The sequence below is a fragment of the Actinophytocola sp. genome (assembly GCF_036555685.1).
In the GTDB taxonomy this organism is placed as follows: domain Bacteria; phylum Actinomycetota; class Actinomycetes; order Mycobacteriales; family Pseudonocardiaceae; genus Actinophytocola.
On the sequence record NZ_DATBKY010000115.1, the window covers coordinates 1 to 51,360 of the forward strand.

A 51,360-nucleotide genomic window follows, 5' to 3' on the forward strand; every position below is an offset into this window, starting at 1 on the left:
GTGCCCGGGTACTTCGCCCCGAAGCTGACCGTCCACGTGATTTCCGTGCCCGCGTCCTTCGGTACCAGGTCGACCACGCCGCGGTAGTCGCGCACGGGCAGGCCGTCCAGGTGGTTGTACCTGAACTGCCGATCCTGCGCGAAGCCCGTGATCTCGTCCCGCCCGCGGATGGGGCCGTTGACGAACACGCGCACCGCGCCGACGCCCTCCGGTTCGCCGTCGCCTTCGCGCTCCAGCTCGAAGCCCTTGATCGACGACCACTCCGGCCACGTGGCACCGTCTCGCAGCAGGCGATACACCTCGCCCGGGTCCGCGGAGCTCCGTGCGGTCTTCTCGATCACGTAGCGGCGCACGGCCGTGATACTAAGCCATTTCCGGCCTCGCGCGACCCGAACGTCACAGCATGCGGAACACACCGCACGCTTCGCGGTGTGTTCCGGCCGGCGCACACGCCGAGCGTAGATCGTTACGGAACCCCGTCTCGCGGAGGTTGGCCACTCACCGAGCCGGGACGGGCCGGCGCGACGCCAAGGAGCAGCCCGCACCGGGAAGCTGCTGAGAGACTGACACACGTGGAACCTCAGGTCATTGTGAGCCTCGCGTCCACGGGTGTCGCGGCGTTGGCGGTCTTGGCGAGCCTCTTTACGACTCTGCTTTCCCTGCGTTCGCAGCGTGAGACCACGCGCGCCACGCTCGAGGCGCAGGAGCGGCTGGTCACCACCCAGGAACGCGCGCTCCGCGAGCGATCGCACGAGCAAGACGTCCGCGACAAACGCGCCGAGCCGTACCTCGCCCTGATCACATGGGCGCAGCGACTACTCGAAGCGCTCGATGACGTGGACGAAGTCGGCAAGCCGTACCTCTCGGTTGAGGAATGGAACATCGCCGCGGACATCGACAACCTTCTCGACCTCTACGCTTCCGACCGCATCCACGTCAGGTACGCGGCCCTGCGCGGCAAGCTCATCGGGCTCGTGGCGACCGACGGTCCGCGGCAGCCGAAAGTCGTGAGCTGGACGGAATCGAACGGTGAGATCGACAACGTCAAAATCGAAACCGGCCCGGCATGGAGCACCTGGTCCGCACGGGCAGAAGCCCGCGCCGAGCTGATCGACGACGCCATCGATCTCATCGCCGAGATCCGCGCCGAACTCCAGGGCGAAAGGAGCCGCGGATACTTCATCATCTGGCGCTTGTCCTGACAGGCCACGGGAACCGACTGCGCCGCGTGCGGCCGAACAGCAGGCTCAGGCCCACACCAGTCGCCAGGTGAGCTGCCGAGCGATCGGCGTGCCGGCGTCACTCGATCAGACCGTGGTCACGCCGAACATCGGTGCATTTGAATCACGTTCGACGTATCTGTCGCGGCGGAGCGGGAATGAGGACAAGCCAAGCATTTCCACCCTGGGCTGGAGCCAGGCACAGCGACCTCACGGCGAGCCCGCCGCAACGCAGAACTCGTTGCCCTCCGGGTCGGCCATCACGATGTGATGGCCGACGAACTCCTCCTGGATGGTCCCGCCCGCCCTCACCAACCGCTCGGATTCCGTTCGAATCCGGGCCCACCGTTCATCGGGTGTGCCCTCTCCCGGCACCCGGATGTCGATATGAAGCCGATTCTTCGCCGTCTTGGGCTCCGGAACCGTCAAGATCGAGAGCCGAGGTCCGCGACCCTCGGGATCGCAAAGCCATGCAGCGTCATCGCCCGAATCATCCTCCGGGAGGTCGAACTGCGCGAGCCACTCCTCTCGAGTCTTGAACGGAGCGGGAGGTGGTTCGTCCACATACCCCAGCGCTGTTTTCCAGAACTCAGCGAGAAGCGTCGCGTCCGCGCAATCAAGGGTCAGATCAATTCTGGCGGCCATGGCGAGACCGTAGCGCCCACCTCCGACAGTTCCGTCCTATGCGAGAGGACTGCCCTGGCGAGTCGCCGGTCCGGCGCCCGAGCGACGTCGATGCCGTCGCCAGGCGCAGCAGCTCAAACGGTTGCTGTTACGCCCGGGGCCTGACAATTCAGGAAAAGCGCCGCGCTGCCTGGGCAAGCGCGGTCTTGGCGTCCGCGGCGAGCGTCGCCACCAACTCGGCGGCGGGAATCTCGCGAGCGAACTCGTGTGCCTGCCCGGCCCACAGCGACATCGCCTCCGGGTCCCCCGCACGCCGCAGGTTCGACGTCATGTGGTGCACGTGTGGATATGCCGCCGGCGCCTCCCCGGAGTGCTCGTTCATGAACCGGTTCACGATGCCGCGAGCGGGCCGTCCGGTGAACGCCCGGGTCACCGCCGTGCGCCCCTCCCGGATGAGAGCCTCGCGGTGCAGCGCGTTCGTCCCGGCCTCCGGACACAGCAGGAACATGGTGCCCAGCTGTGCCGCGGCCGCGCCGGCCACGATCACCGCAGCCACGTCGGCGCCGGAGGACAGCCCGCCCGTCGCGATCAGCGGAATGTCGACGGCCGCGGACACCTTGCGCAGCAACGGAAGCAAGGCGGTGTCGTCGGTCGGGCCGCCGTTGCGGAACGAGCCGCGGTGCGCGCCCGCCTCCATGCCCTGCACGCACAGCGCATCCGCGCCGGCGGCTGCTGCCTTGCTCGCCTCGGTCGCGGACGTCACCGTGACCACGACCGTGCAACCTGCCTCCTGCAACTCGGCGATCACGAACGAGTCCGGGCAGCCGAACGTGAAGCTGACGACCGGCACCTGCTCCTCGCGCACGACGGCTAGCTTGCCGATCCACCCGTCGTCCTCGTCGACCGCGTCGCCGAGCTCGACGCCGTACCGCGTCGCCTCGGTGACGAGCCGGTCGCGGTACCGCGCCAGCGCCGGCCCATCCACAGTGGACGTGTCGGGGACGAAGATGTTGACGCCGAACGGTTTGCTGGTGAGCTTCCGGGTGGCGCGGATCCGCGTGCGGACGTCACGCGGGATGAGATAGCCCGCGGCCAGGAATCCGAGCCCGCCCGCCCCGGACACCGCGGCGACCAGCTGGGGCGTCGAGGCCCCGCCGGCCATGGGCGCCTGCACGATCGGGTGGCGCAGCTCGTCGAGGATCATCGCGGGAACTCCTGGTCCAGCAGCCGAAGCAGCGGAGTCGCCTTGACCGCGGTCTCCGCGAGCTCGGCGTCTGGTTGGGACAGTGCGATGATCGCACCGCCGACACCGTATGACACTCCGTCCGGCTGTACCACCAGGGTACGGATCACGATGCTGAGATCGGCGGCGCCCGTGAGTGAGAAGTAACCGAGCGCACCCGAGTACACGCCGCGCGGCCCGCCCTCCAGGCGGTCGATGATCGACATCGTGCGGATCTTCGGTGCGCCGGTCATCGAACCGCCGGGGAACGCGGCGCGTACGCAGTCGACCGCGGTCGCGTCCGGCCGCAGCCGCGCGCGGACCGTGGACACCATCTGGTGCACGGTCGCGAACGTCTCCACTGCGAAGAGCCCCTCGACGGTCACCGAGCCCAGCTCGGCGACCGTCCCGAGGTCGTTGCGCACGAGGTCGACGATCATGAGGTTCTCGGCGCGGTCCTTGACGCTCGTGGCGAGCTCGGCGCGCAGGGCCGCGTCCTCGGCCGGGGTGGTGCCTCGCGGTCGGGTGCCCTTGACGGGGCGTGACTCGGCGACCCCGTCGGCGGACACCCGCAGGAACCGTTCGGGTGACGCGGAGAGCACGCTCAGCTCACCGAGCCGCAGCAGCGCCGAGTACGGCTCGGGATTGTCGCGGCGCAGCTCGCGGTAGGCCGGCCACGGGTCGAGCTTGCCGTGGGTGGCGAGCCGGTTCGTCAGGCACACCTCGTACGTCTCGCCGGCGGTGACCTCCCGCTGGCACTCGGCGATCAGCGTGCGGTACGTCGCCGGATCGTGACGCGAGGTCAGCGGGCCGAGCTCGATCCGCGCCGGCTCGGGCGGCGGCGTCCGGACCGCGCGCAGGCGGCCGGCGGTCTCGTCGAGCCAGGTGACGTTGTCCGGGTGGTCCAGCGCCAGCAGGTGCAGCTCGCGCTTGCCGTGGTCGACCGCGACCGCCCGGTCCGCGAAGATCATCGCGGCGTCCGGCAGGGCGGAGCGGTGGGCGTTCGAGCCGCCGCACTCGGCTTTCAGCTCGTAGCCGAGGTAGCCGACCCAGCCGAGCGCGAAGCCGAACGGCAGGTCGCCGGCACGCACCCGGTTCGCGGCCACGTCCCGCGCCAGCCAGTCCAAAAAGGAGCCCTCGACGACCCGGTCGCCGGCGGCCGAGCGGACGGTCACCGTCCGCGCGGTGACGTCGGCGGTCGCGACCCGGGCGAGCGGGCCGGCGGCGTCGCCGAGGAACGAGAAGCTGCCGGCCGACCCGTCCGCGCTGTCGAGCCAGAAGGCCTGGTCGGAGTCGCGGTAGAGGGCGTCGAACACGGCCTCGGCCGACACGTCGACGGGGATCCGCCGGTGCAGCAGCCGCGGACCGGTCGACGTCCGCACGTCGACGGCCGGGCGCTGGTGGCGGCGTTGCCCGAGGAAGTTGGCCAGGAGCCGGTCGCCGTGCTCGGTGCGGATCGACTCGGGGTGGAACTGGACGCCCCACTGCGGGCGGGTGCGGTGGCGGACGGCCATGAGAACGCCGTCCGCCGTGGTCGCGATCGACTCGAGGTCGCCCGGCAGCCGGGTGACGGTGAGCGAGTGGTACCGGACGGCGTCGAACGGCGTGGGCAGCCCGGCGAAGAGGCCGGTCCCGTCGTGGTGGATCGGCGAGACCCGGCCGTGCCGGATCTCGGACGCCTGGCCGACCTCGCCGCCGTGCACGTGGCAGATGCCCTGGTGGCCGAGGCAGACGCCGAGCAGCGGGACGGTGGCCGCCCGGATCACGTCCGCGCAGATGCCGAAGTCGGCTGCGCGCTCGGGCCGGCCGGGCCCTGGCGAGATGATGACGTTGTCGTACGGCTCCAGGTCGGCCGCGGTCCAACCCGGCTCGTCGTTGCGCACGACCGTCGGCGCCACGCCGGTGACCGCACCGACGTGGTGGAACAGGTTGTACGTGAACGAGTCGTAGTTGTCGATGATCAGCGTGTGCATCAACCACCTCGCGAAGCGACCGACCGCAGCCTGACCGATGGGCTCTCACCGGCGCAAGGAGGGATCTGTCACGAGCTTGGTGATGCTGGCCGGCAGCGCGGCCAATGCTCCCGCTGCCGGCCAGGGTCTGGGGGTCCCGCCCTCGTGCATTCCATGCTGGGAGACGCGTTTGCGCTGGTCAACACTGCTCGACCACCGCTCGACGCGGGCACTGGGCAGCGGCTAGTCACATCGGACGGCGCCCCGGTCCGGCCACGGCGAGCCGTTTCCCGTCGCGGGGCCGCAAGCCGTTCCACACGCTCGCGGCCCGGCGATATACGGGCATGAAAAGACCTCGCTACACATTGATTTCCGGTGACTTCTACGTCCGCTATCCGGACCTACCGCGCAACGGCCCCGAGCCCGACGGTGACACGGTCAGCTTCCTGCCGGACAACGACCAGATCGTGCGGAGCCTGCCGCGCTTCAACGACGTCGCACCCGATCGCAAGCACCTGGGCACGTACGCGATTCGGTTCGAAGGAATCGACGCGCTGGAAACACATTTCGAAAACCAGCACCAGAATCTGGAATTCGCCCGTGCGGCGCGGGACCGGATGCTCGCATTCCTGGGATTCACCGACATCGACTTCTGGCCGGACCGTCCCAACAAGGTCAAGAAGGCGGAACCACACCCGACCCGCGGGCACGTGCTGGCGAACGGCATCGAGTCCAACGGCCGGGTCCTGTCGCTCGTGTTCCCGGGCACGTCGACCCTGGACGCGGGCGACGGCGACCCGGTGTTCGCGACGCCGGAGCTGCTGGAGAAGAGCGCGAACGCGACGCTGCTGCGCGAGGGCCTGGCGTACGCGGAGCTGTACTCGACGATGCCGCTGGACCTGATCGCGCGGATGCGTGAGCTGATCGGACGCGCGCGCAAGGACGCGCAGGGCTTCTGGCCTCGCGAAAGCCTCACGACGGCCGCCGCGGTCCGGCCGGCGAACCTGGCCGACCTGACCACGCTGATCATGTTCCCGAAGCTGTACCGCCGCCTGGTGGCGTACTTCAAAGCGGGCAACACGGACCTGGCGGGCTTCGACAGCTGGATCCGGGTCGACCCGCGCCGGGACGACCAGGCGCTGCTGCCCACGGGCGAGATGGGCAACCTCCATGACCTCTACCGCCTCACGGCGGACGGCCTGAGCCTGAACTTCAACCCGGAGGAACTGATGTTCCACTAGCGCTGAGAGAACGCGGAGCTGAGGGTGGAGCTGAGGGGAATCGAACCCCTGACCCCCTCGATGCGAACGAGGTGCGCTACCAACTGCGCTACAGCCCCTGGTGGTGCTGCGTGAGCATAACAGCTATTCGCCGACCGCCCGGCGGTAGGGCAGCGAGCCCGGTTCGTCCAGTTCCTCGAACGCCGGGTCCTCGTCGTCGACGTCGACGAGGACCGCGCCGGCGCGGATCACCGGCGGCGTGAACGGGCCCTCGGAGACCCGCTCGCGGGGGCCGGCGGCGTCCTCGGGCTCGTACTCGTCCTCGAGAGCCTCCGGCTCCTCGTAGACCTCGGGCTCGTCGTAGATCGGCTCCTGGCGGGTGGGCTCCTGGTGCGCCGGCTCCTGGTACGCCGGCTCCACCGGACGGCGGCGTGCGGCCGCCATCGCGCGGGCCTGGCGAACGCGGTTCATCCGCGCGAGGCGCCGCTCGCGGATCTCGTTCTCGATGCGGACCTGGCGCCGCAGGTACACGAGGTAGCTGACGAGCACGAGGTCGATCGCGCCGTGGCCCCACCACGCCATCGGGAATGCGACCGCGCCGGCGACGGCCGTCGCGACGGCGCCGATCAGCATGGCGAGCACGACGCGCTGGCGGAAGCTGTACTTGGCCTTCGCGATGATGGCGGCCGCCTCCGGGTCGAAGCCGCCCCGGCCCGGGCGGTAGCGCCGGGCGTACTCGAGGTCCGCCTCGTCGTAGTAGCCAGCGCTCATCTCGTCCCGTGCATCCCGGTCGGCGTCATGGGCGGCATCTGCCGAGGAGTCGGCGGGCTCCGCCAATTCCCCACCGAAATCCTCGTCTATCCCGTCAGTGTCGCGCATGGGGGCCTCCTCCATGCCGTATTCCGCGTCCCGCGTGTCCGCCTCGGCCTCACCACTCCCGCTTCGCACGACCCTCGCCGCCAGCTCCGAGTCCGCGGTCTTCGCGACCTCCTGGCGCTTCCGCACGATCATCGGCACGAGGACGACGAGCCACGCGAGCACGATCGCGACCACGACCAGCGAGCTCGGCATGCCTCGACACCTCCCCCGTGACGATTTTTGGCGAAACTTCCGGTGCCACGTTAGTCACAACAGTCACAGGCGTGTCGGAGGCGCGCCGATACATCGGAGAAGATCGAAAGGCGAAGTCAGAGCAGCTCGGCGCGACCGTCGGCGACCAACCGGTTCACGAGTCCACTCGGAACGTCCTCTGTGGTCAGTGCGAAGCACAGGTGGTCGCGCCAACCTCCGGCGACGTCGAGGTAACGGCGGAACAAACCCTCTTCGCGGAAGCCCAGTTTCGTGAGGACCCGGATGCTCGCGTTGTTCTCCGGCCGCACGGTCGCCTCGAGACGGTGCAGCCCGGCGGCGGCGAAGCAATGGTCGACGACGAGCGCGACCGCGCCGGTGGCCACGCCGCCCCCGATCGCGTGCGTGCCGACCCAGTAGCCGATCCACGCGGAGCACAGCGAGCCGCGCACGACGTTGCCGACCGTGACCTGCCCGGCCAGCTGGCCGTCCACGGTGATCACGAACGGCAGCGTCAGCCCGCGCCGGGCGAGTGCGCGCAGCGTCGACCACTGGCCGGGCCACGCGAGCGCGGCGTTGTTGTCGCTCCAGCTGCCCGGGACCGTCGGCTCCCAGCTCTGCAGGTGCAGCCGGTCGCGGCGGCGCACGCGGCTCCACGCCGACGCATCACGCAACCGCGGCCTGCGGACCTCGAGCACGCCGGCGGCCACCCGTAACGGCCCGAGGTCGGCGGGCCAGCCGGGGTGGCGGCCCTGCGGCACCGTCCAACTCACCCCGTGAGCCGTCCCTTCAGCCACGTTGCGCCAAGAAGCTCACCTGGACCTCCTCGCCGACGACGACCTCGGTCGTCTCGTCGTCGACGAGGATCAGGCAGTTCGCCTCCGCGAGCGACGCCAGCAGATGCGAGCCGGACATACCCAGCGGCTGCGCGAGGTACTCGCCGTTGTTCTCGTCGCGCAGCAGCTGTCCGCGCAGGAAACCCTTGCGGCCCTTGGCCGACGTGATCGGCGAGAGCAGCCGCGCGGAGATCTGCCGGCGTTGCGGGTTGCGCTTGCCCTGCGCCGCGCGGATCAGCGGGCGGACCATCACCTCGAACACCACGAGCGCGCTCATCGGGTTGCTGGGCAGCAGGAAGGTCGGCACGGCATCCGGGCCGAGCCGGCCGAAGCCCTGCACGGAGCCGGGATGCATGGCGACCCTGGTCATGTCGACGTCGCCCAGCTCGGAGAGCGCCGAGCGGATCTCGGCCGCGAACTCGCCGCCGACGCCGCCCGCGATGATCACGATCTCGCTCAGCAGCAGCCGGCCCTCCACGATCTCGCGCAGCCGCCTCGTGTCGCTCGGCACGATGCCGACGCGGTTCACCTCGGCGCCGGCGTCGCGCGCGGCGGCGGCCAGCGAGTACGAGTTGACGTCGTAGACCTGCCCTTGGCCGGGCGTGCGGTCGATGTCCACGAGCTCGTCGCCGATCGAGATGATCGACACGCGGGGCCGCGGGTAGACGAGCACCTTGGCCCGGCCGACCGCGGCGAGCAGGCCCACCTGCGCGGCGCCGATCGGTGAGCCGCGGCGGACGGCGACGTCGCCGGTCTGGACGTCCTCGCCGGTGCGGCGCACGAAGGCGGCCGAGGGCACCGGCTGCTGCACGGTCACGCGCGCGTGATGGCCGTCGGTGTAGCCGATCGGCACGACGGCGTCGGCGAGCGTCGGCAGCGGCGCGCCGGTGTCGACCCGCACCGCCTGGCCGGGCTGGAGCCGGCGCGGCTGGCGGGAGCCGGCCGGGATCTCGCCGACGACCGGCAGCACGACCGGCTCGTTGCCGGCCTCCCGCACGTCCACGCTGCGCACGGCGTACCCGTCGACCGCGGCCTGGTCGAAACCGGGCAGCGCGCGCTCGGCGACGACCTCCTCCGCACACAGCAGGCCTTGCGCCTCGGAGATGGCCACCCGGACGGGGGCAGGGCGAACCGCAGCGGCAAGCGCCCGGCCGAGCTGCTCGTCGACTGACCTCATTCCGACCCCGTCTTTTGTCGCTACTCCTCTACGCGCCCGCGCAACCACTCGCGAAGGTCAGGCCCATATTCGGGGTGCTGGAGCGCAAAGTCCACGGCGGCACGCAGGAAACCGCCAGGATTGCCCAGGTCGTGACGTCCGCCGCGATGGACGACCACGTGCACGGGGTGCCCCTCGGCGATCAGCAGCGCGACGGCGTCGGTGAGCTGCAACTCGCCACCCGCGCCCGGGGTGATGCGCTTGAGCGCGTCGAAAACGGCACGGTCCAGCAGGTAGCGGCCGGCGGCGGCGAAGGTCGACGGGGCGTCCTCCGGCGCCGGCTTCTCCACCATCCCGTTGACCTTCTTGACGTCCGGGTCATCGGTGTCCGCCACGTCGAAGACACCGTACGGGGAGATCTCCTCCTTCGGGATGTCGAACGCGCACAGCACGGTGCCGCCGTACCGCGCGCGGGCGCGGGCCATGCGGCCGAGCACGCCGGTGGGCAGGACGAGGTCGTCGGGCAGCAGCACGGCCACCGCTTCGTCCTCGGGGGTCAGGTTCGGCTCGGCGCAGCTGACGGCGTGGCCGAGACCGAGCGCCTCCTCCTGGATCGCGGTCTCCACATCGAGCAGCCCGTGCGCCCGGCGGACCTTCTCGAGCAGTTCCGTCTTGCCCCGCTGCTCCAGCGTCTCCTCGAGCTCGGGCTGCGGCTCGAAGTACCGCGCGACCGCATCCTTGCCCGGCGAAACCACGATGACCAGGCGTTTCGCGCCCGCTTCGGCCGCCTCGCCCGCGACGTACTCGATGCCGGGGGTGTCGACGACCGGCAGCAGTTCCTTGGGCACCGCCTTCGTGGTCGGAAGGAACCTCGTACCCAGCCCGGCGGCCGGCACGATGGCTGTTCTGATGCCGCTCGAGGAGGCGGATCCGGGATCGGAACTGATGGCGGTAGTGGGGGCCATGGACAGCCAGCCTAACCTCATGTCGTGGCCCGGCCCGGGAGTGATCGAGAACAGACCGCCGCCATGACCAAGTGGCGGTGGCGCAAGGAGCTGTTGTCCGAGCGTCGACGGGTGCCCGCGAGCGTGCGCTTCGCCGAAGCCATGTCCCTGTCCAGCCACCTGACCGGCGGTCGCGTGGTGTTTCCCGGACAGACCGTGTGTGCGTTCGTACCGATCGCCTCCGAACCTGGTTCCGTGCAGATGTTGGATGACCTCAACGACTACGGCGCGCGCGTGCTGCTGCCGATCGTCACCGGCAACGGCCCGCTCGAATGGAGCTTCTACGCCGGCCGCGACGCGCTGCGGCCCGGGCCTTACGGGCTGCGCGAGCCCATCGGCGAGGTACTGGGCACCTCGGCCTTGCGGATCGCTGATCTCGTCCTCGTGCCCGCGCTCGCCGTGGACCGCAACGGGGTGCGCCTCGGCCGCGGCGCAGGACACTACGACCAGTCCTTACCCCTGGCCTCGAACGGCACCGAGATCGTGGCCGTCGTGCGTGACCAGGAGATCTTCGAGGAGCTGCCGAGCGAGCCCCACGACGTCCGCATGACCGCCGTACTCACGCCGAACCGGGGCCTGCTCAGGTTCGTGTGACGCCACTCGAGGCCGTTTGCGCTCCCGGCGCGTTCTGGCGCAGAATGTCTCTTAGCACTCTGACTGCGCGAGTGCCAAGACCGGGAGAGGGAGCAGGTCCGTGCCCACCTACCAGTACGCGTGTACGGCGTGCGAGCACCGTTTCGAGGCGGTGCAGTCCTTCAGCGACGCGTCGTTGACCGAGTGCCCCGAGTGCGCCGGCCGGCTGCGCAAGCTCTACGGCTCGGTCGGTGTGGTCTTCAAGGGGAGCGGCTTCTACCGCACGGACAGCCGGTCGGAGACGAAGTCCGCCGCCTCCTCGTCCGCTGACAGCAAGTCGTCCGACTCATCGTCGTCCTCCTCTTCCTCGTCCTCCGGCGCCACCAAGGACTCCGGTTCGTCGTCCTCGGGGTCGTCCTCGGGATCATCGTCCTCGGGCGGTACGACAAGCACGGCCAAGAAGGCGTCCTGAGCGCCGGGTTGTCCACAACCCGCCGAGTTGTCCACAGCCGGCGATCTTCCGCGGCTGACCGGCGCGCACCGGCCGTAGCGTCGGTCTCATGGCTGCATCGCTGACCCCGTTTCTCCGAGATCGACTTCGCCAGTTCCTCGCCACCCGCGGTTGGCCCCGTGCGCTCGCGCTGCGCCGGGTCGTCGCGGGTGTGCTCGTGCTGTGCGCGGTGGCGCTGGCCGTCCGTCCACCGCCGCAGGCGCGCGGCGAGCCGACGGTGCCGATGCTCGTCGCGGCACGTGACCTGGCGCCGGGTTCGAGCCTGCGCCCGGCCGACGTGCGGGTGGTGCGGGCGCCGGAGTCCGTGCGCCCGCCGGCCGCGCTCACGTCCGCCGAGGAGGTCAGCGGCCGGGTGCTGGCCGGTGCCGCGAGCCGAGGCGAGCCGGTCACCCGGGCACGCCTGGTCGGCCGGGAGAACAGCCGGCTGGCCACGGGCGATCCGGACGCGGTCGCGGTGCCCGTACGGCTGGCCGACCCCGAGGTCGCGGCGCTGCTCACGCCGGGCGCGCACGTCGACGTGGTGACGGTCGCGCCCGACGACGGTTCGCGGGCGGAGCTGCTGGCCGCCAATGCCACGGTCGTCACGGTGCGCGCGGACGAGCCCGGCGATGCCATGCGCACCGGCACGCGCCCCGGCAGGCTGGTGGTCATCGCGGTGCCACAGGAGTCGGCGACCAGGCTCGCATCGGTCTCCTTGGGACAACCGGTCGCCGTTACGCTGCGGTAGCCCTGCCCGTCCCCGAAGGGAGCTTCACGTGCTCAAAGGGTTCAAGGACTTCTTGATGCGCGGAAACGTGGTCGAACTCGCGGTCGCGGTGATCATCGGTACGGCGTTCACCGCCATCGTGACCTCGATCGCGGACCACCTGATCCGGCCGATCATCGCCGCGGTCGGGGGTACGAACGTCTCCGGTCTGTCCTGGACCATCATCGCGGGCAACGAGGCGTCGAAGATCGACTTCGCCGCGATCCTCACGGCCGCTATCAACTTCCTCATCGTCGCCGCGATCGTGTACTTCATGTTCGTGCTGCCGGTGAAGACGATCCAGGAGCGCCGCAAGCGTGGCGAGGAGCCGGGCCCGGCCGAGCCCACCGATGTCGAGGTGCTGCTCGAGATCCGTGATTTGCTCCGCCAGCAGCAGGACGGTCAGGGACAGCAGCAGACCGTGCAGACCGGCGTTCCCTACCAGGGCCAGTACCCGCCCGGCCCGGTCGCCCCGGGTGCGCCCGGCTCTGGCGGCTGGGCCGGCCCGGCGGGCCCCGCTCAGCGCCCGGGTGGTCCGACGGGCCCGGCCGGCCCGCCACCGGGCGGCCCAGGGCCCCGGAACTGGTGAGAGGGGCGCTCAGCGCGGAGCCGGACGCTAGTCGCGGTCGTGGTGGGGCGGCCGGTTGCGCTCGTACCAGGACTCGCGGTCCGTGTCGTCGCGCTCGGGTTCGCGTTCGTCGGAGGTCGTCGTGGGCAGGACCTCGCCGAAGATGTCGTCCAGGTCCCGGCGTCTCGGAGCGGGCCGGCGCGGCTCGGCCGCGCCGGTCCGGTCCTCCGGCTCGCGGGACACTAGTTGGTGTCCAGGCCGGACAGTTCGTCGATGACGTGCGGGACCAGGGACGACAGGGTCGCCATGCCGTCGCGGACCGCGGCACGCGAGCCGGCCAGGTTGACCACGAGCGTGCTGCCGGAGATTCCGACGAGCCCACGGGAGATACCGCCGTCCACGGCACCCGCGGCGAGGCCGGACGAGCGGATGGCCTCGGCGATGCCCGGGATGGGGCGGTCGAGCACGCCCTGGGTGGCGTCGGGCGTGACGTCGCGTGGCGAGACGCCGGTGCCGCCGACCGTGATCACCAGGTCGGCGCCGCCGATGACGGCGGTGTTCAGGGCGTTGCGGATGTCGACGGTCTCCCCGGCCACCGTGACGATGCCGTCGACGATGAACCCGTTCTCCTCGAGCAGCTCGGTGACCAGCGGGCCGACCGTGTCCTCGTGCTCACCGTGGGCCACGCGGTCGTCGACGATCACGATGAGAGCCCTGCCGAGCCGCTGCGCACTCCGTTCCATGGCGCTCACCGTAGTCGCCACGCCCGTGGTCCCGGCGCGATCCCCCGCGTGGCGACCGCCATATTTCCGCGTGCGAGATCTGACGGTTCTGTGACGGCCGCCCCGCGGTTGTCGCGGCGGCGCCCGGCGGCGCCCTAGCGTCGAACGCATGCGAGTCCTGATCACCGGCGGCGCGGGCTTCATCGGCTCCCACATCGCCGACGTGCTCGACCGGCGCGGCCACGAGACCCTGCTGCTGGACAACCTCCTGCCGAAAGCCCACGGTCCACAAGCGACGGCGCCCGATGTCGTGATCGGGGACATCCGGGATGCGGCGTTGCTCGACGACCTGCTCCGCGGCGTGGACGTCGTGTGCCATCAGGCGGCAGTAGTGGGCCATGGCCTCGACCCGTCCGACGCGCCGGACTACGCGCTGCACAACGACTACGGCACCGCGGTCCTGCTTTCCGCCATGTACCGCGCGGGCATTTCGCACCTGGCGCTGGCATCGTCGATGGTCGTCTACGGCGAGGGCCGTTACGAGTGCGCGGAGCACGGCGTGGTGCGCCCGGGCCCGCGCCGCCGGTCCGATCTGGACGCCGGCCGCTACGAGCCGCCGTGCCCGGAGTGTGGTGCTGCGCTGTCACCGGACCTGGTCGATGAGGACGCCCCGATCGACCCGCGCAGCACGTACGCGGCAACCAAGGCGGCTCAGGAATTCCTGGCGTCGGCCTGGGCGCGGCAGACCGGTGGCGCGGTGTGGGCGCTGCGCTACCACAACGTGTACGGCCCGAGAATGCCGCGCGACACCCCCTACGCCGGCGTGGCATCCCTGTTCCGCTCGGCACTGCAACGCGGTGAGCCCCCGACGGTCCTGGAAGACGGCCGCCAACGCCGGGACTTCGTCCACGTGACGGACGTGGCCCTGGCCAACGCGGCGGCGATCGAAACCGCACCAGCGCCGGGCACCCTGACTCCGGTGAACATCTGCTCCGGCGACCCGCACACAGTCGGCGACCTGGCCACCGAGCTGGCGCGGGCCTATGGCGGCCCGCCGCCAAGAGTCATCGGCGGTGCCCGCCCGGGCGACGTCCGCCACGTGGTCGCCAATCCGGCCCGCGCCCGGCAGTTGCTCGGGTTCGAAGCGAAGATCGGCTTCAAGGACGGCATCACCGGCTTCGCCACGGCACCACTCCGCATGCCTGCGGCCATCGTCTGAAACGGTCCGGGCCCCAGGCGTTGACGTGGTCGGCACGACCACGGGAGTCACAGCGGACGACACGTCGACGAGGTATCCCTCGTCGACGCGGCCGTGCCTGGGCCCGATGAGCGCGAACGCTTCGCCGCGATGCTCTCCTCCGGATCAGCGCAGACAAAGACAGAAGGGGTGACCTGCGGGTCCAGGAAGACCCGGTAGGACGTACCGGGCTGGTCCGGATGTTTGTCGCACCGAGAACGATCACTGCCGCCTCGGCGGCATCGAGGTCGTCAACGATCACGTCGTGGTGCATCTGCTGGGTCGCTCCTGGGGTCGGCCACGTCGGCGGCGCGTATCCATACATCGTTGGCGCGGCCGAACGCACTCAACTACTCGCTCAGGGATGCAGGCCTGGCGACCACTGTCACCCGAGCCCGGACGAAGGGCAAATCGCCCGCCACTCGGTCGACCACCCAGTCGGGCCTGCCGCGACGGCCCGTCATATGTCCACTCGCCGAGGTCATACTTCCGGGCCAATTTCCACCTCTCACCGATCTCGTCGGCGAACAATTCCACCCAGTGCACCCGGGGTCCCCCCGGTTTCCACTTTACCGGGTGGAGCCGACAGAAAACGGGTGCCGCGGTGTACCTGTGGACAACTCGCGGCTTGTGGACAACCCGCCATTTTCGGGCCCTTTCGAAACGACGTTTTCGCATTTGTGTGCGAGCATCGACTCACCGAATAGATCACCAAGAGGGGGAGCTATGTCAAGCACGTGGGGGAGGTGGCTCGGCGCCGGTATCGGAGCGGTTCTCGCCGCCGGAGGGCTCAGCGTGCAGCCGGCTGCCGCCGGTGCGCCGGTCGGCGAAAGCGGCGATCCGGTCGACGGCGGGGTCGTGCGGGGCAGCGTCGACCAGGCACACAGTCCTCGGCTTCCGATCGAGCTGACCAGTGGAAACGTGAGAAAGGGGAACAAGAACGGCCGCCTCGAGGGTATCGATGTCGCGAGTCATCAGCATCCCGGCGGCGCGGGGATCAACTGGCGGCTGGTGGCACGCGGCTACCGGTTCGTCGGCGTCAAGGCAACCGAGGGGCGCTACTACGCGAACCCGCACCGGCTCCGGGATCAGAACGGCGCCCGGGGTGCGGGAATGTACGCGTTCGCCTACCATTTCGCGGTTCCCAACGACTCCGGCGGCGCGGCACAGGCGAAATACTTCCTCGACCACGCCGGTTACCGCGCCGACGGGAAAACGCTGAATCCCGTCCTCGACATCGAATGGAACCCGTACGCCTCCAGTGACCACACGAACGCCTGCTACGGGTTCACGAGGAAAAGGATGATCTGGTGGATTCGCGGTTTCGTCCGGGAGGTCGAGCGCCGCACCGGCCGCACCGCGACGATCTACACCGCGGCCGGCTGGTGGAACGAGTGCACGGGTGGCACCTCCGCCTTCGCCGGCAGCCCGCTCTGGGTCGCTGCCATCTCCGACCGGCCGACGCTCCCGACCGGCTGGTCGAGGTGGCAGATCTGGCAGCACGGCCAGCGAACCGTCAGGGGCATCACGGCCGTGACCGACGTCAACTGGCTCAACGGTGGCGAACACGAACTCGCCGCGCTCGCGAAGGGGTGATGCCTATACGACAGCAAGCGGGAGGCGAACCTCGAACCGGCAGCCGGGGCCGTGGTTGTGCGCGTCGATCCGGCCCCGGTGCGCCTCGACCAAGCCCTTGGCGATCGCCAGGCCGAGGCCGCCACCCGCCTGGTCCTCGCCGGTCGGGCTGGGCGTTCGGGCGGCCGAGCCGCGGAACGCGACGTCGAAGACGCGGGTGAGCTCGGCGTCCGGGATACCGCCGCACGCGTCGTCCACGGCCAGCACCGCGTCGTGACCGTCCACGCCCAGCTGCACGGCCACCGTGCCGTCCGGCGGGGTGTGCCGGATCGCGTTCGACACGAGGTTGCGGACGATGCGCGCCAGCTCGGGGTCGCTGCCGAGCACGACCGGCGCGGTCGCGGCGTTGGCCTGGACCCGCACGCGCTTGCGCCGTGCGACCGGAGCCTGCGCGGCGAGCACATCGGACACCACGTCCTGCAGCGCCACCTGCGACATCGTCAGCCGCAGGGCGCCCGCGGTTATCCGCGACAGCTCGAAGAGGTCGTCGACCATTCCGGACAGCCGGCTGCTCTCCCCGCCGATCCGGTGTGCGTAGCCGGCGACCTCCTGGGGCGAGGAGACGACGCCGTCCGCGAGCGCCTCGGCCATCGCGCGGATGCCGGCCAGCGGCGTGCGCAGGTCGTGGCTGATCCACGCCACGAGCTCGCGCCGCGACGCCTCCGCCGCGCGCTCGCGCTCGCGTGCCTCGCGTTCCCAGACGCTGCGCCGCGCGATCGCGTGCCCGAGCAGCAGCGCCACGGGCAACGTCACGAGGACGACGAGCGCGCACACCAGCGCCATCGTCGTGAGAGTGGCGTTGAACATGAACCCGCTGACGCCGAGCACGCCGGCCATCATCGCGATGATCGGGACCAGCACGAGGACCGTCATGGTGGTCGTCAGCGAGCCGCGGCGAACCCAGTACAGCAGCGCGGTGCCGAGCGCGACCACGGGCAGCACCACGGCGAGCGCCACCGGCACGATGTGCAGGGCGTGGCTGAGCATCTCCCCGAGCGACTCGCCGGGATCGATGATCTGGGCCGGCGGGTCAGGCGCTGCGGTCATAGCGGTAGCCCACTCCCCACACGGTCGCGATGCGCACCGGTTTCGCCGGCACCACCTCGATCTTCTCGCGCAGCCGTCGCACGTGGACGGTCACAGTGGACTGGTCGCCGAAGTCCCAGCCCCACACCTTCTCCAGCAGCTGTTCCCGCGTGAACGCCTCGCCCGGGTTCGACAGCAGGAACGCGAGCAGGTCGAACTCGCGGGTGGTCAGCGGCAGCTCCGTGCCGCGCAGGAACGCCGAGTGGGCGGCGACGTCCAGCCGCAGGTCGCCGTCGAGCAGCTCCTTCGCGCTCGGCGGCGTCGCGGCGCCGGTCCGCCGCAGCACCGACGACACGCGCAGCGCGAGCTCGCGCGGGCTGAAGGGCTTGGTCACGTAGTCGTCCGCGCCCAGCTGAAGGCCGGCGATCCGGTTCTCCTCCTCGCCGAGGGCGGTCAGCATCACGACCGGCACCGCGCTCGTCTGCCGCAGCCGGCGGCACACCTCGAGCCCGTCGATCCCGGGCAGCATCAGGTCCAGCACCACGAGGTCGGGCTCCTGCCGGGCGATCCAGGCGAGCGCGTCCTCGCCGTTGTCGGCGAGCGCGACCTGGTGCCCTGCGCGCTCGAGGTACCGGCGCACCACGTCCCGAACGGTCAGGTCGTCGTCGACCACCAGCACTCGCGTGTTCATGTCCGTCACCAGTTCGTCAGCAGCACGTGGTTGACCGCAAGCGCGGTCCCGGCCTGTGCGACGAGCCACCAGCGCCGCGACTCCCGGGGAAGCGTCGCGGCGGCCAGCACCAGCCACACCACGAACGGTAGCCAAATACGCTCGGTCTCCGCCTTCGACAGACCGGTCAGGTCGGCGGTGAGCACGGCGAGCGCCGCGCCCCGCACGAGCGCGACCACCGGCGTCGGCGGCTCGCGTCCGGGCAGGCCGTCGAGGAACCGCGGCACGCTGCGCCGCAGCCCGGCGGCGACGGCCGGCCCGGCGGCGAGCGCGAGGCACGCGAAGTTCGCCCACATCCAGTACCAGTAGGGGCGGACGGACGCGATGCCGGAGTAGTACCGCTCGACGACGAGCTGGTAGCCGTCCACCCACCAGAAACCGGCGAGCGCGAACGTTCCGGCCACCGCAAGCGCGGCCGGCACCGCGTACAGCAGCGCGCGCCAGCAGCGGGACACCAGCACGACGGCGAGCGCGATCGGCGCCATCAGCAACAGGCCGTACGACAGGAAGATGCCGAAGCCGAGCAGCAGGCCGCCCGTCGCGCACAGCAGACCGCCCGCCGATCGGCCGGTCGTCAGCCGCGCGCTGCCAACGGCGAGTACCGCTACGCCGGTCGACACGACACCAGCGAACATCGCGTCCGCCGATACGCCGAGCCACACCGCACCCGGCAGCAGCGCCACGAACGGCAGCGCCGCCCGAGCGAGATCGATCCGGCCCAGCGCCGCGACGGTCATCGGCACGGCAACCGCGACGAGGCCGCCGACGAGCACGCAGAAGACACCCGCGGCCGTCGGGCCGGACAGGCCGATCCGGTCGAGCCAGACGAACACGAGCGTCGCGCCCGGCGGGTGGCCGGACACATGGGTGATCCACGGGTCGGGCGCGGTGGCGAGGATGCGGTCGGTGAACGTGCGCAACATCGCCGGGATGTCGGTGATGCCCGGCACCTCGGACAGGTACTCCGGGCCTTCCGCGAGCCGGTGCGCCACGCCCCGCTGCCAGCCGTCCACAAGGGCCAGTGCGAACGTCCACGCGACGCACAGCACGTAGGCGCCCGTCAGCGCGAGCCGCCAGCCCAGCCGCTCGGCCAGACCCGGTCCCCACGCGACCGCTGCCACCGCGAGGACGACCGCCAGCACCGAACCGGGACCGACGTGCGGCAGGAGGCTCCCGAGAACCGGATACTCGCCGAAGCGGGGCGAGGCGTGCTGGAAGTGCTCGGCGCCGTAGAGCCGCGCGCCGGTCCGCATGCCGACCACGAGCGCGACGAACACGAGCAGCAGCGCGGCGGCCCCGGCGACGATGTCGGCGCGCACACCGGAACGCCGCACGGGCGAGGCGGTGCCCGGGCGGGTGATGACGGTGGACACCGGTGGACCGTAAGCCCGCTGGATGGCGTTCGCCTGCCGCCGACGGGATCCGTCAGCACTCCGTAAGAACTTTCCAGCCGTCATGATTTGGTAAGCAGCACAAGGCTTTTCGGGCGGTCGACGGCGGCCATAGCGTGCCTGGCATGGACCAAGTTGACGTGGTGCTGCCCTGCTTGGACGAGGCCGCCGCGCTGCCCGGAGTGCTGGCCGCGCTACCGGCCGGCTACCGCGCGATCGTCGTGGACAACGGCTCGACCGACGGCTCCCCCGAGATCGCGGGCGCACACGGCGCGACCGTCGTGCACGAACCACGACGCGGGTACGGCGCGGCCGTCCGCACCGGACTCGAGCACGCCCGCTCGGAGATCGTGTGCTTCCTGGACGCGGACGGTTCGCTGGACCCCGCGGAGCTGGTACGGCTCGTCGGTGCCGTGGCCGGTGGAGCGCAGCTCGCGGTCGGCCGGCGAGTGCCGGTGAGCCGCGGGGTGTGGCCGTGGCATGCGCGAGCCGGAAATCTCGTGTTGGCAACGATCCTGCGGCGACGTGGGTTGCCGGTCTCGGACATCGCACCGGCGCGTGCGGTGCGACGCCAGGACCTCCTCGGTCTTGGCGTGCGTGACCGGGCATTCGGCTACCCGCTCGAACTGCTGCTGCGCGCGGCGGCGGCGGGCTGGCGAGTCGTCGAGCTGGACGTGGCGTACCGGCCGCGCGCGCTGGGGACGAAGTCGAAGGTCTCCGGCTCGGTGCTCGGAACCTGTCGGGCCGTGCGGGACATGGCCGTGGTCCTGAAGGCGTCGAGAACCAGACTTGACCGAGAAGGATCGCGCGCGGCACGCGGCCTGACCGGAGCGAAGCCATGACCGCGCGCCCGACAGCAGGCGATGCACGGCCGGCCCGGGCTTCGGCGAAAGGCGCGTGCCTGCTCGTCGTCGCGAAAGCGCCGGTCGCCGGCTTGGCGAAGACACGGCTGGCGCGCGTCGTCGGTGATCGTGCGGCTGCCGGGCTCGCGGCTGCCGCGCTGCTCGACACGCTCGAGGCCGTGCTCGCCACGCCCGGCACCGTGCCCGTGGTGGCGCTGACCGGGCAGCTCGAGGCGGCTTCGCGGCAGGCGGAGCTCGTCGAGTTGCTCGCGCGCTGCACGGTGATCCCACAGCGAGGCGCCGACCTCGGCGAGCGGCTGGCGAACGCGCACCTGGACGTGGCGGCCGAGTTCGCGGGCATGCCCGTGTTCCAGATCGGCATGGACACGCCGCAGGTGCGGCCCGAGCTGCTCGCTGCGTCGGTGTCGGCGTTGGCGGAGACCGACGCGGTGCTGGGCCCGGCGGCGGACGGCGGCTGGTGGGGGCTGGGCCTGCGGTCGCCGGCCCGGGCGTCGGTGCTGCGTGCGGTCCCGATGTCGCGCGGGGACACGGGCATGCGGACGCTGTTCGCATTGCGCGGTGCGGGGCTGCGTGTCGGCCGGTTGGCGGCGCTGTGCGATGTGGACTTCATGCCGGACGCGTTGCGGGTGGCCGGGATGGTGCCGGGCAGCCGGTTCGCGGAGGCGGTCGCGTCGCTCGCGCTGATGGGGGCGGCGGGATGATCGCGGCCTCGGACGAGTTCGCGCCCGGGCTGCACGGGCAGCGATGCTGGCTGGAGCTGGCGAGCGGCGAGCGGATCTCGTTGCCGGTCGCGCGGTGGCGGGCGGAACCGTCGCCCGGGGACGAGTTGATGTTGCGGCACTGCACGGGCCCGACTCTGGACATCGGCTGCGGCCCGGGGCGGCTGGCGGCGGCGCTGCTGGAGCGTGGCGTGCCGGCGCTGGGCACGGACATCTCGCCGGTGGCGGTGCGGCTGGCCCGCGCGGCGGGCGCGGTGGCCGTGCGCCGCGACGTGTTCGACCGGCAACCGGCCGAGGGCCGCTGGCGGCACGCCCTCCTGGCCGACGGCAACATCGGCATCGGCGGCGACCCGGTTCGGTTGCTCGGCCGGGTGCGGGAGTTGCTCGGTCGCGGTGGCAGCGTGTTGGTGGAGCTGGACCCACCGGGCGGCGGCCTACGCCACGGCCCCGTCCGCGTCGCGACGGACTCCACCGGCGGCCGCTGGTTCCGCTGGGCCTGGCTGGGCGCGGACATGGTCGGTGAGATCGCCACCGCGGCGGCCATGGACGTGGGCTGGGTCCGCGGCGCCGGCGGCCGCTGGTTCGCGGAGCTGACGAAATGACACCGGCCGAGAAGACGACGGCAGGCCGCCGGTCCAGCCACTGCCCCGGACGCGAGAACCGGCACCACGACTGCGTCGTGACGGATCCCGCCGACGGCCGGTTCGGGGAGCTCATCCCATGACGACGAGTGACAACGGGAGTGCCGGTGGCCGGCGGGAGAAGCCGGCTTCGGACGAGAAGCAAGCGCCCGGCGTCCAGCAGCCGGAAGGCCAAGTCGTCCCGCCACGAGGTAGGAATGCACGCGACGACGGGACGAACCAGCAGGGTGGGTTACTCGCCAAGCTTCGAGTGCCGGACGAGAAGGACTTTCGAAGTGCGGCTCACAGCGAGAAGGTCACCGCGCGGATCGGGGTATGGCTCGGGATCACCTTCGGGATCTGCTTCCTCACCGGGGTGTTGAGTCATTTCCTGCAGCACGGGCCCGCCTGGTTCTACTGGCCCTCCTCCCCTGTCAACCTCTACCGGGTCACGCAGGGGCTGCACGTCATCTGCGGGGTCGCGGCCATTCCGCTGCTGCTCGCCAAGTTGTGGAGTGTCTACCCGAAGCTGTTCGGCCGTCCGCTCGTTCGCTCGGTGCCACATGCCCTCGAGCGGGTGTCGATCCTCCTGCTCTCCGGCGCCGCCTTCTTCGAGCTCGCCACCGGGATCTTCAACAGCGCGCAGAACTACGTCTGGGGGTTCGCCTTCCCGCCCGCGCACTACGTCGTCGCCTGGGTCGCCATCGGGTCCGTCCTCTTGCACGTCGCGGTCAAGTGGCCGGCTGTTCGGCGCGGGCTGGGGCGGCTGGACCCGGTGTCCGATAAGGGCTTGCTTTCGCGGCGGGCGTTTCTTCGGACCACCTGGCTGGCCACCGGAGCCGCGGTCGTCGCCACCGCCGGGTCGACCGTCCCGGTCTTGCGGGACGTGTCGCCGCTTTCGCTGCGGTCGGCGCGCGGGCCGCAAGGTCTGCCGGTCAACCGGACGGCTCGCGCGGCGCGGGTACCGCGGGCCGGCGACTCGTGGCGGCTCACCGTCGTCACACCCAACCGGACGACGACCTTCTCGCTACGCGAGCTCGAGCGACTCGCGCAGGCCACCGAAGAACTGCCGATCGCCTGCGTCGAGGGGTGGAGCCAGTCCGCCGTCTGGTCGGGCGTGCGGGTCGACGACCTGCTGCGGATCGCCGGAGCGCCGCCCGGATCGCGCGTAAGGGTGTCGTCGACGGATCGCGGGCCCTACGGGGCCAGCACGCTCCCCGGTTCGCACTCGGGCGATCCGCGGACCTTGCTGGCCATGAAGCTCAACGGCGAGGTGCTCGCGCTCGACCACGGCTACCCGTGCCGGCTGATCGCGCCGAACCGGCCCGGCGTGCTGCAGACGAAGTGGGTCACGCGGCTGGAGGTGCTGTGATGCGCTGGATGTTCGCCATCGCCGGACTGGGCGCGCTGGCCTGGGGTGCGTGGCTCGCGCTCGACTTCGCCGGACGGCACGACGCGAGCCAGGCGGCGGCGTGGTTCATCGGCGGGCCGATCGTGCACGACGGCGTCGTGGCGCCGGCCGTCGGGATCGGTGGGCTCGTGCTGACGAGGGTGGTACCGCGCGCGTGGCGGGTACCGGTCGCGGTCGGCGCGGTCCTCAGCGGGGTGCTCGGGCTGCTCGCGATGCCGCTGCTTTGGCGGCCGTTCGGCGTGGCGGCGAACCCGGGACTGCACGACGCCGACTACGTGCTGCGGCTGTCGATCACGCTCGGGCTGGTGTGGCTCGGTGTGGCGATCGCCGGCGTGATCAGAGCCAGAAATACGGACGCCGCACGCGGGCGAGCGAGGGGTTAATCGTCCGCGTGCGGCGCCCTTTCAAGAGCCCCTCGTGGAGCTCTTCCGGCTCGGGGGCATCGAGCCGGGGTTGGTCTCGGCCCCGTCCTGGGGCCGAGCGTCGGTGGGTTTGCCCACGCTAATCATTCAGTTTCGACCTGCTGTCCGGCAAGAGTCGCTTCGACAGTTCGCTGGCCGTCGCCGAGCACGAGCTTCACCTTGTCGCCCGGCTTGTGCGAGCGGACGGCGGCCACGAGCGCGTCGGAGGTGTCGATGGCGCGGTCGTCGAGCTTCGTCACGACGTCGCCCTGCTTGAGCCCGGCCTTGGCACCCGGCCCGTTCGGACTGACGTCGATGATGCGCGCGCCACCGGCCTGGTTGTCCTGCACGGTCACGCCGAGGATCGTCTGCGTCGCCTTGCCGGTCTTCGCGATCTCGTCCGCGGTGCGCCGCGCCTGGTCGATCGGGATGGCGAAGCCGATGCCGACCGAGCCGCCCTGGCTCTCGCCACCGCCGGTCGGGCTGTAGATCGCCGAGTTGATGCCGATGACCTGGCCGGCCATGTTCACCAGCGGCCCGCCGGAGTTGCCGGGGTTGATGGCAGCGTCGGTCTGGATGGCGTCCATGACCGTCGCCTGCGAGCCGTTCTCGCCACCCGCTCGCGTGGGCCGGTGCAGCGAGGACACGATGCCCGACGTCACGGTGCCGGACAGCTCGAACGGCGACCCGATGGCCACCACGCTCTGGCCGACGCGCAGGTCGTCGGACCTGCCCAGGTCGACGGTCGGGAGCCCGCTCTTGTCCCCCGCGCGCACGACCGCGACGTCGGATGTCGGGTCGCGGCCGACGATCGTCGCCTGCGCGGTGCTGCCGTCGTGGAACACGGCGACGATCTGGCCGTTGTTCGCGGCCCCTTCGACGACGTGGTTGTTGGTCACGATCAGCCCGTCGGAACTGACTATGAAGCCGGAGCCCTCCCCTGCCGAGGACTGGCCCCTGACCTGCAACTGAACCACGCTCGGCAGCACCTTCTCGGCCACCGCCTCGACCGAGCCCGACGGGGCGTCGGACGTCTGCTTGGCCGGTGGCTTCTGGTCGAGCGAGTTGCTGACCGGTCCGGTCTGGTTGTTCTCCGCGACGAGGTAGCCACCGGCCGCGCCGGCGCCACCGCCTACGAGCAGGGCGAGCACGGTCAGTCCGGCGACGAGCGCGGTGTGTCCGCGCCGCTGCTCGGGGCCGTTGGGCCCGCCGACGTGCATCGGCGGCGCGATGGGACCGGTCGGCGGGCCCATGTGCGGGTACGCGGCGGTCTGCTGCGGGGGCGTGCCGGCGCCCGGGTGGTTGGCGAACGCGGAGCCGAACAGCACGCGCTCCCCCGGCGGCGCGCTCGGTTGTCCGGGATATCCCTGGAGCGGTACCTGCGGCGGCTGCTGCATGGTCGGCTGTTGCGGCGGCTGCTGCACGCGCGGCGGTTCCGGTTGCTGCACGGGCGGCTCCTGTTGCGCCGCCGGCTCGACCGGCTCCTCCGGCGTGCCCGGCTTGGCCGGATCGTGCGTCGGTTCCCGGTTCTCCTCGCTCATGCCACCCACCTTGCGCCCTGGTCCTGAGAGCCTCCTGAGACCAACCTATGGGGAAGCGGTGAACTCAGCTCAGCGAGGTCGAAGCCTCCGGCCGCCCCGGCAGCCTGATCGCCATGAGCGCGCCGCCGTCCGCGGACCGGCCCGCGTAGACGGAGCCGCCGTGCCGCTCGGCCGCGCTCTTCACGATCGCGAGCCCGAGTCCCGAGCCGGGCAGCGTGCGGGCCTCGTCGGAGCGGTAGAAGCGGTCGAACACGTACGGAAGGTCGGCGTCGTTGATGCCCGGCCCGGCGTCGGCCACCTGCAGGAAGGCGAAGCCGTCGCCGTCCGGCCGCAGGTCGACGCGGATGATGCCGTCCGGCGGGCTGAACTTCACCGCGTTGTCCAGCAGGTTCAGCACGGCCCGCTCCAGCGCGACCGGCTCGCCGAGCAGGTACCACGGGTGCAGGTCGACCTCGAAGTTCACGTGCCCCGCCCGCCGCCGCGCCCGGGCCAGCGCCTGCTCGATGACCTCGACCATGTCGACCTGCTGCGGGTCGATGTGCGGCGCGTCCTCGCGGGCGAGCTCGACCAGGTCGCCGATCAGCTGGGTGAGCTCGTCGAGCTGGGCGTGCACGTCGGCGTGGATCTCCTTCTTGTCCTCATCGGACAGGGTGGGTGCGTTCGGTGCCTCGGCGGCCAGCAGCAGCTCCAGGTTGGTGCGCAAGGAGGTCAGCGGCGTGCGCAGCTCGTGTCCGGCGTCGGCGACGAGCTTGCGCTGGCGGTCCTGCGCGTACGCGACCGCGGCGAGCATCTGGTTGAAGCTGTGCGAGAGCCGGGCCAGCTCATCGTCGCCGTCGACCTGGATCGGGCGCAGGTCGCCGGTGTGCGTGACGCGCTCGGTCGCCCGGGTCAGCCGCTGGACGGGTCGCAGGCCGGTGCGCGCGACCGCGGTGCCGGCGGCGGCCGCGACCACGACGCCCGCGCCGCCGATGAGGAACAGGACGAGCGCGAGGTCCGCGAGCTGGGCCTTGGTCGGCTGCAGCGACTGCGCGAGCACGAGCGCGTTGCCGTGGTAGGGCACGGCGTACACGCGGCTGTCGGTCTTGCCGTCGGTGCGCAGCGAGTTCGGCACCTCGCCAGTCGCGACCGCGAGCTCCCTCGGGCCGATCGGCGGGATGTGCCGCGGGACGCTGAGCAGGAGGTCACCGTCGTCGTCGACCACGGCGAACTGCACGTCGGTCAGCGACAGGAACGCGGCGGGAAAGCGGGTGCCGGAGGCCGTCTCGGCGACCGCGTCCGAGCGGACGGTGGTCTCCGCCTTCTGCGCGAGCGAGGTGTCGATCTGGTCGTAGAGGTTCTGCCGGACCGTTAGGTAGGCGCCGAGCGACACGAGCGCGACGGCGCCGGCGACGCAGCTGGCGGCGAGCCACGTGACCCGGACACGCAGCGACATGCGCCGGCGCCCGTCGTGGGTCAGGATCACGGAGGCGTCTCCCGGAGCACGTAGCCGATGCCGCGCACCGTGTGGATCAACCGCGGCTCGCCGTCCGCCTCGGTCTTGCGCCGCAGGTAGCCGATGTAGACCTCGAGCGCGTTGCCGGAGGTCGGGAAGTCGTAGCCCCAGACCTCCTCGAGGATGCGGCTGCGCGTGAGGACCTGCTTGGGGTGCGCGAGAAGCAGCTCGAGGAGGGCGAACTCGGTGCGGGTGAGGCTGATCCGGCGATCGCCGCGGCGGACCTCGCGGGTGCCGGGGTCGAGCTCGAGGCCGGCGAAGGCGAGCTTCTTCGGCGCGGGGCCGTCGCCGGTGTCGAAGCTGCGGCGGCGCAGCAGCGCGCGGAGGCGGGCGAGGAGCTCTTCGAGCGCGAAGGGCTTGGGGAGGTAGTCGTCCGCGCCGGCGTCGAGCCCGGCGACGCGGTCGGAGACGGTGTCGCGCGCGGTGAGCACGAGGATGGGGAGGTCGTCGCCGGTACCGCGAAGCCGCCGGCAGACCTCGAGCCCGTCGACGCGCGGCATCATCACGTCGAGCACCATCGCGTCGGGCCGCGCGCTCGAGATGGCGTCGATGGCCTGCTGCCCGTCGCTGGCCAGGTCGACCTGGTAGCCGTTGAACTGCAGCGACCGCCGCAGGGACTCCCGAACGGCCCGGTCGTCGTCGACAACGAGGATGCGCATGCGGTCAGTGTCGACCCTGCTGCTGAGATCTGCCTGAGAACGTGCGTCCCGGCGCGCACCGGACATACCGGCCGAGCGGGCTGAACTGCGGAAATGATGTCCCCTACACCGCACCGCCCACGCGCGAAATCGCCGCCCCGTGGATGGCGACCCCCGCCTCTCCGGGGGCACCCCTCAGGACCAAGTCTATCGGTGACCGCTGACAATGTGGGGGTTCATGATCCACTTGTGGACAGGTGTGGTGGTTGTGGACAGGTGTCAGATGCCGCAGATGCTCGCCACCGCCGCTTGGCCGAGGGCGTCCGCTGGGTCGTCCGCGGAGTAGAGGTCGTACGCGAGGGCCACGGCTCGCGCGCCCTTCGTCGTATCGCCGCCCAGCTCCATGGTCGCCTCGTACACGAGGTCGTCCTCGTCCGCCTGGCTCAGGTCGTAGCCCGCCTTCAGCCGGCAGGCCACCTCGATCACGGACTCGCGGTCGTCGGCACCCACGTCGGCCGCGGCGAGGATGTCGGCCTCGCGGGCGGCCACCGCCGCCTCGTCCACGTCGACGTGTGCCGGGGGCACCTCCACGTGCGGTCGCGGCGCGTGGGCCAGGTCCTCGCCCGCGTGCGCCGCCGTCCGGGCCGCCCCGCATCCCGCGACCGCCGTCGCGCAGAGCAGTGCGGCGACCAGCGCCCTGACGTCCATGGCCACCACCGTCCAATCCGGTACCTACTGGTACGTGGTGGCCGGGTGCTCGACCGATGCGCCGGGCCGGCGATCGTGACCGAAGCGGGACCTGTCAGAACGAGTCGGCCATGCGGGCCGGATGGGGGGCGCCGGTCAGCAGGTCCAGCAGGTGCGCGTCCACGGGGAGGGCCTCCAGCAGGCCCGCGCGGCGCAGCATCGCCGTGTCGGCCGAGCCGGCGAACCACGGGCCCAGCGCGCGGGCGGACATGCGGACCGCGCCGGAGCCGCCCGGTTCGCAGGTGACCTTGCCGCCGTCGACGACGAGGCGGTGGCGCCCCGCGTGCCACGGGGCGTGCCCGTCGACCACCTCGAGGTCCACCGTGAACGACGACAGGTACGCGGCCGCCGGCCAGCCGCGGGCCGCGATCGCCGCGGGGAGGTCGACCACGCGCAGCATCCACGGGTGGTTGACGACGTCGTGCAGCACCGGCAGCGGCATCAGGAGCTGCCACCACGCCGGGTCGACGATGCGCAGCGAGATCTCCGTCATGATCCCGGTCCACCGCCCCAGGTTCGCGAGCAGGCCGAGCGCGGTCTCGGCGTCCAGCGCCACGAGGTCGTAGGTGACCAGCCGCTCGCCCTCGGGCCGGTCCGCGGTGAGGTAGCCGCGCACGGAACCGTCCGGACCGGCGGCGAACTCGACGACGTCCACCTCGAGCAGGCCGGTGAGCGTGAACGAGTCCGTCGACCGGTCCAGCATTCCGTCCACTGTGGACGCGAACTGCAGGTAGGTGGCGTGGATGGCCGGCAGGTCGTCCTTCGTCGCGCGCTGGAGAACCAGTCGCGTCGCGGGTTTCGGCAGCAACGCGAACAGCTCCGGGCGCAGCTTCGCCCGCTGGTAGTCGCCGGTCTGCTCCCAGCCCCGCGCGCGGTACAGCGGCGGCACCGACGGGTACAGCGCCGAGATCACCTGGCCGCGCTCGCGCATGGCCGGCAGCGCGGCGTCGATCAGCGCGGTCGCGACGCCGTGCCCGCGCGCGTGCGGGTCGACGGCCACTGACGCGACGCCGCCCATCGGCACCGCGCGGCCGCCGAAGAACTGCCGGTAGTCCCGCACCTTCAGCGCGCCGACCAGCTTGTTCGCGTCCTCGGCGACGACCCCGTGCCAGCCGCGCTGGTTCGACCACAGCGTCTCCGGGTTCGGCTCGCGTGGCCCGCCGAACGCGAGGCGCGCCAGCCGGTAGATGTTCTCGTCGTCGCCATCCCGGTACGGCCGGACGATCACGCGCAACTCCCTACGACCACGTGAAGAACCCCTGGCCAGTCTTGCGACCGAGCTCGCCGCGCGCCACCTTGTTTCGCAGCAGGTCGGGCGGGGTGAAGCGGTCGCCGAGCTCGCGCGCCAGGTGCTCGGCGATCGACAGGCGCACGTCCAGCCCGACGAGGTCGGTCAGCCGCAGCGGGCCCATCGGCCAGCCGTAGCCCAGCCGCATGCCGGCGTCGATGTCCGCCGCGGACGCGACGCCCTCCTCGAGCATCCGGATGGCCTCGAGCCCGACCGCCACGCCGAGCCGCGAGGTCGCGAACCCGGGCGAGTCGCGCACCTCGATCACGGTCTTGCCGAGCGCCTCGGCGTACCCGCGGACCGTGGCGAGCGTCGAGGCCGGCAGGCCCTCGTGCGTGACGATCTCCACCAGCTGCTGCACCGGCACCGGGTTGAAGAAGTGCATGCCGACCACGCGCTCGGCGGCCGGTCCGGCGGCCAGCGCGGTGATCGACAGCGATGAGGTGTTCGACGCGAGTACGGCCCGGGCGCACGTCGCGGCGACCTCGCCCAGCACGCGCCGCTTCAGCGAAAGGTCCTCCGGCACCGCCTCGACGACCAGCTCGGCAGCGGGCGGCAGGGCCGCCAATGTGTCCACAATGGACAAGCGGGCGAGCAGCGACTCCGCGGTGGCGTCGAGCTTGCCGCGGTCCTCGGCCTTGCGCAGCGACCTGGCAACCGCCTCGCGGGCCGCGCTCGCCCGCGCGGCGTCGGCCTCGGCGACGGTCACCCGGCTGCCGGCGGCGAGCAGGACGTGCGCGATGCCCGCGCCCATCGTGCCGCCGCCGACGACCGCGGCGGTGACCGGAGCGGTCACTCCACGACCTCGGCCGAGAACATCGAGACGAGCTCCATGCCGCCGATCTCGGTCAGGTTCGCACCCGAGGCCTGCCACTCCGGCGAGGCGAACGCGGCCTTCATCGCGTCCTTGGACTCGAAGTACAGCTCGGCGACGAGGTACGGCTGCGTCTCCCCCAGCATCCCCGGCACGAACACGCGCTGGATCTTGGCGATCTCCTGGCGGATCAGGCCCGGCACCTTGTCGATCAGCGGCTTGTGCGTCTCGAAGTAGGCCTTGTCGAACGCCTCGGGATCGGCCGGCGACTTGTACAGCGCGATGTACTTGATCATGTGACGCTCCTCGTATCTGGCGGCGCTCGCACTGTAATAGCACGGGACCGGGCACGATAGCGACGTGCGGATCATCCTGCTGCGGCACGCCGAGAGCCTGGGCAACATCGACGAGCTGGCCTACACCCGAACGCCCGACCACGCACTACCGCTGACCCCGCGCGGCGAGGTCCAGGCCCGCAAGGCGGGCCAGGAGGTGCGCGACCTGCTGACCGAGCCGACGGCGGCCTACGTCAGCCCATACGTGCGCGCGATGCGGACGCTCGCGCTGCTCGACGTCGACGACCTGCTCGAGCGGACCGTACCCGAACCGCGGCTACGGGAGCAGGACTGGGGCAACCTGCAGGACCCGGTCGAGCAGGAGGTGCAGAAGCGCAAGCGGCATGAGTTCGGCCACTTCTTCTACCGGCTCTCGCACGGCGAGTCCGGCGCCGACGTCGACGACCGGGTGGCGAGCTTCCTCAACGAGCTGGAGCTGCGCATCGCGAAGGACCCGACGCATCCGGACACCGTGCTGGTCGTGACGCACGGGCTGACCATGCGGCTGCTCTGCCGGCGGCTGTTCGCGTGGAGCATCGACCTGTTCGAGTCCCTGTCGAACCCGGAGCACTGCGAGCACCGCGTGATCGACCACGACGGCGAGCGCTGGCGCCTGGACCGCCCGTTCGACCAGTGGCGTGACTCCCCGGACGGCTCGACACAGACCTGAAGCGGGGCCGCCGGATGCCGACACCCGGCGGCCCCACGACTCACGCCGGCGGAGCGACCACCGCGTAGACGTTGCCCGGCTCATGGGTCGTCGCGCTGCCCGGGTAGTACGGACCCACGTGGGCGACCGCGCCGGCGTAGTTGCCGTCCACCGACTCGATGCTGCCGTCCTCGTGCACCGCGACCACGGTGCCCACGTGCAGCGACGTGCTGGGGTCCGCCGGGCCGGTGCCGAACAGGACCGCGTCGCCCACCGAGATTCCGTGGTAGCCGTCGCGCACCAGGCCGCGGTCGAGCGCCCAGTAGTAGAAGTCACCGGTGAAGCCGTCCGCGCTGAACATGTCCGGCACGCCCGCGGTGCGCCACACCCAGTTCACGAAGTACTGGCACCACGCGTCCGACGGGCTGCCCTGCCCCTCGTGATAGGACCAGCCGTCCGTGTTGCCGACCTGGCCCTGGGCCACGCGGCTGATCTCATCGCCGATCGACGAGGGCGGCGGGGCGGGCGAGTCGTCGCACGGGCCGAGGTCGGGGTGGCGGCCGTCGTAGCCGGTGTAGAGGTATGCGTCCGAGGCGTAGCCCCCGAAGGCCGGCAGGTAGTCCCACAGGCCCGTGCCGTTGACGACGTCGCCGTCGTCCTGGCAGGAGATCGTCACGTGCTGGTCGGGCCCGAGCTGGTCGATGATCGAGTAGCCGGTACCCGGGCCGGAACGCACCATCAGCGGCTGCCCCTCGGTCCCGGTCACGTAAGCGTCGATGCTCGCGGCGAACGCCGGGACCGCCAGCCCGATCGTCAGCGCGACGGCGCCGAGCGCGGCGGCCGCCACCTTCTTCACATGCTTCATCGCAAAGTCCTCCTCGGACTCGAGCGCAGGGTTCCTCGTGCCTCTCCGGAGGTTCGCTACGATAAGGGATATTCCGAACTCGTATCAAGTACTGCGAGCTAGTACTATCCGAATGCAAAGGAGGTGGCCGTGCCGGACGACACCGACGCGCTCGTGGACCAATGGGCCCAGGCCGTCCCCCAGATCGACCCGCAGGTGGAGCGAATCGTGGACCGCTTGCTGATCAGCGCCAAGTACCTCGAACGCCTCGCGGCCGGCCTCTCCGCACCGCACGAACTGCAGCTCGCCGACTACGAGATCCTCGCCCGCCTGTACTGGGTCGGCCCGCCCCACCGCCTGCGCCCGAGCCAGCTCGCCGCCGGCACCCTCGCGCCGGCCACCAGCGTCACCAGCCGTCTGGACCGCTTGCAGAAGCGCGGCATGCTGCACCGGGTCGCCGACCCGAAGGACCGCCGGGTGCTCGCGGCGGAACTGACCGACGCCGGGCGCGCGCTGTTCGAGCAGATCGTCGCTGAGCAGGCGAAGGCGGAACGTGCCGTCTTCGACCAGCTCGACGCCGACGAGCTCGCCGCCCTCGACACCGGACTGCGCGCGCTCATGACCGTGCTCGGTGACCGCCTCGGGCCCGCGCCCCGCCGGGTGAGTCTCGCGCTGTCCAATGAGGACGATTGAGCTCGCTCAGGCGATCAGGCCGCCGCGGTAGGCGACCAGCGCCGCCTGGACCCGGTTGACCGCGCCGATCTTGCCGAGGACGGCGGACACGTAGCCCTTGACCGTCGCCTCGGACAGGTGCAGCGCGCTGCCGATCTCCGCGTTGGACAGGCCCTGCCCGATCAGCGCGACGACCTCACGCTCGCGGTCGGACAGCGACGCCAGCAGGCGCCGGGCCGGCTCGGCGGCACGCTCGCCGTCGGCGACCGCGGACAGCACGCGCGCGGCGACCTTCGGGTCGAGCACGGCGCCGCCGCGGGCGAGGTCGCGCACGGCCTTCACGAGGACCGACGGCTCGGTGTCCTTGAGCAGGAAGCCGCTCGCGCCGATGCGCAGCGCCTCCTGCACGTACTCGTCGACGTCGAACGTGGTCAGCATCGCGACGACCGGCGGCTCCGGCAGGCTGCGCAGCCTGCGGAGCGCGACGATGCCGTCGGCGGACCGCATCCTGATGTCGAGCAGGACCACGTGTGGACGGTGCTGACGGGCCAGGTCGGCCACGTACAGCCCGTCATCGCACTCGGCGACGACCTCGATGTCCCCTGCGCTGGACAGTATTGTTCGGAGTCCTGAGCGGACGAGATCTTCGTCGTCCGCGAGAAGCACCTTGATCACGAACGCCTCCCCGACTTCGGGCGGTCATGTAACGGGCTTTCCGACGGCGGTGGCTGAAAGCGCTACCAGTGAGTAATCCTACCCGGTCGCGGTGAGTGACAAGTCACACCTGGCGAAGTGCGTCGGACAATTTCACACGAGCACCACTCCGCATGACTGCATTCGCATAGATCTTGCCCGCCAACCAGACCAGTGCCGGTATCAGTGCCACGACCAGGCCGACCGACACCACGGCCTCCCAGACCGGTACGCCACCCATGGCCAGGCGCATCGGCATCATCGTCGGCGCGAAGACCGGGATGATCGACAGCGTCTCTACCAGCGTGTTGTCCGGATCCGACGGCAGCACGGAGATCCCGATGACGTAGCCGACGATCACGAACATCAGCGCGGGCGAGATCACGCCGCCGACGTCCTCCTGGCGCGATACCAGCGCGCCGAGCGCGGCGAAGACGAGCGAGTACATCAGGAAGCCGAGCAGGTACCACACGACGAGCCACACGACCGTGCCGACCGCGGCGGTGGCCGAGATCGTCAGCACGTCGAGGGCGAGCGCGGTGGCCACGCCGACACCGCCGATCACGACCATCTGTATGAGCCCGACCAGCCCGATGCCCAGCACCTTGCCGGCCATCAGCTGCCACGGCCGGATCGTGGACAGCAGCAGCTCGACCACCCGGCTCGACTTCTCCTCGACCACGCCCTGCGCCACCATCTGCCCGTTGAGCAGCAGCGACATGTAGATCAGGATGCCGGCGATGATGCCGAGGACGAGCTGCTGCGGGTCGTACGGATAGGGCTCCTCGAGCTCCTCGACGTCGACCTTCGCGTTCGCGACGGCCGAGTTGACCTGCGCCGGGTCGCCGCCGAGCTTGGTGATCTCCTGGTTGAGCACGACCTGGCCGGCGAGCACGTTGAAGGCGTTGCGCAGGTTGTCGTCGAGGTCCTTCTTGACCACGACGCGCACGTTCGTGCCGTCGCCGACGACCAGCGCGTCGATGGACTGGTCGGCCACCTGGTCGCGGCCGGCCTCCTCGCTCGGCACGGTCTTCGTGTCGACGTTCTGGCCGATCGAGCTCGCGACCGCCTTGAACGGCTGGGCGAGCGCGGCGTTCTGCTCGGTGAAGCCGACCGTGGCGTCCGAGCCGCCGCCGATCAGCTTGAACACCAGCGACGCGCCGATCAGCAGCACGAGCGTGGCGGCGGTGGTGATGAGGAACGCCTTGGAACGCAGGCGGGTGTTGACCTCGCGGCCCGCCACGAGGCTGACCGCCGACCATGATCCCAGCCGGACGTTCGGTTGCTCGGTCATGTCTCCCCCTCGGTTCGCCCCGCTCACGCCTCGTCCCCCTGGCTCACGACGTTGCGGTACAGCTCGGTCAGCGACGGCCGTCGCCTGCTGAACTCGGTCACCGGGCCGGTGGCGAGCGCCGCCCGCAGGATCTCCTGGTCGTCGGCGCCGTCGCCGAGCTCGAGGATCGTGCGGTTGCCCTCGTGGGCCCGGACCGTCACCCCGGCCAGGCCGTCCGCCCAGCCCTTCGGCGCGCCGGGCGCGTCGACGACCATCTCGACGGTGCCGCCCGCGCGAAGGTCGTCGACCGTGCCGACGGCGACCATCTGTCCATTCCGGATGATCCCGACGCGGTGGCAGAGCCGCTCGACGAGCTCGAGCTGGTGGCTGGAGAAGACGACCGGGATGCCGTCGTTGGCCTTGTCCAGCAACACTTTGCTCATCACCTCGACCGCGATCGGGTCGAGGCCGGAGAACGGTTCGTCGAGCACGAGGATCGTCGGGTTGTGCACGAGTGCGGCGGCGAGCTGGACGCGCTGCTGGTTGCCGAGACTGAGCTTCTGCACCTCGTCGTCGCGGCGCGCGGCCACGCCGAGCCGCTCGGTCCAGTCCTCCATGGACCGTCGCGCGGCCGCCGTGCCGAGGCCGTGCAGGCGAGCCAGGTAAACGAGCTGCTCCGCGACCTTCATCTTGGGGTAAAGGCCGCGCTCCTCGGGCATGTAACCGATGTGGCGCCGCGTCTCGAGGTTGATCGGCGTGCCGTCGTAGCGGACCTCGCCGGCGTCCGCGGCGAGCACGCCGAGCGCGATGCGCATCGTCGTGGTCTTGCCCGCCCCGTTGCTGCCGACGAAGCCGAACAGCTCGCCCGCCCGGACGTCGAACGTCGTCTCCTTGAGGGCGATCACGTCGCCAAACCGCTTGGAGATCCTGTCGATCTCCAGCCGCCCGTCACCCAAAGTAGGTCCCTCCCCCGTGCGCAAGCGCTGCTGCGAGGGACCTTACTGCGTGGGGATCTACCGAAGCGAACCGATACTGAACCCGATCCCCTGGTCGTCGACGCAGTTGGCGTGGGCGCCGGCGACGTTCGGCTGGATCGGGCCGGCGGTGCCGCCCGCGGCGCGGATGCGCTCGGCCGCGGCTTCGACGTCCGCGACGCGGAAGTAGAGGTCGGTGGGCCCGGGCGCACTCACGAAGACGCCGCCGGGCGGGCTGACGTTGACGATGTTCCAGCCGTTGTCGTGGCTGCCCGGGGTGAGCTCCCAGCCGAGCAGGTCCGCCCAGAACCCCTTGGCGGCGTCGTTCGCGACGGGCTGAACGAAGTAGAAGAGGTCGCCCTCGCCGCATTTGGGGTCGTCGTCCCGGTACTCGTCGACCGGTTGCCAGAGCGCGAGGCGCGTGCCGTGCCCGTCCTCGACGTGGAAGCTCCAGCCGGACTTCGACCGCTGCGGCTCGGTTGCGGTGCCGCCGAGCTCGCGCGCCTTCGCGGCGGCCGCGTCCGCGTCGCCGACCACGAAGGAGGGCGTGGTCCCGGGGTCCCGCTTGGTCAGCCCGCCGGCCGGCGAGGAGCCGTTGATGTGGTGGTAGTCCCCGTTGGACTCGTAGGTCCAGCCGAAGACGGCGGTGTAGAAGGCCGTGGCGCGTCGGGGGTCGGGGGCGTCGATGGTGAAGTAGCCGATCATGCTCACTCCGTTTCGTCGGCCGGGGTCCACTGGTGCAGGGCCATCCGCCAGGCGCCGTCCCGCAGCACGAGCACGTCGGTGACCACGACGGACCGCGGCTTCTCGTCCGCGGTGTGCATGAGGGTGGCGTGGTGGGTCAGCACCGCGGTGGACTCTCCCAAGTGGACGATCTTCGGGTCGGACAGGTCGTACTTGACGTACGGCGGGTGGTCGCTCATCGTGGCGATGCACTGCTGTTTGGTGTAGGTGTTCCCGGCGCCGGGGAAGATGAGCAGGGCGTCGTCGGTGAGGTTGCGCTCGAAGAAGTCGAGGTCGCCGGCGTTGATGGCGTCGAGGAACTCGCCGAGGCGGCCGAGGAGGGCGTGCTCGAGGGAGTGCCGCGCGAAGCCGGCGAGCTGGTACTGCCAGTGCCCGCCGTCGGTCCACCCGTAGTGCCGCAGTACGACGCGCGTGCCGTCGTTCGTGCCCTCGAACCGCACCTCGACGTCGGTGTCCCCGTACCCGAAGACGAGGCGTGGGCCGGGCTCCCAGACCTTGACGCGCCCGACCTCGACATCGCCGTCCCGCACCGTCCCACCGACGCCGGGCTCGAAGGTGACCGGCCCGGCGCTGGTGCTCAGCGACCGGTCCGTGCGCCACCAGGCCCCGGTCTCCCGGGTGAAGATCTCGAACGCGGCCGCGGGATCGATGTCGACCTCCACGCTTACGTGGGCCTCATCCTGCACCGCGCGTCTCCTTCACGTGGTCGGCGAACGCGCCGAGCTGGTCGGTCCAGAAGGCCTCGACCTGGTCGAGCCAGGCCCGCAACGCCACGAACGGTTCGGCCCGCAGCCGGTACACCCGCACCCGCGCGTCCCCGTCGGCACCCGCGACCTCCACGAGCCCGGTGTCGCGCAACACCCGCAGGTGCCGGCTCATGGCGGGCCCGGACATCCGCACGGCACTGGCCAGCTCCCCGGCCCGCCGCGGCCGCACCCGCAGGACGTCGACGACCTGCCGCCTGGCGGGATCGGCCAGCGCGGCCAGCACCCCATCGAGATCCTTGCTCACAGCGCTAACTATTAACGCTAGCGTTAATCATGTCAAGCGGCTGCCCTCGCCGCGGGTACGCCCGCTAGGCTGGCCCCACGAAGCCCTCGTAGCTCAGGGGATAGAGCGTCCGCCTCCTAAGCGGCAGGTCGCAGGTTCGAATCCTGCCGGGGGCACCGTGTTCGACCAGCGGAAACTCGTCTACACGAGGAAGGCTCGGCCCTGTCGGGTCTCAGTTCTGCCAGAGACCGTCGCTTTCTCATGTCCGACGTTTACCGTGTCGCCGCGGCGTCGGGCCATGTTTCAGCGCGGCCGCGATGGGTGATTCATCGGTCGCACGTCTGCATCTGAGCCTCGTTGTGGTGCTCGCCCACCAGTGGAACGATGGCGACGAGCCGGTGCCGTCTGATCACGTCAGGCGCACGGGGAGGGCTTCCAGGCCGTGCATCAAGCTGCTCGGGCGCCACCGTAGGTCCTCCGGCGTGCCGGCGAGCGACAGCTTCGGGAAACGCTTGAGCAGCGCGCCGAACGCGACCTGCGCCTCCATCCGCGCCAGGGGTGCGCCCAGGCAGTAGTGAATGCCGTGGCCGAAGGAGACGTGCCCGCCCGGCTCGCGGCCGAAGTCGAGTCGCTCCGGGTCGGGGAACCGGTCCGGATCCCCGTTCGCGGAGCTGGTCGCGAGCAGGACCCATTCGCCCGCCGCGATCGCCACGCCGCCAATGGTCACATCCGTGACGGTGAACCGGTCGGTCGCGTGGTTCAGCGGGTTCGTGTACCGCAGCAGTTCCTCGATGGCTGCCGGTAGCAGCGACGGTTCTTCGCGCAGCCGGGTCATTTGCTCGGGGTGGGTCAGCAGCGCCAGGGTGCCGGAGGCGATGAGGTTGACGGTGGTGTCGAAGCCGGCCATGACCAGCTGGAACACGCCGGAGAGCAGTTCGGTGTCAGTCAGGGCGCCGGAGGCGTCATCACCCGGGTCGGATTCATCGCGAACGCGCACGAGCGCCGAGACAAGGTCGTCGCAGGGCTCGGCACGCTTGGCCGCGATGAGGTCGGTGAAGTAGACGGCCAGATCCCGGGTGATGCGCTCGCGGTCCTTGCGGTCGTCGTAGTCGACCACTGCGACCTCGATCCACGTCCGATCGGCCGCCGGCACACCCAACAGCTCGCTGAGCACTGTGATCGGCAGCGGGCGGGCGAACCGGGTGAGCAGGTCGACGATGTCGCCGCCCCCGCCCGCCGATGCCATGTCCTCCAGCAGCGCTTCGGTGATTTCCAGGGTGCGCGGCCGCAACTGCGCGATACGCCGCGGCGTGAACGCCTTCTGCATGAGGCCGCGCAGCCGCGTGTGGTCCGGCGGGTCCCGGTGGAGCATGTGCGCGTGCAGGTTCACTGCCTGGCTCGGCCAGGTCCGCGGGCCGGTAGGCCAGTGGTGCCGGTCCTTGGCAAGCCGTGGATCGGCCAGGCCGGCGCGCACGTCCGCGTAGCGCGTTACGACCCACATCCGCCCGTAGCCCGGCATCTGCACCGCGGCGACCGGCTGCGTCTCCCGCAAGTGCGCGAAAAATCCCGATGGGCTCCGGATATAGACGTCCTCATCGACGGAAATGGGCTGCCCCTCGTCCGTCATGGTCCACACCATAGGAACACCGGCCGCGAAACCACCAACGGATTTCTCGCTGCCGAAACAACCCCGGACTGAAGTCGACTGGACCGGTTGGTGGGGCCTGCTTGGCGAGACGCCGCGTTGATGCGAGCTCGTGGCCACTCTGTCCAGGCACGAGGCCAAGCTAAGTCGGCGTCAGACCTTCCGCCAGTCGCCGCATCGGCTGCTGGAGAAGTACTGACCGGTCTGGAGGGTCACTGTCGGGCGGCCGCCGGTGACGATGTCGTTGGCCACGATGTTGTCACCGTTGGCATCGGAGTTGATCTCCCAATAGCAGTCATCGGACACCGCTTTGGTGGTGCGATAAGTACCGGCCTGCACGTCGACGCCGACCGCCCAGTCGCCCTCGCCGATGGTGTTCCGCGCGATCGTCCGCTCCTGCTTCGTGACGGCGTTCTCCCGCCGCTTGACCGAGTTCTCCCGGCCCTTGACCGCGTCTTCGCGCTGCTTGACCGCTCTCGTCCGCTCATCGAGCGTCGCCTCGGCGGCGGCGAGCTGGTCCCGCTCGGACGTCACGCTGTCGAGCTGGCCGCGAAGCGACTCACGCGCGCTCGACGCCACTGCCAACTGCTCGGTGAGCGAGTCCTTGTCCTTGACGAGCCCCGCCACCGACGCGGCGTTCTCCTCGCTCAGGGTGTAGTTGTAGAAGTTCAACCCCCACCCGGCGACGAGCGCGGCCACGACGGCCGCCCCGGCCCAGATCCGCCAGGACCGCACGGCCCGGCGGAGGCGGCCCTGGAAGACCTCCATGTTTGTCGGCTCGGCTGTGGTCACCATCGCAGTCCCCCATCGAAAGATATGTCCGGGGAACACATCGACCGGGACCCGCCGATTCAACGCATCCGACGCAATTCGTGATCCGGTCGCAACAAAGCAACGAGCACGACGCCGTCGCTGTTGTCCACAACCAGGGCTGTGTGCCGAGCGCGATCGGCTTGTCCAGCCCACCCTTTGGCGATCGGCCCTTGGCGATCGGCCGGGCGTGCAGGCTACCCCGCCGGCGGTCGGAGATCACAACGTGCGGCGAGTTCATCATCACCGCCGGCGCCTGTTATGGCCGTCTGGAACGTCCACGTCGGCGCCAATCTGACCGGAAAGCTGGGGAGATCCAGCACCGGATGACATCGCGCTCTGCGTGGCGGTCGCTATCGCCTGCGCGACGGCGGCGCTCGTCCAGGCGCGCCGATCGGTCACTGGCAGGGTGGGTCGTAGGGCAGGTCGTTGAAGTGTGCCCGCCAGTCGGCTTCGGAGATCGTGGGGTGGGCGAGGGTGCAGATCCGGTTCGCGACGTCGTCGACGTCGAGGTAGCGGCGGTGCACCAAGTTCTCTTCGGTGGCGACATACAGCTGGCGGCCGTCGGCGGAGATGGACAGGGCGTCGACCTGGTTGTTGAAGTCGAACGCGGTGACCGCCAACGGGTTGCGTGGGTTGCTGATGTTCCAGAGCCGGATGGTCCGGTCGCCGTCGACGACGGCGAGCAGGTGGCCGTCGGCGGAGTAGACCGGTGGTGGGCCGACCATGTGGAACCGGTTGTCGACCGGGACGCGGGGATGAAAGGTGGCCAGCACCTCGGGTTTGCGCGGGTTGTGCAGACCTAGTAGTTGGGTCTGTCTGGTGTCGTTGCGGAAGACGGCCACCGTGCGGCCGTCGGGGCCGAACGTGGCGACCGCACTGTAGGTGGTCGGCAGGACCGCGAGCGTTCTCGTGGTGACCGGTGCGCGCAGGTCCCACAGCTCGGTGTCGGTGTTGCGGGCCACCGCGAGCATCGTGCCGTGTGGGTCGAATGCCAGGGCTTGCACCGGGAAGGCCGCCAGTTCGTCGACCTGCGTCGGGTGATACGGGTCGGCGAGGTCATACACCTTGGTGGCGAAGCCGGCGCCGACCAGCTGGCTGAGGGCGACGGTCGTGTCCACCGGGTTGAGGGCGAGCGACCCGTTGTAGGCGGTCTCCGGCAGGTCCGCGGCGTGCCTCGGACGGTCGGGCCGCGTAACGTCCCAGACCTGCGTGGGCCCGGTGCCGTCGAGGACCAGCGTGCGATCGTCCGAGCTGAAGTACAGGGAGGTGGCCGTGTAGGGCAGGGCGAGGGTCGCCAGGTATCGCGACCCGTCACCGTCCACACGCCACAGTCGCACGGTGTGGTCCCGGCCACCGGTCGCGAGCAGGTCGCCGTGATGGTTGAGCTGCACCTGCGTCACCGCGTCCGGGTGCGAGACGAGCACCGGGCCGAGGTCCCAGATCCGCACGGAACCGTGGTCGGCGGCGAACAGCGTGTCGCCGCGCGGGCCGAACGCCATCGACCACCCGCCGTCCAGCCGGCCGGCGAGATCGGTCAGCACCACCGGACGTCGCCGGTCCTCGACGTTCCACAAGCTGACCGAGCCGGTGAGGTCACCGACCGCAAGCAGGCCGGTGTCGTTGAAAGCCAGCGAGATCACGTCGCCCTGGTTCGCGAAGGTGGCCAGCCGCCGGGGCGCCCCGGCCGACGCGATGTCCCAGAGCTCGACGGCTCCGCGCCGGCCGGCGACGGCGAGGGTCGCGCCGTCGGGGGTGAACGCGGCGGCGTCGCCGGACAGGACGGCGAGCTCGCGTGCCCGCCCGCCGGTGAGGTCCCACAGGTGCATGGCGTGCGTCGCGTTCGCGACGACGAGGCGGTCCCCTCGTGGGCTGAACTCCGCGTGGCCCAGGTCCGCGAGCTCGGCGTGGCGCACCGACTGCGGGGCGGGCAGCAGCTGTGCCTGCAGGCGCGGCCGTGTGCGGTCGTCGAGGTCCCAGAGGCGGGCCGTCCCACCGATGTCGACCGTCACCGCGGCCCGGCCGTCCCGGCTGATGGCGACCGCGGACCGCAGCAGGTACGGGTTACCGCGCGTGTCGTCCCACGCGACCTGCGTCAGCTTCCGCGGCCGGCGCGAGTCCCGTACGTCCCACACCTCGTACCGGCCGAACGTCGTCTTGACCAGCAAGATCCGGTCCGGCCCGAACGCCACCACCTCACCACCGGGCAGCTCGTTCGGTAACCGCTTCGGCTGATCGTGGTCGGTGACGTCCCACATGCCGGTCCGCTGCGCGCCGGGGGTGACGAGCAGCGCCCCGTCCGGGCTGAGTGCCGAGGCCTCGACGGACAACTCGCTGCTCTCGATCGTGCCCGCGTAGGGCGTGTCGAGGGCGTCCAGCAGCGCGTCACGGGCCCGCGCCGAGGGGCCGGCGCGGTAGGCGGCCAAGGTGAGCTGAAGGGACAGCGCGGGATCGGTGTCGCGCAGGAGGTTCGCGTCGGACAGCGCGCTGCCGACGACCGCGGCGTTGCGCTGGGCCGTCGCGGCGTCCTGCGCGCGCACCGCCACCACCAGGGACACGCACGCGATGAGGAGGAGCACGGCGAGCAACGCCACGAGCTGTCGGGCGCGGCGGCTGCGGCGGCGTGCGGTCGCCCGCTCGTGGTCACGGGCGTCGACGCTCGCGGCGAGGAACTCGCGTTCCCGGTCGGTGAGGCGGGTGGCGTCCACGTTCTCGGCCTGGGTGAGCCGGACACCGCGCAGCAGCGAGCCGTGGTCGCGGTCGTGCGCCTCCCACAGCTGCGTAGCCTCGGTGAGCCGGCGATGCACGCGCAGGCCGTCGCGGTCGTCGTCGAGCCAGCGGCGCAGCCGCGGCCAGTGTCGGATCAGCGCCTCGTGGGTGATCTCGATACCACCCTCGTCCACGGTGACCAGCCGGGCACGGGCCAGTTGCTCGAGTACCGCCGCGGTCGCCGGCGACTGGTCGAGCTCGTCACGGCGGACCGGTCGTTTCGTGTCGTCGGTCCCCTCACCCAGCGCGGTCAGCCGCAGAAAAAGCTGACTCGCCGCATGTTGCTGGTCGTGGTCCAGGCCGGTGTACACGGCGTCGGCGGTGCGGGCCAGCGCATAGTGGATGCCGCCGGTTGCCTCGTACGCGGCGAGCGTCAGCACGGTGCCGCGGCGGCGATGCCACGTCTCCCGCAACGCGTGCGACACCAGTGGGAGCGCGCCCGGCTGCCCGGTCGCATCAGCGACCAGCCGGGACACCAGCGCGGTCTCCACGCGGCAGCCCACGGCCTCGGCCGGCCCGGTGATCGCCTGCCGGAGCTCGTCGGCCGTCATGGCGCCGACCAGTACCTGGCCGTCCCGCAGGACGTCGAGCAGTTCGGGGTATTCGGCGCAGTGACCGTAGAAGTCGGCACGCACGCCCAGCACCACCCGGGTCCGGCTCGTCGGCTCGGTCGCCGCGGTGGTCAAGGCGGCGACGAACGCGGCCCGTTCGACGGCGTCGGCGCACAGGGTGAACAGCTCCTCGAACTGGTCCACCACCAGCACCAGGTCCTGCTCATCCGACCGGTTCGCCACCGCCTGCCGCACGCACAAGTGCAGCCCGCGCGGATCCTCGGCGAACTCCGCCGCCAGCCGCCCCGGCGACGCCCCCACCAGCCCGGCCAGCCGCACCGCGCACTCCTCGAGCGGCCGCGGTCCGGGGGTGAGAACCACCGCGCACCCCGGGTCCAGCTCCGGCAGCAACCCCGCCATCAACACCGACGACTTCCCGCTGCCCGACGGGCCGAACACGGCGACCGTCCGCCGCGCGCGCACCCGCGCGACCACCTCGGCGACCACCCGGTCACGTCCGAAGAACCGGTCGGCGTCGCCGCGGCCGAATGGCGCCAGTCCCGCATAGGGCGCATCCGCGTCGACGGGTTCTACCGCGGGCGTGGCCAGCTCCGCCGCGCAGTCCCGCCACCGCGCCTCCCATTCCGCGATGTCACCGTCACACGCGCGCACGAATGCCGTCGTGACGGCGAGGCTGGGTAATTTCCGCCCACTCGCCGCCTCCGCCAACGCGGAGATCGAGAAATGCGCACGCAGGCTCAACTCGCGATATGTCGGCCGCCCCGCGCGGTCCCGTAGACCGCGCAACCCGCGGGCGAACTCCACCACCAGACCCTGGTCTTCGTCCAACGGCCGTTCCTGACGCGGCATCGCATCCTCCCCCAGTACCCGCATTCCCCGCTCCCAGAATTGTCGGTTCTCGCCAGCAGCGTTGTCCACGAAACATTTTCCAGGCCCAGCGACCTGACCGTGGAAAACGCGCCCGCCCCATGCTGGCAGCGAAACCACGTTCGGGGTGAAGGAAGGGTGAACATCATGAACCAGTACGGCGCCCACATTCTCGCGACCGCCCGCCGCACCGAGCTCGCGGCCGAAGCCGCCGCAGCCCGCCAGGCCGCCGCCCTCCGCGAGCCGCCATCTGACCAGCCGTCATCGACCACCGACCGCCGGATCCCCGCACCCGTTCCGGCCACGGCCTAGCGCCAGACGCACAGCGTTTGGCACAGGCATGACGAGGCGCCCGCCCCTTGATGTTTTGGGCAGGCGCCTCAACCGTCGCCACCCTGCTCGCCAACGCGGTCGCGCCGGGTCGGTCACAGCTGGCGATCAGAACCGGCCTGGCTGGCGCGGAGTTTGCGCAGGACGCGTGGCGCGTTGGCCGGGGCCGCGGAGTCGGGCGTGGGCCCGGTCGGCGCCGGTCTGCGACTCGGGTTTTTGCCCTTGTACGGGGTGATCACTTGCTGTGCAGTCTGACCGGCGCCGGGTATCTCTTGTCGGCCGACGCGATGGGCCCGGCGTCGCGGCCGTGCGGATGTTCCAGATCCGGTCGGCCGGCAGCGTCGTGGGCGCTGCCCGGCAGCTCGCCGGAAATCCGAATGGTGCCGTCTGGAGAGGCGATGACCTGCAGGTCACCTGTGCTAGCGGTGCTTGCCCGGGTAGCAGGGCCGGTCGACGGCGATGTGGTCGATCGGGATCTGGGTGCCGTCGAGGATCACGTAGGCGTGTCCCTGGCGCGTCGTCTCCCGCAGCTTCGGCACACGCGCCGCGAGCTACCTGCAGCTGCTGGTGATTCTCGAAGATCACGATCACCGCGTGATCCGGCCGGGGCACCCCGCCGGCGCCCTCTAGGAGCTCCGGCGGGGATCGGCACACACAGCGCCGCCGCGGTGTACGGCGTCATCGCAGCGAATTCCAGCACCCTCCGCACCTGCACAAGGATTCCCGATCACCGCGACTTCACACGCGGTTGCGTAGCCAGCACAGTGCGGCCATCAAGGCCAACGGTGCCGCAAAGAAGCACACGAAGAGCAACATCAGCGGCCCGCCCGGCTTGGGCCGAGGGTGCCCTGGTGGCTGCGGTGGTGGATTGAACCGCAGCGAAGTGGTGACATGCCTCCAAACGTAGATCTCGCCGTACATGGTCACCCAGCTCCAGATCCAGACAGCTCCGCTGATCACTACGAGCCGAGTTCGCCGTCGCATGTGACCAGCTTATGTCCGTGACGGGAAAGAAACTGACAAATGCGCCGATGTCACCAAAGGAGCAGACATGCCGACCGACATTTGGCCGGACAAGCAGGTCCGCTCCCCGTCACGGCGCCTTCCCTGGCGACGATTCAATCCTTGCGGGTACCTTTCCGAGACGATTCGGATCTTGAGATGACAACCGAGCGAAAACTCGCCGCACGCACTCAATGGGCCATCGCCATCGTCGTGATCGCGGTGGCGGTACTGGCCACCCTCATCGTGGCGAATACCATCAACCACGCCGGATGGAATCCATGGGTGGTGACTCTCGGCTGTGCCACGGTTGTCGGGTTGGGCACCGTGCTGATCAAGCTCCGCGGCAGTACCGGGCTCAACGCGAAACCGATGGGCCCCATGGGCGGTCAGGGAGGCTCCCATCCGGGCGACGGCATGCATGCCGGCGACGGCGGCTGAATCCTCGGCTGACGCCGCTGAGAGCGTGCGGCGCGCACCCGCGCTCCAGATCTTCTCCTCCCGCACACGCGTAAACCGGACAATCCGCCCCAGCCTGTGCCGAGGCTGCTTCCCGCCGAAGCCACCAACATCAGCGTCGACGGTGACATCGACCTCGCCGCGCTCTGGCTCGACAACACCGCCCGGCGCCCGACACAGTTCCCGGCCGGGTAGTTACAGCGGGGCAGCATCGACCCGCAATCAGCCACATGTCGGCCACCAGGTCGAGCCGGCAGGTGTCGCCGCCTAGCGCCAGCGCCGCGCGCTCAGTTCTCCGTGATGACGAGGTTCAGGCCATCATGCGGGTGGGCGGTCCACGACACCGTGAAGTTGCCCCATGCGGCGTGCTGCCGGCCGGCCGACGCGCTGGTGTGCCCGATCCGGGCGGCCACCTTCGTCGGCACGCCGATCCCGTTCAGCACGCAGGCCGCGGAGTTGATCTCCTGAGTGGGGTCCTCGAATTCGTCGGTCTTCACGCCGACGTCGTGCAGGACGAGCGTCACGGTGCCATCCGAGCCGTCGGTCAACGCTCCGCCCGGCTGGCAGACCTTGCGCATCACCGTCAGCAGGCTCTCCCGCCGCCGCGCGGCGGCGGCGCCGTCCGAGATCACGTCGGGGATCACGTCGGGGATCGCGTCGGGTGCGGCGGTAGCGCGCCCGGGGGATCGCATCGGTCGCGGCGTCGAGACCGACCGCGAAGAACGCGACCACCAGCACGCCCAGCGAGAGCGTTACTACCTTCAACGCCGGACGCATGATCACCTTGTCGCTCCCTGCGAGGCGGCGTTGAAGACCGACAGTTGATCATGCGTGGAATGCAAGCATCCGCCTGACCAGCTGAAGACCTCCGCGTCCTCCGCCGACACCTTGGACGCCGACGATCGTCCTGTCGTGAGTTGGGCGACTCCGATCTGCGCGGAACTACCACTACCGAGTTCAGGCGCCCAGTCCGTGTCCTGTTTCGGACAGGTGTTCGCAGATTGTCGAACATCCGCTCGTGCCGCGGAGCGAGCGCCGGCTTGCCGGCCACCCGCTCGCGACGACATGCCGTAGATGTTCTGGTCGGCCGGTCTCGACGACAAGAAAGCCGATCACGTCACGTTGGACGACGGTCGGGATGCCAGATGCCGGTCAGCAGCCCGACCACAGCCATGCCCCCGGGGCGCGGACCGCGGAGGCGTGAACCGCAACGCCACGGACCTGGACCGAGCAGTCAACTCCAAGGGTCTCAATCAGGGGCTCAGTGCACTATCGGTCGGCAAAGGTCGTGACACACGCTAGGAGGCCTCTGAGCAGCGCTTCAGTGCTCATTGACCGCCTGTGAACAGTCGTTCTGCGAACTCCTAAGCGGCAGGTCGCAGGTTCGAATCCTGCCGGGGGCACCGATTTGACCAGCGAAAACGGGTCCCGACGAGGGTCGCCACGCCCTGCAGGGTCTCAGTTCGGTGGGGAGACCGTCCGTTTTCTCATGTCCAACCTTTACCGTGTCGCCGCGGCATATCGGGCATGTTCAATGCGGCCCACGGCCTCGTGGACGCCCCGACGGGTTCGCCGATGCCGGCCGGGAGGCCAGCGAGCGGATCGAGGGCCTCTCACCGACGAGTTCGCGACACCGGCGTGCGAGGTGCTCACCGCGGACTCACCGCGGACGAACTCGACGAGCTGATCACGCGGCTCAAGCCGATCGCCGCCTTGGCTCAGGTTGTGAATCAGTCGTTTCCGCCGACTTACAGGCACCGGTCAGAACACGGTGTGCCAGTCGTCGCGGATGCTGACGACGGTCCAGCCGTTCCGGTCGGCTTGTTCGAGTGCCTGTTCTGCGCCGATGGTGTAGGCGAACTCGCGATCGGGGTCGTCGTGGAGCACGAGGAGGCGAAGGGTCGGTTTGTCGGTGTGGCGGGTGAAGCGGAGCATGGGTATGTCGCCGTTGGCGTTGCCCGCGGCCAGCAGCGGCCGGCGGCCGGTGCGGCTCCAGATTCGAATCGGCTTCTCCGGGCCGTCGTCGAGGTAGTCCAGGACGGGCTGGTGGCGGATTGTGCCGCCGTGCTCGTCGTCCTCGTAGGACAGTGTCGCGGTGCTGCCGATGACCTGCTCGCGCGGCACGCCGTAGACCGCGTGGCTGATCGGGCGCATGAAGTCGCGGCCACCGCCGGAGGCGATGTAGGTGCTGAACCCGTTGGCCCGCAGGTAGGCCAGCAGCTCGATCATCGGTGCGTAGGCGCACTGCACATATGGCAGGCGCAGCGTGGGGTGCTCGGTGGTCGTCAGGAACTCGTTCGCCTGGGTTTCGAAGTCCTCGACACTGATGCCGGCGTACGCCTCGAGCACTCCCGCGGCCAAGGCGGGCAGCTGGGTGTCGTCGCCGGCGTAGTGCGCCGCGACCACCGCGCCGAACCAGGCCATGTCCTTCTCGTAGGCGGCCTTCCAGGGCTGCCGCGAACGCAGCTCGGCCGCCTGCTCTGCCATGGCGACAAGTCTGCGGAGGATGAAGTCGAGCTGGATGGGGACCGGTTTCTCGCACCACAAGGTGCCGTCGTTGTCGAAGGTCGCCACCCGTTCGTCGGCCGGCACCTCGGCTGCCTGCTCGACGAACGCGGTGATCGCCTTCTTCGCGGCGCCGTCGCGCCAGGTGGTCAGCACGAGGCAACCTCCTCCCGTTGGTTAGGGTCGGACCACGCAGCGGAGGCCGAGGTGGCAGGTGGCGGTGTCGATCGCTTGTGCCATCCGGGCGGCCGGCCGGTAGCGGCGGCAGTAGTTCGGTGCGCACAGGTACGAGCCGCCCTTGATCACCTTTCGGGGGACTCGGTCACCGCGTTCGATGCTCCGGTCCCGCGGACCCGGTCCGCAGCACACGGGCGGGTCGTCGTGCGGGGCGTACCAGTCCGCGGTCCACTCCCACACGTTGCCGATCATGTCGTGGAGCCCGTAGCCGTTCGGCGGGTAGCGCCCGACCGGCGCGGTGCCGACGTACCCGTCCGCCGCCGTATTCGTGTACGGGAAGCGGCCCTGCCAGGTGTTGGCCATCCACACACCGTCCGGGACGAACTCGTCGCCCCACGCGAAGGCAGCGCCGTCGAGCCCACCCCGCGCGGCCAACTCCCACTCCGCCTCGGTGGGGATGTCCTTGCCCACCCAGCGCGCGTAGGCCTCGACGTCCTCCCACGCCAGGTGCACCGCGGGGTGATCGGGGCGGTCGCGGATCGAAGTGCCAGGCCCGTACGGGTGCCGCCAGTCCGCGCCGGGCACATAGCTCCACCAGTTGTAGGCGTTGCGCATATCGACCTCGTGCTGCGGTGCGATGAACACCGACGATGCCGGGACCAGGAGCTCGGGCAGAGCGTCCGGATATTCCGCCGGGTCCGGGGCCTGCTCGGCAAGGGTGACGTAGCCGGTCGACCGGACGAAACGCTGGAAGTCGCGGTTGCGCACCGTTGTGCGGTCGATCCAGAACCCGCCGACCGTGACGTCGTGGACCGGGGACTCCTCCGGGTAGTGGTCGTCGGAGCCCATCGCGAAGGTGCGGCCGGCGATCCACACCATGCCGGCGGTCCGGTCCGGCCGCGCAGCCACGGCCTCCCTACGTCCCTGGTCGGTGTGAGCGATAGCCACCTGATGTCACCTGCCTGCTGTGTGCGACGTCGCTACACGGTTCCAGCAGGACGAACCGCTCTTCCTCACCCCGGCAGGGTGAGGTGCGCACGCCAGGCGCGTCGGGGGCGTCTCGCTCTCTCGCAGTGACGCAGCGGCTGTGTCGCGGGTGGTGATTCACCTGATGCAGGTGAGGCCGGGCGTGGGGACAGGCTGTCCGATGGGTTGGCGCGTGCGGGCGAGGCCGCCTTCAATCGCGAGATCCGAGGAGTGGTGATATGGCCAGTTCGTTCAAGGGCAACATCAACATCGATATCCGTGACTCGGTTCCGGATTGGGAGCCGTTCGAGCCGCCGCGAGCAGCCGATGGCGCGCCGAACGTGGTCTACATGGTTCTCGACGACGTCGGGTACTCCGCGATGAGCTGCTACGGCGGGGTCATCGAGACGCCGAACATCGACCGCATCGCGGCCGACGGCGTGCGGTTCACGCAGTGGCACACGACCGCGCTGTGCTCACCGACCCGGTCCTGCCTGCTCACCGGCCGCAACCACACCCGCAACGCGATGGCGTGCATCACCGAGGCCGCGATCGGGTTCCCGAACGCCAACGGCACGATCCCGCCGGAGAACGGGATGCTCCCGGAAATCCTCGAAGAGCAGGGCTGGAACACCTACATCGTCGGCAAGTGGCACCTGTGCCCGACCGACGAGATGAACCTCGCCGCAACGCGGCGGAACTGGCCCACCGGTCGTGGGTTCCAGCGGTTCTACGGGTTCCTCGGCGCGGAGACGAACCAGTGGTACCCCGAACTCGTCTACGACAACCACCCGGTGGACCAGCCGAAGACTCCCGGGGAGGGCTACCACTTCACCGACGACATCACCGACAAGGCGATCGAGTTCATCAAGGACGCCAAGGCGATCGCACCGGACAAGCCGTTCCTCCTCTACTACGCGCCGGGAGCATGCCACGCGCCGCATCACGCGCCACGGGAGTGGATCGAACGGTTCCGGGGCCGCTTCGACATGGGATACGACGTACTGCGCGAAACCGTGCTGGCACGCCAGAAGGAGCTCGGCATCGTGCCGGCAGACACCGGGCTGCCGCCGATCAACCCGATAGGCACTCCGGAGACCCGTCAGGGCCCGGACGGGCAACCCTTCCCGCCGCTGGACTACACCAAGCCGTGGGACTCCCTGTCCGATGAGGAAAAGCGGCTCTTCGCGCGGATGGCCGAGGTCTATGCGGGTTTCCTCGCGCACGCCGACCACCACATCGGCCGGCTGCTCGACCACCTGGAGGAGACCGGCCAGCGGGACAACACACTCGTCATCCTGGTCTCCGACAACGGAGCCAGCGGCGAGGGCGGCCCGAACGGGTCGGTGAACGAGAACAAGCTGTTCAACGGCATCCCCGACGATCTCGATGACAACCTCGCGATGCTCGACGAGCTGGGCGGCCCGAAGACCTACAACCACTACGCCAACGGCTGGGCGATGGCCTTCAACACGCCGTTCAAGATGTGGAAGCGCTACGAGTTCAACGGCGGCACAGCCGACCCGTGCATCATCTCCTGGCCGTCGGTGCTCGGGCACGGTGGCGAGATCCGCCACCAGTACCACCACGCGATCGACCTGGTCCCCACGGTGCTCGACTGCCTGAGCGTGCAGGTGCCACCGGAGATCAAGGGGCACACGCAGAGCCCGCTCGACGGGGTGAGCATGCGCTACAGCTTCGACGACCCGTCGGCGCCGTCGGCCCGAGCCACCCAGTTCTACTCGATGCTGGGCTCCCGCGGGATCTGGCACGACGGCTGGAAGGCCGTCACGACGCACCCCACGGTGAGCGGCTGGAGCAACTTCGACGACGACGTGTGGCAGCTGTACCACACCGACGTCGACCGCACCGAGGTGCACGACCTCGCCGCCACACATCCCAACAAGCTCAAGGAGCTCGTCAAACTCTGGTTCACCCAGGCCAGCGCAAACGGTGCGTTCCCGCTCGACGACCGGTCCCCACTGGAGATCCTCGGCACCCCACGGCCCCAGCTTTCGGTGGCACGCAACCGGTACGTGTACTTCCCCGACGTGGCCGACGTCCCCGAACACCAGGCGGTGAACATCCGCAACCGCTCGTACACCATCGG

Annotated in this window: 50 protein-coding genes, 3 tRNA genes and 3 pseudogenes; 20 read left to right on the plus strand and 36 right to left on the minus strand. The window is 70.4% G+C overall.

Features of this window, described 5'->3' with window-relative positions; genetic code table 11:
- Positions 1–353: SRPBCC family protein (locus VH969_RS12210; RefSeq protein WP_331973821.1), on the minus strand; the 353-nt coding region annotated here is incomplete at its 3' end.
- A 219-nt stretch (positions 354–572) separates the two neighbouring features.
- Between VH969_RS12210 and VH969_RS12215 the strand changes: the two genes are divergently transcribed.
- A complete protein-coding gene (locus VH969_RS12215; RefSeq protein WP_331973822.1) occupies positions 573–1,202 on the plus strand; it encodes a hypothetical protein in 630 nt (209 codons plus the stop codon).
- A 228-nt stretch (positions 1,203–1,430) separates the two neighbouring features.
- On the opposite strand, the gene VH969_RS12220 is transcribed toward VH969_RS12215, so the two are convergent.
- The 3 genes from VH969_RS12220 to pabB form a co-directional block, all read right to left on the minus strand.
- Positions 1,431–1,865, minus strand: coding sequence for a VOC family protein (locus VH969_RS12220; RefSeq protein WP_331973823.1), 435 nt, complete (start codon positions 1,863–1,865; stop codon positions 1,431–1,433).
- A 148-nt stretch (positions 1,866–2,013) separates the two neighbouring features.
- Positions 2,014–3,045: a nitronate monooxygenase gene (locus VH969_RS12225; protein WP_331973868.1), complete on the minus strand. Its 1,032-nt coding sequence runs from the start codon at positions 3,043–3,045 to the stop codon at positions 2,014–2,016.
- Positions 3,045–5,039, minus strand: coding sequence for an aminodeoxychorismate synthase component I (pabB, locus tag VH969_RS12230; protein WP_331973824.1), 1,995 nt, complete (start codon positions 5,037–5,039; stop codon positions 3,045–3,047). Before pabB ends, VH969_RS12225 begins: the two co-directional genes overlap by 1 nt.
- A 323-nt stretch (positions 5,040–5,362) precedes the next feature.
- On the opposite strand from pabB, the gene VH969_RS12235 reads away from it, so the two are divergent.
- On the plus strand, positions 5,363–6,259 hold the full coding sequence (locus tag VH969_RS12235) for a hypothetical protein (protein WP_331973825.1): 897 nt from the start codon (positions 5,363–5,365) through the stop codon (positions 6,257–6,259).
- A gap of 25 nt (positions 6,260–6,284) precedes the next feature.
- Here VH969_RS12235 and VH969_RS12240 read toward each other — a convergent pair.
- The 5 genes from VH969_RS12240 to VH969_RS12260 all read right to left on the minus strand — a co-directional run bounded on the left by VH969_RS12240 (position 6,285) and on the right by VH969_RS12260 (position 10,263).
- Positions 6,285–6,357: transfer RNA gene (locus tag VH969_RS12240), tRNA-Ala, on the minus strand.
- A 25-nt stretch (positions 6,358–6,382) separates the two neighbouring features.
- Positions 6,383–7,309, minus strand: coding sequence for a divisome protein SepX/GlpR (gene sepX / locus VH969_RS12245; protein ID WP_331973826.1), 927 nt, complete (start codon positions 7,307–7,309; stop codon positions 6,383–6,385).
- A gap of 116 nt (positions 7,310–7,425) precedes the next feature.
- Positions 7,426–8,079 carry a GNAT family N-acetyltransferase gene (locus VH969_RS12250; RefSeq protein WP_331973827.1) on the minus strand — a complete coding sequence of 218 codons (654 nt, stop codon included), beginning with the start codon at positions 8,077–8,079 and terminating at the stop codon, positions 7,426–7,428.
- A gap of 16 nt (positions 8,080–8,095) precedes the next feature.
- Positions 8,096–9,319 carry a molybdotransferase-like divisome protein Glp gene (gene glp, locus VH969_RS12255; protein ID WP_331973828.1) on the minus strand — a complete coding sequence of 408 codons (1,224 nt, stop codon included), beginning with the start codon at positions 9,317–9,319 and terminating at the stop codon, positions 8,096–8,098.
- Between the two features lie 20 nt (positions 9,320–9,339).
- Positions 9,340–10,263: a UTP--glucose-1-phosphate uridylyltransferase gene (locus tag VH969_RS12260; RefSeq protein ID WP_331973829.1), complete on the minus strand. Its 924-nt coding sequence runs from the start codon at positions 10,261–10,263 to the stop codon at positions 9,340–9,342.
- A 63-nt stretch (positions 10,264–10,326) separates the two neighbouring features.
- On the opposite strand from VH969_RS12260, the gene VH969_RS12265 reads away from it, so the two are divergent.
- Positions 10,327–10,896, plus strand: a complete 570-nt coding sequence (locus VH969_RS12265; protein WP_331973830.1) for a 5-formyltetrahydrofolate cyclo-ligase — start codon at positions 10,327–10,329, stop codon at positions 10,894–10,896.
- Between the two features lie 100 nt (positions 10,897–10,996).
- Positions 10,997–11,137 (plus strand): annotated as a pseudogene (locus tag VH969_RS34505) (FmdB family zinc ribbon protein); the annotation flags it as partial.
- Between the two features lie 14 nt (positions 11,138–11,151).
- Here VH969_RS34505 and VH969_RS34510 read toward each other — a convergent pair.
- Positions 11,152–11,334: a hypothetical protein gene (locus VH969_RS34510; protein WP_414638490.1), complete on the minus strand. Its 183-nt coding sequence runs from the start codon at positions 11,332–11,334 to the stop codon at positions 11,152–11,154.
- A gap of 101 nt (positions 11,335–11,435) precedes the next feature.
- Here VH969_RS34510 and cpaB point away from each other — a divergent pair, with 101 nt between their 5' ends.
- The gene (cpaB, locus tag VH969_RS12275; RefSeq protein ID WP_331973832.1) at positions 11,436–12,113 is read left to right on the plus strand and encodes a Flp pilus assembly protein CpaB; all 678 of its coding nucleotides are present in this window, start codon (positions 11,436–11,438) and stop codon (positions 12,111–12,113) included.
- Positions 12,114–12,141: 28 nt separating this feature from the next.
- A pseudogene (gene mscL, locus VH969_RS12280) lies at positions 12,142–12,540 on the plus strand (large conductance mechanosensitive channel protein MscL); the annotation flags it as partial.
- A gap of 207 nt (positions 12,541–12,747) precedes the next feature.
- Here the strand turns inward: mscL and VH969_RS12285 are convergent.
- Both VH969_RS12285 and VH969_RS12290 read right to left on the minus strand, forming a co-directional pair.
- Positions 12,748–12,942: a hypothetical protein gene (locus VH969_RS12285; protein ID WP_331973833.1), complete on the minus strand. Its 195-nt coding sequence runs from the start codon at positions 12,940–12,942 to the stop codon at positions 12,748–12,750.
- A complete protein-coding gene (locus VH969_RS12290; protein ID WP_331973834.1) occupies positions 12,942–13,442 on the minus strand; it encodes a MogA/MoaB family molybdenum cofactor biosynthesis protein in 501 nt (166 codons plus the stop codon). Before VH969_RS12290 ends, VH969_RS12285 begins: the two co-directional genes overlap by 1 nt.
- A gap of 148 nt (positions 13,443–13,590) precedes the next feature.
- Between VH969_RS12290 and VH969_RS12295 the strand changes: the two genes are divergently transcribed.
- A complete protein-coding gene (locus tag VH969_RS12295; protein WP_331973835.1) occupies positions 13,591–14,640 on the plus strand; it encodes an NAD-dependent epimerase/dehydratase family protein in 1,050 nt (349 codons plus the stop codon).
- Between the two features lie 630 nt (positions 14,641–15,270).
- Complete coding sequence (locus VH969_RS12300; protein ID WP_331973836.1) at positions 15,271–16,254, plus strand: GH25 family lysozyme; 984 nt, start codon at positions 15,271–15,273, stop codon at positions 16,252–16,254.
- A 3-nt stretch (positions 16,255–16,257) separates the two neighbouring features.
- Here the strand turns inward: VH969_RS12300 and VH969_RS12305 are convergent, their stop codons facing one another.
- Genes VH969_RS12305 through VH969_RS12315 form a run of 3 tightly spaced genes read right to left on the minus strand, consistent with a single transcriptional unit; the run spans position 16,258 to position 19,422 of the window.
- Complete coding sequence (locus VH969_RS12305; protein WP_331973869.1) at positions 16,258–17,310, minus strand: sensor histidine kinase; 1,053 nt, start codon at positions 17,308–17,310, stop codon at positions 16,258–16,260.
- 13 nt (positions 17,311–17,323) lie between these two features.
- Positions 17,324–18,010: a response regulator transcription factor gene (locus VH969_RS12310; protein ID WP_414638489.1), complete on the minus strand. Its 687-nt coding sequence runs from the start codon at positions 18,008–18,010 to the stop codon at positions 17,324–17,326.
- Positions 18,011–18,015: 5 nt separating this feature from the next.
- On the minus strand, positions 18,016–19,422 hold the full coding sequence (locus VH969_RS12315; protein ID WP_331973838.1) for a hypothetical protein: 1,407 nt from the start codon (positions 19,420–19,422) through the stop codon (positions 18,016–18,018).
- A gap of 143 nt (positions 19,423–19,565) precedes the next feature.
- Here VH969_RS12315 and VH969_RS12320 point away from each other — a divergent pair, with 143 nt between their 5' ends.
- From VH969_RS12320 to VH969_RS12340, 5 genes are all read left to right on the plus strand, one after another.
- Positions 19,566–20,282, plus strand: coding sequence for a glycosyltransferase family 2 protein (locus VH969_RS12320; protein ID WP_331973839.1), 717 nt, complete (start codon positions 19,566–19,568; stop codon positions 20,280–20,282).
- On the plus strand, positions 20,279–21,004 hold the full coding sequence (locus VH969_RS12325; protein WP_331973840.1) for a TIGR04282 family arsenosugar biosynthesis glycosyltransferase: 726 nt from the start codon (positions 20,279–20,281) through the stop codon (positions 21,002–21,004). Before VH969_RS12320 ends, VH969_RS12325 begins: the two co-directional genes overlap by 4 nt.
- Positions 21,001–21,624, plus strand: a complete 624-nt coding sequence (locus VH969_RS12330; RefSeq protein ID WP_331973841.1) for a methyltransferase domain-containing protein — start codon at positions 21,001–21,003, stop codon at positions 21,622–21,624. Before VH969_RS12325 ends, VH969_RS12330 begins: the two co-directional genes overlap by 4 nt.
- Positions 21,625–21,742: 118 nt before the next feature.
- A complete protein-coding gene (locus VH969_RS12335) occupies positions 21,743–23,014 on the plus strand; it encodes a molybdopterin-dependent oxidoreductase (RefSeq protein ID WP_331973842.1) in 1,272 nt (423 codons plus the stop codon).
- Positions 23,014–23,436: a hypothetical protein gene (locus VH969_RS12340; protein ID WP_331973843.1), complete on the plus strand. Its 423-nt coding sequence runs from the start codon at positions 23,014–23,016 to the stop codon at positions 23,434–23,436. Before VH969_RS12335 ends, VH969_RS12340 begins: the two co-directional genes overlap by 1 nt.
- Before the next feature lie 122 nt (positions 23,437–23,558).
- Here VH969_RS12340 and VH969_RS12345 read toward each other — a convergent pair whose 3' ends face one another.
- The 7 genes from VH969_RS12345 to VH969_RS12375 form a co-directional block, all read right to left on the minus strand.
- Positions 23,559–24,995 (minus strand): S1C family serine protease, encoded by a 1,437-nt coding sequence (locus VH969_RS12345; protein WP_331973844.1) that lies wholly within the window; start codon positions 24,993–24,995, stop codon positions 23,559–23,561.
- 64 nt (positions 24,996–25,059) lie between these two features.
- Positions 25,060–26,427: a sensor histidine kinase gene (locus VH969_RS12350; RefSeq protein ID WP_331973870.1), complete on the minus strand. Its 1,368-nt coding sequence runs from the start codon at positions 26,425–26,427 to the stop codon at positions 25,060–25,062.
- A 26-nt stretch (positions 26,428–26,453) separates the two neighbouring features.
- Positions 26,454–27,146, minus strand: coding sequence for a response regulator transcription factor (locus VH969_RS12355; RefSeq protein WP_331973845.1), 693 nt, complete (start codon positions 27,144–27,146; stop codon positions 26,454–26,456).
- A 258-nt stretch (positions 27,147–27,404) separates the two neighbouring features.
- Positions 27,405–27,833, minus strand: a complete 429-nt coding sequence (locus tag VH969_RS12360; RefSeq protein ID WP_331973846.1) for a hypothetical protein — start codon at positions 27,831–27,833, stop codon at positions 27,405–27,407.
- A 94-nt stretch (positions 27,834–27,927) separates the two neighbouring features.
- The gene (locus tag VH969_RS12365; RefSeq protein ID WP_331973847.1) at positions 27,928–29,100 is read right to left on the minus strand and encodes a GNAT family N-acetyltransferase; all 1,173 of its coding nucleotides are present in this window, start codon (positions 29,098–29,100) and stop codon (positions 27,928–27,930) included.
- 10 nt (positions 29,101–29,110) lie between these two features.
- A complete protein-coding gene (locus VH969_RS12370; RefSeq protein ID WP_331973848.1) occupies positions 29,111–29,956 on the minus strand; it encodes a 3-hydroxyacyl-CoA dehydrogenase family protein in 846 nt (281 codons plus the stop codon).
- Complete coding sequence (locus VH969_RS12375; protein ID WP_331973849.1) at positions 29,953–30,270, minus strand: EthD family reductase; 318 nt, start codon at positions 30,268–30,270, stop codon at positions 29,953–29,955. Before VH969_RS12375 ends, VH969_RS12370 begins: the two co-directional genes overlap by 4 nt.
- Positions 30,271–30,334: 64 nt before the next feature.
- On the opposite strand from VH969_RS12375, the gene VH969_RS12380 reads away from it, so the two are divergent.
- Positions 30,335–30,979 carry a histidine phosphatase family protein gene (locus tag VH969_RS12380; RefSeq protein WP_331973850.1) on the plus strand — a complete coding sequence of 215 codons (645 nt, stop codon included), beginning with the start codon at positions 30,335–30,337 and terminating at the stop codon, positions 30,977–30,979.
- Positions 30,980–31,019: 40 nt separating this feature from the next.
- Here VH969_RS12380 and VH969_RS12385 read toward each other — a convergent pair whose 3' ends face one another.
- On the minus strand, positions 31,020–31,823 hold the full coding sequence (locus tag VH969_RS12385) for an SH3 domain-containing protein (RefSeq protein ID WP_331973851.1): 804 nt from the start codon (positions 31,821–31,823) through the stop codon (positions 31,020–31,022).
- Between the two features lie 129 nt (positions 31,824–31,952).
- Between VH969_RS12385 and VH969_RS12390 the strand changes: the two genes are divergently transcribed.
- Positions 31,953–32,495 (plus strand): MarR family winged helix-turn-helix transcriptional regulator, encoded by a 543-nt coding sequence (locus VH969_RS12390; RefSeq protein WP_331973852.1) that lies wholly within the window; start codon positions 31,953–31,955, stop codon positions 32,493–32,495.
- 6 nt (positions 32,496–32,501) lie between these two features.
- Here the strand turns inward: VH969_RS12390 and VH969_RS12395 are convergent, their stop codons facing one another.
- The 6 genes from VH969_RS12395 to VH969_RS12420 form a co-directional block, all read right to left on the minus strand.
- Positions 32,502–33,149 carry a response regulator gene (locus VH969_RS12395; RefSeq protein ID WP_331973853.1) on the minus strand — a complete coding sequence of 216 codons (648 nt, stop codon included), beginning with the start codon at positions 33,147–33,149 and terminating at the stop codon, positions 32,502–32,504.
- Positions 33,150–33,252: 103 nt separating this feature from the next.
- Positions 33,253–34,461 carry an ABC transporter permease gene (locus VH969_RS12400; RefSeq protein WP_331973854.1) on the minus strand — a complete coding sequence of 403 codons (1,209 nt, stop codon included), beginning with the start codon at positions 34,459–34,461 and terminating at the stop codon, positions 33,253–33,255.
- Positions 34,462–34,484: 23 nt separating this feature from the next.
- On the minus strand, positions 34,485–35,396 hold the full coding sequence (locus tag VH969_RS12405; RefSeq protein WP_331973855.1) for an ABC transporter ATP-binding protein: 912 nt from the start codon (positions 35,394–35,396) through the stop codon (positions 34,485–34,487).
- Between the two features lie 57 nt (positions 35,397–35,453).
- Positions 35,454–36,119, minus strand: coding sequence for a VOC family protein (locus VH969_RS12410; protein WP_331973856.1), 666 nt, complete (start codon positions 36,117–36,119; stop codon positions 35,454–35,456).
- 2 nt (positions 36,120–36,121) lie between these two features.
- Complete coding sequence (locus tag VH969_RS12415) at positions 36,122–36,844, minus strand: DUF4440 domain-containing protein (RefSeq protein WP_331973857.1); 723 nt, start codon at positions 36,842–36,844, stop codon at positions 36,122–36,124.
- Entirely contained in the window at positions 36,834–37,169 is a 336-nt protein-coding gene (locus VH969_RS12420) for an ArsR/SmtB family transcription factor (protein ID WP_331973858.1), read from the minus strand. The genes VH969_RS12415 and VH969_RS12420 overlap by 11 nt, the downstream gene beginning before the upstream one ends.
- An 82-nt stretch (positions 37,170–37,251) precedes the next feature.
- Here VH969_RS12420 and VH969_RS12425 point away from each other — a divergent pair.
- Positions 37,252–37,324 (plus strand) — tRNA-Arg (locus tag VH969_RS12425).
- Between the two features lie 233 nt (positions 37,325–37,557).
- Here VH969_RS12425 and VH969_RS12430 read toward each other — a convergent pair.
- The 3 genes from VH969_RS12430 to VH969_RS12440 all read right to left on the minus strand — a co-directional run bounded on the left by VH969_RS12430 (position 37,558) and on the right by VH969_RS12440 (position 43,793).
- Complete coding sequence (locus VH969_RS12430; RefSeq protein WP_331973859.1) at positions 37,558–38,775, minus strand: cytochrome P450 family protein; 1,218 nt, start codon at positions 38,773–38,775, stop codon at positions 37,558–37,560.
- 171 nt (positions 38,776–38,946) lie between these two features.
- Positions 38,947–39,588 (minus strand): Rv1352/Rv1906c domain-containing protein, encoded by a 642-nt coding sequence (locus VH969_RS12435; RefSeq protein WP_331973860.1) that lies wholly within the window; start codon positions 39,586–39,588, stop codon positions 38,947–38,949.
- A 413-nt stretch (positions 39,589–40,001) separates the two neighbouring features.
- Positions 40,002–43,793: a WD40 repeat domain-containing protein gene (locus VH969_RS12440; protein ID WP_331973861.1), complete on the minus strand. Its 3,792-nt coding sequence runs from the start codon at positions 43,791–43,793 to the stop codon at positions 40,002–40,004.
- 165 nt (positions 43,794–43,958) lie between these two features.
- Between VH969_RS12440 and VH969_RS12445 the strand changes: the two genes are divergently transcribed.
- Complete coding sequence (locus VH969_RS12445; RefSeq protein ID WP_331973862.1) at positions 43,959–44,123, plus strand: hypothetical protein; 165 nt, start codon at positions 43,959–43,961, stop codon at positions 44,121–44,123.
- A 126-nt stretch (positions 44,124–44,249) separates the two neighbouring features.
- Here the strand turns inward: VH969_RS12445 and VH969_RS34515 are convergent.
- Positions 44,250–44,692, minus strand: a pseudogene (locus VH969_RS34515) (transposase family protein); the annotation flags it as partial.
- 610 nt (positions 44,693–45,302) lie between these two features.
- Here VH969_RS34515 and VH969_RS12455 point away from each other — a divergent pair.
- A complete protein-coding gene (locus VH969_RS12455) occupies positions 45,303–45,584 on the plus strand; it encodes a hypothetical protein (protein ID WP_331973863.1) in 282 nt (93 codons plus the stop codon).
- Between the two features lie 305 nt (positions 45,585–45,889).
- On the opposite strand, the gene VH969_RS12460 is transcribed toward VH969_RS12455, so the two are convergent.
- Complete coding sequence (locus VH969_RS12460; protein ID WP_331973864.1) at positions 45,890–46,294, minus strand: hypothetical protein; 405 nt, start codon at positions 46,292–46,294, stop codon at positions 45,890–45,892.
- Between the two features lie 613 nt (positions 46,295–46,907).
- Between VH969_RS12460 and VH969_RS12465 the strand changes: the two genes are divergently transcribed.
- Positions 46,908–47,005: transfer RNA gene (locus VH969_RS12465), tRNA-OTHER, on the plus strand.
- A gap of 358 nt (positions 47,006–47,363) precedes the next feature.
- Here the strand turns inward: VH969_RS12465 and VH969_RS12470 are convergent.
- Positions 47,364–48,263, minus strand: a complete 900-nt coding sequence (locus tag VH969_RS12470) for an HAD family hydrolase (protein WP_331973865.1) — start codon at positions 48,261–48,263, stop codon at positions 47,364–47,366.
- A 21-nt stretch (positions 48,264–48,284) separates the two neighbouring features.
- Positions 48,285–49,193 carry a formylglycine-generating enzyme family protein gene (locus VH969_RS12475; protein ID WP_331973866.1) on the minus strand — a complete coding sequence of 303 codons (909 nt, stop codon included), beginning with the start codon at positions 49,191–49,193 and terminating at the stop codon, positions 48,285–48,287.
- 296 nt (positions 49,194–49,489) lie between these two features.
- On the opposite strand from VH969_RS12475, the gene VH969_RS12480 reads away from it, so the two are divergent.
- The coding region (locus tag VH969_RS12480; RefSeq protein ID WP_331973867.1) for an arylsulfatase at positions 49,490–51,360 on the plus strand (1,871 nt) is incomplete at its 3' end.

Coding starts and splice junctions, on each gene's coding strand:
- VH969_RS12455 (WP_331973863.1), top strand. CDS start 45,303: ATGACAACCGAGCGAAAACTCGCCGCACGCACTCAATGGGCCATCGCC.
- VH969_RS12440 (WP_331973861.1), bottom strand. CDS start 43,793: ATGCCGCGTCAGGAACGGCCGTTGGACGAAGACCAGGGTCTGGTGGTG.
- VH969_RS12325 (WP_331973840.1), top strand. CDS start 20,279: ATGACCGCGCGCCCGACAGCAGGCGATGCACGGCCGGCCCGGGCTTCG.
- VH969_RS12335 (WP_331973842.1), top strand. CDS start 21,743: ATGACGACGAGTGACAACGGGAGTGCCGGTGGCCGGCGGGAGAAGCCG.
- VH969_RS12295 (WP_331973835.1), top strand. CDS start 13,591: ATGCGAGTCCTGATCACCGGCGGCGCGGGCTTCATCGGCTCCCACATC.
- VH969_RS12345 (WP_331973844.1), bottom strand. CDS start 24,995: ATGAGCGAGGAGAACCGGGAACCGACGCACGATCCGGCCAAGCCGGGC.
- VH969_RS12355 (WP_331973845.1), bottom strand. CDS start 27,146: ATGCGCATCCTCGTTGTCGACGACGACCGGGCCGTTCGGGAGTCCCTG.
- VH969_RS12320 (WP_331973839.1), top strand. CDS start 19,566: ATGGACCAAGTTGACGTGGTGCTGCCCTGCTTGGACGAGGCCGCCGCG.
- VH969_RS12400 (WP_331973854.1), bottom strand. CDS start 34,461: ATGACCGAGCAACCGAACGTCCGGCTGGGATCATGGTCGGCGGTCAGC.
- VH969_RS12330 (WP_331973841.1), top strand. CDS start 21,001: ATGATCGCGGCCTCGGACGAGTTCGCGCCCGGGCTGCACGGGCAGCGA.
- VH969_RS12235 (WP_331973825.1), top strand. CDS start 5,363: ATGAAAAGACCTCGCTACACATTGATTTCCGGTGACTTCTACGTCCGC.
- VH969_RS12410 (WP_331973856.1), bottom strand. CDS start 36,119: ATGATCGGCTACTTCACCATCGACGCCCCCGACCCCCGACGCGCCACG.
- VH969_RS12350 (WP_331973870.1), bottom strand. CDS start 26,427: ATGTCGCTGCGTGTCCGGGTCACGTGGCTCGCCGCCAGCTGCGTCGCC.
- VH969_RS12445 (WP_331973862.1), top strand. CDS start 43,959: ATGAACCAGTACGGCGCCCACATTCTCGCGACCGCCCGCCGCACCGAG.
- VH969_RS12290 (WP_331973834.1), bottom strand. CDS start 13,442: ATGGAACGGAGTGCGCAGCGGCTCGGCAGGGCTCTCATCGTGATCGTC.
- cpaB (WP_331973832.1), top strand. CDS start 11,436: ATGGCTGCATCGCTGACCCCGTTTCTCCGAGATCGACTTCGCCAGTTC.
- VH969_RS12265 (WP_331973830.1), top strand. CDS start 10,327: ATGACCAAGTGGCGGTGGCGCAAGGAGCTGTTGTCCGAGCGTCGACGG.
- VH969_RS12375 (WP_331973849.1), bottom strand. CDS start 30,270: ATGATCAAGTACATCGCGCTGTACAAGTCGCCGGCCGATCCCGAGGCG.
- sepX (WP_331973826.1), bottom strand. CDS start 7,309: ATGCCGAGCTCGCTGGTCGTGGTCGCGATCGTGCTCGCGTGGCTCGTC.
- VH969_RS12460 (WP_331973864.1), bottom strand. CDS start 46,294: ATGCGATCCCCCGGGCGCGCTACCGCCGCACCCGACGCGATCCCCGAC.
- VH969_RS12360 (WP_331973846.1), bottom strand. CDS start 27,833: ATGGACGTCAGGGCGCTGGTCGCCGCACTGCTCTGCGCGACGGCGGTC.
- VH969_RS12220 (WP_331973823.1), bottom strand. CDS start 1,865: ATGGCCGCCAGAATTGATCTGACCCTTGATTGCGCGGACGCGACGCTT.
- VH969_RS12430 (WP_331973859.1), bottom strand. CDS start 38,775: ATGACGGACGAGGGGCAGCCCATTTCCGTCGATGAGGACGTCTATATC.
- VH969_RS12385 (WP_331973851.1), bottom strand. CDS start 31,823: ATGAAGCATGTGAAGAAGGTGGCGGCCGCCGCGCTCGGCGCCGTCGCG.
- pabB (WP_331973824.1), bottom strand. CDS start 5,039: ATGCACACGCTGATCATCGACAACTACGACTCGTTCACGTACAACCTG.
- glp (WP_331973828.1), bottom strand. CDS start 9,319: ATGAGGTCAGTCGACGAGCAGCTCGGCCGGGCGCTTGCCGCTGCGGTT.
- VH969_RS12260 (WP_331973829.1), bottom strand. CDS start 10,263: ATGGCCCCCACTACCGCCATCAGTTCCGATCCCGGATCCGCCTCCTCG.
- VH969_RS12310 (WP_414638489.1), bottom strand. CDS start 18,010: ATGAACACGCGAGTGCTGGTGGTCGACGACGACCTGACCGTTCGGGAC.
- VH969_RS12435 (WP_331973860.1), bottom strand. CDS start 39,588: ATGGTGACCACAGCCGAGCCGACAAACATGGAGGTCTTCCAGGGCCGC.
- VH969_RS12340 (WP_331973843.1), top strand. CDS start 23,014: ATGCGCTGGATGTTCGCCATCGCCGGACTGGGCGCGCTGGCCTGGGGT.